56 protein-coding genes and 1 tRNA gene (2 of these 57 cut by a window edge) are annotated in these 54,717 nt (G+C 69.4%); 34 read left to right on the plus strand and 23 right to left on the minus strand.

The window, feature by feature from the left end; genetic code table 11:
- Window positions 1-884 carry the 3' portion of a bifunctional 2-methylcitrate synthase/citrate synthase gene (locus F8O03_RS11315; protein ID WP_151423935.1) on the plus strand. Its footprint begins 232 nt before the window's first position, so the window shows 884 of its 1,116 coding nt (coding positions 233-1,116); its start codon lies beyond the left edge, outside the window; the stop codon is at window positions 882-884.
- A 132-nt stretch (window positions 885-1,016) separates the two neighbouring features.
- On the opposite strand, the gene F8O03_RS11320 is transcribed toward F8O03_RS11315, so the two are convergent.
- The 4 genes from F8O03_RS11320 to upp all read right to left on the minus strand — a co-directional run bounded on the left by F8O03_RS11320 (window position 1,017) and on the right by upp (window position 3,651).
- Window positions 1,017-1,355 carry an ArsR/SmtB family transcription factor gene (locus tag F8O03_RS11320; RefSeq protein ID WP_151423936.1) on the minus strand — a complete coding sequence of 113 codons (339 nt, stop codon included), beginning with the start codon at window positions 1,353-1,355 and terminating at the stop codon, window positions 1,017-1,019.
- The gene (locus F8O03_RS11325; protein WP_104254510.1) at window positions 1,333-1,797 is read right to left on the minus strand and encodes a MarR family winged helix-turn-helix transcriptional regulator; all 465 of its coding nucleotides are present in this window, start codon (window positions 1,795-1,797) and stop codon (window positions 1,333-1,335) included. The genes F8O03_RS11320 and F8O03_RS11325 overlap by 23 nt, the downstream gene beginning before the upstream one ends.
- Window positions 1,798-1,940: 143 nt before the next feature.
- A complete protein-coding gene (locus F8O03_RS11330; protein ID WP_151423937.1) occupies window positions 1,941-2,636 on the minus strand; it encodes a winged helix-turn-helix domain-containing protein in 696 nt (231 codons plus the stop codon).
- Between the two features lie 379 nt (window positions 2,637-3,015).
- The gene (gene upp, locus F8O03_RS11335; RefSeq protein WP_151423938.1) at window positions 3,016-3,651 is read right to left on the minus strand and encodes a uracil phosphoribosyltransferase; all 636 of its coding nucleotides are present in this window, start codon (window positions 3,649-3,651) and stop codon (window positions 3,016-3,018) included.
- An 81-nt stretch (window positions 3,652-3,732) separates the two neighbouring features.
- Here upp and F8O03_RS11340 point away from each other — a divergent pair, with 81 nt between their 5' ends.
- Entirely contained in the window at window positions 3,733-4,194 is a 462-nt protein-coding gene (locus F8O03_RS11340; RefSeq protein WP_333909635.1) for a nucleoside deaminase, read from the plus strand.
- A 16-nt stretch (window positions 4,195-4,210) separates the two neighbouring features.
- On the opposite strand, the gene F8O03_RS11345 is transcribed toward F8O03_RS11340, so the two are convergent.
- Complete coding sequence (locus F8O03_RS11345; RefSeq protein WP_146079215.1) at window positions 4,211-4,510, minus strand: hypothetical protein; 300 nt, start codon at window positions 4,508-4,510, stop codon at window positions 4,211-4,213.
- A gap of 114 nt (window positions 4,511-4,624) precedes the next feature.
- Between F8O03_RS11345 and proC the strand changes: the two genes are divergently transcribed.
- The 3 genes from proC (at window position 4,625) to F8O03_RS11360 (ending at window position 8,384) form a co-directional block, all read left to right on the plus strand.
- Window positions 4,625-5,464, plus strand: a complete 840-nt coding sequence (gene proC, locus F8O03_RS11350) for a pyrroline-5-carboxylate reductase (protein ID WP_151423939.1) — start codon at window positions 4,625-4,627, stop codon at window positions 5,462-5,464.
- An 89-nt stretch (window positions 5,465-5,553) separates the two neighbouring features.
- Window positions 5,554-7,107, plus strand: a complete 1,554-nt coding sequence (locus tag F8O03_RS11355) for a DnaJ domain-containing protein (protein WP_151423940.1) — start codon at window positions 5,554-5,556, stop codon at window positions 7,105-7,107.
- 101 nt (window positions 7,108-7,208) lie between these two features.
- Window positions 7,209-8,384 carry a CPBP family intramembrane glutamic endopeptidase gene (locus tag F8O03_RS11360; RefSeq protein WP_151423941.1) on the plus strand — a complete coding sequence of 392 codons (1,176 nt, stop codon included), beginning with the start codon at window positions 7,209-7,211 and terminating at the stop codon, window positions 8,382-8,384.
- A gap of 111 nt (window positions 8,385-8,495) precedes the next feature.
- Here F8O03_RS11360 and F8O03_RS11365 read toward each other — a convergent pair whose 3' ends face one another.
- Together F8O03_RS11365 and F8O03_RS11370 are read right to left on the minus strand one after the other, a co-directional pair.
- A complete protein-coding gene (locus tag F8O03_RS11365) occupies window positions 8,496-9,695 on the minus strand; it encodes a M20 family metallopeptidase (protein WP_151423942.1) in 1,200 nt (399 codons plus the stop codon).
- A 67-nt stretch (window positions 9,696-9,762) separates the two neighbouring features.
- The gene (locus F8O03_RS11370; RefSeq protein ID WP_151423943.1) at window positions 9,763-11,337 is read right to left on the minus strand and encodes an AbgT family transporter; all 1,575 of its coding nucleotides are present in this window, start codon (window positions 11,335-11,337) and stop codon (window positions 9,763-9,765) included.
- Between the two features lie 121 nt (window positions 11,338-11,458).
- On the opposite strand from F8O03_RS11370, the gene F8O03_RS11375 reads away from it, so the two are divergent.
- On the plus strand, window positions 11,459-12,466 hold the full coding sequence (locus F8O03_RS11375; RefSeq protein WP_167516549.1) for an Lrp/AsnC family transcriptional regulator: 1,008 nt from the start codon (window positions 11,459-11,461) through the stop codon (window positions 12,464-12,466).
- On the opposite strand, the gene F8O03_RS11380 is transcribed toward F8O03_RS11375, so the two are convergent.
- Window positions 12,459-13,127 (minus strand): potassium channel family protein, encoded by a 669-nt coding sequence (locus F8O03_RS11380; protein ID WP_068478414.1) that lies wholly within the window; start codon window positions 13,125-13,127, stop codon window positions 12,459-12,461. The genes F8O03_RS11375 and F8O03_RS11380 overlap by 8 nt on opposite strands.
- Window positions 13,120-14,577, minus strand: a complete 1,458-nt coding sequence (locus F8O03_RS11385) for a TrkH family potassium uptake protein (RefSeq protein WP_104254520.1) — start codon at window positions 14,575-14,577, stop codon at window positions 13,120-13,122. Before F8O03_RS11385 ends, F8O03_RS11380 begins: the two co-directional genes overlap by 8 nt.
- 211 nt (window positions 14,578-14,788) lie before the next feature.
- On the opposite strand from F8O03_RS11385, the gene F8O03_RS11390 reads away from it, so the two are divergent.
- From F8O03_RS11390 to F8O03_RS11400, 3 genes are all read left to right on the plus strand, one after another.
- Window positions 14,789-15,001 carry a helix-turn-helix domain-containing protein gene (locus tag F8O03_RS11390; RefSeq protein WP_104254521.1) on the plus strand — a complete coding sequence of 71 codons (213 nt, stop codon included), beginning with the start codon at window positions 14,789-14,791 and terminating at the stop codon, window positions 14,999-15,001.
- 124 nt (window positions 15,002-15,125) lie between these two features.
- Window positions 15,126-15,224: a 30S ribosomal protein bS22 gene (locus F8O03_RS11395; protein ID WP_082775156.1), complete on the plus strand. Its 99-nt coding sequence runs from the start codon at window positions 15,126-15,128 to the stop codon at window positions 15,222-15,224.
- Window positions 15,225-15,380: 156 nt separating this feature from the next.
- Window positions 15,381-15,647: a glutaredoxin family protein gene (locus F8O03_RS11400; RefSeq protein ID WP_151423945.1), complete on the plus strand. Its 267-nt coding sequence runs from the start codon at window positions 15,381-15,383 to the stop codon at window positions 15,645-15,647.
- A 36-nt stretch (window positions 15,648-15,683) separates the two neighbouring features.
- Here the strand turns inward: F8O03_RS11400 and F8O03_RS11405 are convergent, their stop codons facing one another.
- Genes F8O03_RS11405 through F8O03_RS11415 form a run of 3 tightly spaced genes read right to left on the minus strand, consistent with a single transcriptional unit; the run spans window position 15,684 to window position 18,492 of the window.
- Entirely contained in the window at window positions 15,684-16,718 is a 1,035-nt protein-coding gene (locus F8O03_RS11405; protein ID WP_167516550.1) for an FHA domain-containing protein, read from the minus strand.
- A 44-nt stretch (window positions 16,719-16,762) separates the two neighbouring features.
- Window positions 16,763-17,980 (minus strand): M23 family metallopeptidase, encoded by a 1,218-nt coding sequence (locus tag F8O03_RS11410; RefSeq protein ID WP_151423947.1) that lies wholly within the window; start codon window positions 17,978-17,980, stop codon window positions 16,763-16,765.
- The gene (locus F8O03_RS11415; protein ID WP_151423948.1) at window positions 17,977-18,492 is read right to left on the minus strand and encodes a hypothetical protein; all 516 of its coding nucleotides are present in this window, start codon (window positions 18,490-18,492) and stop codon (window positions 17,977-17,979) included. Before F8O03_RS11415 ends, F8O03_RS11410 begins: the two co-directional genes overlap by 4 nt.
- A 315-nt stretch (window positions 18,493-18,807) precedes the next feature.
- On the opposite strand from F8O03_RS11415, the gene F8O03_RS11420 reads away from it, so the two are divergent.
- Genes F8O03_RS11420 through F8O03_RS11450 form a run of 7 tightly spaced genes read left to right on the plus strand, consistent with a single transcriptional unit; the run spans window position 18,808 to window position 26,719 of the window.
- The gene (locus tag F8O03_RS11420; RefSeq protein ID WP_151423949.1) at window positions 18,808-19,098 is read left to right on the plus strand and encodes a hypothetical protein; all 291 of its coding nucleotides are present in this window, start codon (window positions 18,808-18,810) and stop codon (window positions 19,096-19,098) included.
- Between the two features lie 19 nt (window positions 19,099-19,117).
- On the plus strand, window positions 19,118-19,945 hold the full coding sequence (locus F8O03_RS11425) for a DUF8175 domain-containg protein (RefSeq protein ID WP_151423950.1): 828 nt from the start codon (window positions 19,118-19,120) through the stop codon (window positions 19,943-19,945).
- Entirely contained in the window at window positions 19,945-21,522 is a 1,578-nt protein-coding gene (locus tag F8O03_RS11430) for a TrbL/VirB6 family protein (RefSeq protein WP_151423951.1), read from the plus strand. Before F8O03_RS11425 ends, F8O03_RS11430 begins: the two co-directional genes overlap by 1 nt.
- Before the next feature lie 4 nt (window positions 21,523-21,526).
- Complete coding sequence (locus tag F8O03_RS11435; protein ID WP_151424045.1) at window positions 21,527-23,020, plus strand: SCO6880 family protein; 1,494 nt, start codon at window positions 21,527-21,529, stop codon at window positions 23,018-23,020.
- Window positions 23,017-24,579 (plus strand): ATP/GTP-binding protein, encoded by a 1,563-nt coding sequence (locus tag F8O03_RS11440; protein ID WP_151423952.1) that lies wholly within the window; start codon window positions 23,017-23,019, stop codon window positions 24,577-24,579. The genes F8O03_RS11435 and F8O03_RS11440 overlap by 4 nt, the downstream gene beginning before the upstream one ends.
- Window positions 24,576-26,333, plus strand: a complete 1,758-nt coding sequence (locus tag F8O03_RS11445; protein ID WP_151423953.1) for a type IV secretory system conjugative DNA transfer family protein — start codon at window positions 24,576-24,578, stop codon at window positions 26,331-26,333. Before F8O03_RS11440 ends, F8O03_RS11445 begins: the two co-directional genes overlap by 4 nt.
- Window positions 26,330-26,719, plus strand: a complete 390-nt coding sequence (locus F8O03_RS11450) for a DUF4913 domain-containing protein (RefSeq protein ID WP_151423954.1) — start codon at window positions 26,330-26,332, stop codon at window positions 26,717-26,719. Before F8O03_RS11445 ends, F8O03_RS11450 begins: the two co-directional genes overlap by 4 nt.
- Before the next feature lie 80 nt (window positions 26,720-26,799).
- On the opposite strand, the gene aspS is transcribed toward F8O03_RS11450, so the two are convergent.
- A complete protein-coding gene (gene aspS / locus F8O03_RS11455) occupies window positions 26,800-28,110 on the minus strand; it encodes an aspartate--tRNA(Asn) ligase (RefSeq protein WP_151423955.1) in 1,311 nt (436 codons plus the stop codon).
- Window positions 28,111-28,227: 117 nt separating this feature from the next.
- Between aspS and F8O03_RS11460 the strand changes: the two genes are divergently transcribed.
- From F8O03_RS11460 to ccsB, 5 genes are read left to right on the plus strand one after another with little or no spacing between them, the layout of a single operon-like run.
- Window positions 28,228-28,875 (plus strand): histidine phosphatase family protein, encoded by a 648-nt coding sequence (locus F8O03_RS11460; RefSeq protein ID WP_104310883.1) that lies wholly within the window; start codon window positions 28,228-28,230, stop codon window positions 28,873-28,875.
- The gene (locus tag F8O03_RS11465; protein ID WP_244296208.1) at window positions 28,872-29,507 is read left to right on the plus strand and encodes a TlpA family protein disulfide reductase; all 636 of its coding nucleotides are present in this window, start codon (window positions 28,872-28,874) and stop codon (window positions 29,505-29,507) included. The genes F8O03_RS11460 and F8O03_RS11465 overlap by 4 nt, the downstream gene beginning before the upstream one ends.
- Window positions 29,504-30,445 carry a cytochrome c biogenesis CcdA family protein gene (locus F8O03_RS11470; RefSeq protein WP_425280954.1) on the plus strand — a complete coding sequence of 314 codons (942 nt, stop codon included), beginning with the start codon at window positions 29,504-29,506 and terminating at the stop codon, window positions 30,443-30,445. The genes F8O03_RS11465 and F8O03_RS11470 overlap by 4 nt, the downstream gene beginning before the upstream one ends.
- Window positions 30,429-32,234, plus strand: coding sequence for a cytochrome c biogenesis protein ResB (gene resB, locus F8O03_RS11475; RefSeq protein ID WP_151423956.1), 1,806 nt, complete (start codon window positions 30,429-30,431; stop codon window positions 32,232-32,234). Before F8O03_RS11470 ends, resB begins: the two co-directional genes overlap by 17 nt.
- Window positions 32,231-33,325 (plus strand): c-type cytochrome biogenesis protein CcsB, encoded by a 1,095-nt coding sequence (gene ccsB / locus F8O03_RS11480; RefSeq protein WP_151423957.1) that lies wholly within the window; start codon window positions 32,231-32,233, stop codon window positions 33,323-33,325. The genes resB and ccsB overlap by 4 nt, the downstream gene beginning before the upstream one ends.
- Window positions 33,326-33,365: 40 nt before the next feature.
- Here ccsB and F8O03_RS11485 read toward each other — a convergent pair whose 3' ends face one another.
- A complete protein-coding gene (locus F8O03_RS11485) occupies window positions 33,366-34,379 on the minus strand; it encodes an o-succinylbenzoate synthase (RefSeq protein ID WP_151423958.1) in 1,014 nt (337 codons plus the stop codon).
- 174 nt (window positions 34,380-34,553) lie between these two features.
- Between F8O03_RS11485 and F8O03_RS11490 the strand changes: the two genes are divergently transcribed.
- The 3 genes from F8O03_RS11490 to F8O03_RS11500 all read left to right on the plus strand — a co-directional run bounded on the left by F8O03_RS11490 (window position 34,554) and on the right by F8O03_RS11500 (window position 37,473).
- Window positions 34,554-35,090 carry a hypothetical protein gene (locus F8O03_RS11490; RefSeq protein WP_151423959.1) on the plus strand — a complete coding sequence of 179 codons (537 nt, stop codon included), beginning with the start codon at window positions 34,554-34,556 and terminating at the stop codon, window positions 35,088-35,090.
- 72 nt (window positions 35,091-35,162) lie between these two features.
- Window positions 35,163-36,074: a 1,4-dihydroxy-2-naphthoyl-CoA synthase gene (locus F8O03_RS11495; protein WP_151423960.1), complete on the plus strand. Its 912-nt coding sequence runs from the start codon at window positions 35,163-35,165 to the stop codon at window positions 36,072-36,074.
- A 40-nt stretch (window positions 36,075-36,114) separates the two neighbouring features.
- On the plus strand, window positions 36,115-37,473 hold the full coding sequence (locus F8O03_RS11500) for an AMP-binding protein (protein WP_151423961.1): 1,359 nt from the start codon (window positions 36,115-36,117) through the stop codon (window positions 37,471-37,473).
- 56 nt (window positions 37,474-37,529) lie between these two features.
- Here F8O03_RS11500 and F8O03_RS11505 read toward each other — a convergent pair whose 3' ends face one another.
- On the minus strand, window positions 37,530-38,768 hold the full coding sequence (locus tag F8O03_RS11505) for an SGNH/GDSL hydrolase family protein (protein WP_151423962.1): 1,239 nt from the start codon (window positions 38,766-38,768) through the stop codon (window positions 37,530-37,532).
- Between the two features lie 159 nt (window positions 38,769-38,927).
- Between F8O03_RS11505 and F8O03_RS11510 the strand changes: the two genes are divergently transcribed.
- Entirely contained in the window at window positions 38,928-39,905 is a 978-nt protein-coding gene (locus tag F8O03_RS11510; RefSeq protein WP_151423963.1) for a 1,4-dihydroxy-2-naphthoate polyprenyltransferase, read from the plus strand.
- On the opposite strand, the gene F8O03_RS11515 is transcribed toward F8O03_RS11510, so the two are convergent.
- On the minus strand, window positions 39,902-40,288 hold the full coding sequence (locus F8O03_RS11515; RefSeq protein WP_151423964.1) for a DUF4229 domain-containing protein: 387 nt from the start codon (window positions 40,286-40,288) through the stop codon (window positions 39,902-39,904). The genes F8O03_RS11510 and F8O03_RS11515 overlap by 4 nt on opposite strands.
- 96 nt (window positions 40,289-40,384) lie before the next feature.
- Here F8O03_RS11515 and F8O03_RS11520 point away from each other — a divergent pair, with 96 nt between their 5' ends.
- On the plus strand, window positions 40,385-40,954 hold the full coding sequence (locus F8O03_RS11520; RefSeq protein ID WP_151423965.1) for a PLDc N-terminal domain-containing protein: 570 nt from the start codon (window positions 40,385-40,387) through the stop codon (window positions 40,952-40,954).
- A gap of 73 nt (window positions 40,955-41,027) precedes the next feature.
- Entirely contained in the window at window positions 41,028-42,797 is a 1,770-nt protein-coding gene (menD, locus tag F8O03_RS11525; RefSeq protein WP_244296233.1) for a 2-succinyl-5-enolpyruvyl-6-hydroxy-3-cyclohexene-1-carboxylic-acid synthase, read from the plus strand.
- Window positions 42,798-42,836: 39 nt separating this feature from the next.
- Here menD and F8O03_RS11530 read toward each other — a convergent pair whose 3' ends face one another.
- The gene (locus tag F8O03_RS11530) at window positions 42,837-43,466 is read right to left on the minus strand and encodes an LppP/LprE family lipoprotein (protein WP_151423967.1); all 630 of its coding nucleotides are present in this window, start codon (window positions 43,464-43,466) and stop codon (window positions 42,837-42,839) included.
- A gap of 97 nt (window positions 43,467-43,563) precedes the next feature.
- Here F8O03_RS11530 and F8O03_RS11535 point away from each other — a divergent pair, with 97 nt between their 5' ends.
- Complete coding sequence (locus F8O03_RS11535) at window positions 43,564-44,058, plus strand: acyl-CoA thioesterase (RefSeq protein WP_416375850.1); 495 nt, start codon at window positions 43,564-43,566, stop codon at window positions 44,056-44,058.
- A 60-nt stretch (window positions 44,059-44,118) separates the two neighbouring features.
- Here F8O03_RS11535 and F8O03_RS11540 read toward each other — a convergent pair whose 3' ends face one another.
- Window positions 44,119-44,328 (minus strand): Rv0909 family putative TA system antitoxin, encoded by a 210-nt coding sequence (locus F8O03_RS11540; RefSeq protein ID WP_104254545.1) that lies wholly within the window; start codon window positions 44,326-44,328, stop codon window positions 44,119-44,121.
- A gap of 95 nt (window positions 44,329-44,423) precedes the next feature.
- On the opposite strand from F8O03_RS11540, the gene F8O03_RS11545 reads away from it, so the two are divergent.
- Complete coding sequence (locus tag F8O03_RS11545; protein WP_151423968.1) at window positions 44,424-45,275, plus strand: PPK2 family polyphosphate kinase; 852 nt, start codon at window positions 44,424-44,426, stop codon at window positions 45,273-45,275.
- A gap of 64 nt (window positions 45,276-45,339) precedes the next feature.
- Here the strand turns inward: F8O03_RS11545 and F8O03_RS11550 are convergent, their stop codons facing one another.
- Both F8O03_RS11550 and F8O03_RS11555 read right to left on the minus strand, forming a co-directional pair.
- Window positions 45,340-45,795 (minus strand): ASCH domain-containing protein, encoded by a 456-nt coding sequence (locus tag F8O03_RS11550; RefSeq protein ID WP_151424049.1) that lies wholly within the window; start codon window positions 45,793-45,795, stop codon window positions 45,340-45,342.
- A gap of 74 nt (window positions 45,796-45,869) precedes the next feature.
- Window positions 45,870-47,180, minus strand: a complete 1,311-nt coding sequence (locus F8O03_RS11555) for an isochorismate synthase (protein WP_151423969.1) — start codon at window positions 47,178-47,180, stop codon at window positions 45,870-45,872.
- A gap of 93 nt (window positions 47,181-47,273) precedes the next feature.
- Here F8O03_RS11555 and F8O03_RS11560 point away from each other — a divergent pair, with 93 nt between their 5' ends.
- The 3 genes from F8O03_RS11560 to F8O03_RS11570 all read left to right on the plus strand — a co-directional run bounded on the left by F8O03_RS11560 (window position 47,274) and on the right by F8O03_RS11570 (window position 50,653).
- Window positions 47,274-48,002 carry a class I SAM-dependent methyltransferase gene (locus F8O03_RS11560; RefSeq protein WP_151423970.1) on the plus strand — a complete coding sequence of 243 codons (729 nt, stop codon included), beginning with the start codon at window positions 47,274-47,276 and terminating at the stop codon, window positions 48,000-48,002.
- Between the two features lie 102 nt (window positions 48,003-48,104).
- Window positions 48,105-49,202: a polyprenyl synthetase family protein gene (locus F8O03_RS11565; protein ID WP_104254549.1), complete on the plus strand. Its 1,098-nt coding sequence runs from the start codon at window positions 48,105-48,107 to the stop codon at window positions 49,200-49,202.
- Between the two features lie 86 nt (window positions 49,203-49,288).
- Window positions 49,289-50,653: an FAD-dependent oxidoreductase gene (locus tag F8O03_RS11570; protein ID WP_151423971.1), complete on the plus strand. Its 1,365-nt coding sequence runs from the start codon at window positions 49,289-49,291 to the stop codon at window positions 50,651-50,653.
- Window positions 50,654-50,933: 280 nt separating this feature from the next.
- On the opposite strand, the gene cls is transcribed toward F8O03_RS11570, so the two are convergent.
- Together cls and F8O03_RS11580 are read right to left on the minus strand one after the other, a co-directional pair.
- Window positions 50,934-52,448: a cardiolipin synthase gene (gene cls / locus F8O03_RS11575; RefSeq protein ID WP_151424050.1), complete on the minus strand. Its 1,515-nt coding sequence runs from the start codon at window positions 52,446-52,448 to the stop codon at window positions 50,934-50,936.
- Window positions 52,449-52,504: 56 nt separating this feature from the next.
- Window positions 52,505-52,993 (minus strand): YajQ family cyclic di-GMP-binding protein, encoded by a 489-nt coding sequence (locus F8O03_RS11580; RefSeq protein ID WP_104254643.1) that lies wholly within the window; start codon window positions 52,991-52,993, stop codon window positions 52,505-52,507.
- A 124-nt stretch (window positions 52,994-53,117) separates the two neighbouring features.
- On the opposite strand from F8O03_RS11580, the gene F8O03_RS11585 reads away from it, so the two are divergent.
- Window positions 53,118-53,202, plus strand: a tRNA-Tyr gene (locus F8O03_RS11585).
- A gap of 86 nt (window positions 53,203-53,288) precedes the next feature.
- On the opposite strand, the gene F8O03_RS11590 is transcribed toward F8O03_RS11585, so the two are convergent.
- A complete protein-coding gene (locus F8O03_RS11590) occupies window positions 53,289-53,993 on the minus strand; it encodes a GntR family transcriptional regulator (RefSeq protein WP_167516551.1) in 705 nt (234 codons plus the stop codon).
- Window positions 53,994-54,170: 177 nt separating this feature from the next.
- Here F8O03_RS11590 and F8O03_RS11595 point away from each other — a divergent pair, with 177 nt between their 5' ends.
- Window positions 54,171-54,717: the 5' portion of an ABC transporter permease gene (locus F8O03_RS11595; protein ID WP_167516552.1), read on the plus strand. 371 nt of this gene lie beyond the right edge of the window; the window shows 547 of its 918 coding nt (coding positions 1-547); the start codon lies at window positions 54,171-54,173; its stop codon lies beyond the right edge, outside the window.

Genomic DNA, 54,717 nt, shown 5'->3' on the forward strand with positions numbered 1-54,717 from the left:
CGGACAACGTGCGCGCCGTGATCGACGCGCTGCCGAAGTCAGCGCATCCGATGGACGTGGTGCGCACGGCAGTGAGCATCATCGGCGCCAACGACCCGGACGCGGAAGACCCGTCGGCGGATGCGGAGCTCGCGAAGGCGAAGGCGCTCTTCGCCGCGCTGCCCGCGATCGTCGCGTACGACCAGCGGCGCAGGCACGGGCTGGAGCTCGTCGAACCGCGCGATGACCTCGACTACTCGCAGAACTTCCTCTGGATGACCTTCGGTGAGGAGGCTGCCCCCGAGGTCGTCGACGCCTTCCGCGTCTCGATGGTGCTCTACGCCGAGCACTCGTTCAACGCATCCACGTTCACCGCCCGCGTGATCACCTCCACGACGGCCGACCTCTACTCGGCCGTCGTCGGCGCCGTGGGTGCGCTCAAGGGGGCGCTGCACGGCGGCGCGAACGAGGCGGTCATGCATACGTTCGACGAGATCGGCGAGGCCGCCAACGTCGAGGCGTGGCTCGACGACGCCCTCGCGAGCAAGAAGAAGATCATGGGCTTCGGGCACCGCGTCTACAAGAACGGCGACTCACGCGTGCCCACCATGCACGCGGCGCTCGAGCGGCTGGTCGAGCACTACGACCGCCCGGACCTGCTCGAACTGGCCGAGGCCCTCGAGAAGAGCTTCGGCGAGCGGAAGGGCATCAAGCCCAACCTCGACTATCCGGCTGGCCCCGCGTACCACCTCATGGGGTTCGATACCCAGACCTTCACGCCGATCTTCGCGGCGGCGCGCATCACCGGATGGACGGCTCACATCATGGAGCAGGCGGCGGCCAACTCGCTCATCCGCCCGCTTGCGGTCTACAACGGCGTCGACGAGCGTCACCTCGACGGCTGACCCGCGGCCGGGCCTCGCTCGACGACTCGGGATGGGTATGTCCCTTCGTGTTGGGGAACTTCCCGCAACAAAGGGATGTTTCCAGCCGGAGCGTCGAAGATGCCTCGATCGGGGCCGCGCGTGCGGCGTCGATCAGCGCGGACGGATGCTGGCCGACGTCTCGAGAAGCCTCGGCGCCTCGAGACGATACAGCCCCCACGTGCCGCTGCGCTCATAGCTGAGGTACCCGCCGTCGACGAGGACCCGCAGGTGGTGCGAGGCCGTGGACTGCGCGCATCCGAGAGCAGCCACTAGCTCGGTCACCGTCGTCGGCCGATCGGGATTCGCCGCGACGAGCGAGAGGATGCGCAGCCTTGTCGGGTCGGCGAGCACCTGGAGTCCGTGGGCGAGCGCGTTGGCGCTCGCAGCGTCGAGCGGAGCCGCGGAAGCGGCACCGGGCCACGCGAAATCAGGAGTCGGCGTCACGACCACGCCCGCCCGCCTGCCCGAGGCGCAGCTTGGTGCACAGGTACTGCAGGGTGCGCAGCTCGTCGGCGTCGAGCGCGCTTGTCATCCGCTCCTGGATGTTGCGCATGTGGGTGCGCGCCGCGCGCGTGAACTCGGCCCGACCGTCCGGGGTGATCTCGATGAGCGTGGAGCGCAGGTCGAGCCGGTCGTCGATCTTGACGAGGAAGCCGCGCTGCACAAGGCGGTCGACGAGCCGCGACACGGACGACTGCGTGATGAGCACGTTGCGGTTCAGGTCTCGCAGGCGGATGCGCCCCTGCGGTTCGCGGACGACGTTGAAGAGTACGTCGTACTCGTTCATCGACATCGAATTGCTCGCGAACTCGCCGCGCAGCTCACGCATGATGGAGACCTGCGCACGAAACAGCGATTCCCACGCCTCTACGGGGTTGCTCGTCGTCGGCATCGGGCCTCCTGCTTCTTCGTCTCGGCAGCTTCCGTCGAGTGTACTGGCCAGTACATTGCTCGGCGGAATCCGGCGCGATGATGGGGCAGGACTGCCCTGATCCGGGTACTCCGATGCGGAGGAGGGAACGGCTCGGCGTGCGCTCAGAGGCGGTCGGGTGACTGCGCGTTCGGGTACAGCACGTCGACGTCGGCGTGCCGGTCGAAGCGGTATCCGGTTCCGCGCACCGTGCGCACGATGTCGCCGTACGCGCCGAGCTTCGAGCGGAGGCGTCGGACGTGCACGTCGATGGTGCGCTCGTTCGGTCGCTCCTCGTCGCTGTCGCGCCAGAGGATGTCGATGATCTCTGTGCGGTCGACGGTGCGGCCCTCGCGAAGCACCAGCGCCTGGAGGAGCTCGAACTCCTTGTAGGTGAGGCCGGCGTTCTCGCCGGAGACGCTCACGCGCTTGCGGGTCGTGTCGATCGTGACGCCCTCCGCCGGGTCCGGCTGGTGGTCCTCCTCGACGCCGCGCGCGGCCAGCGCCTGCGGGTCCTGGAGCGCGAGGCGAACGACCTCGACGTCGCGACCTCCCGCGCCCTTGGGGGCGAGCGCCACGGCGGCGTGCGTCTCAGCATGCGGCGCAACCTCGGCCGTGACGCGCTTGAGCGCCTCGACGAGCTCGGTGAGCGTCGTTCCGTCGAGGTTGGCTTTGGCCTCGTCGAGGCCGACGTAGAGAACGAAACCGCGCGCCTCTGGCGCGGCGGAGACCGCCTGGACGTAGGCGGGGCGGGGGGTTTCTGGGATCTGGGTCACGGCATTCAGGGTGCGGGGGCGGCGGAAGTCGGTTGCGAGAGACATTGGGTGAAGTCCTTTGGGGTGATGATGCTCGAGGCGCCCGCGTGCAGGCGGGGCCGGTTCGCGACGGTTCGCGAACGATGCCGAGGGGCTGGAGCCTCAGCGGGGTGCGACCGGGTGCAGAGAGCAGTGCGGTCAAGCTGGCCCAGGGGGCGCAGTGTTCCTTCTTCGAGAGAGAGCTTCACGGAGAAGGGGGCAAAGAATGCGGCGACTCGACGAGCAGAATTCGGAGTCAGCGACACATTCGACAGGACATCGCGGTGCTGGGCATCATCATGCCAGCGGTTCCCGTCGCCGAAAAGGCGGTCAGGGTGCGCGATGGGTTCGTCATGCGGCCAGTATGTTTCTTCGTGACCGCGCATGTCAACAGATGACGCGAAGTTTATTCCGCGACACCGTAGAGGCGGTCGCCCGCGTCGCCGAGGCCAGGGACGATGAAGCCGTCTTCGTTCAGGCCCTCGTCGAGCGCTCCGACGACGACGGTGACGTTCCGGTCCGCGAACGCCTCGCGCATCCGCTCGATGCCCTCGGGGGAAGCGACGATGCAGATCGCCGTCACGTCGACCGCGCCTGCGTCGAACAGGAAGTCGATCGCGGCGACAAGTGAACCGCCGGTGGCGAGCATCGGGTCGAGCGCGAAGCACTGTCGGTTCGCGAGATTCTCGGGAAGACGCTTCGCGTAGGTCTCCGGCTGCAGCGTCTCCTCGTTGCGGCGCATCCCGAGGAAGCCGACCTCGACGTTCGGGACGAGCTTGAGGAAGCCGTCGAGCATGCCAAGGCCAGCGCGGATGATCGGCACGACCAGCGGGACGGGGTCGGTCATGCGCAGCCCCGTGGTCTTGGCGACGGGCGTCTGCAGTTCGTAGGATTCCGTGCGCACGTCGCGGGTCGCCTCGTAGCTGAGCAGCGTCACCAGCTCCTCGACAAGCGAGCGGAACTGCTGCGACGAGGTCCTCTCGTCCCGCAGCACCGAGAGCTTGTGGGTGATGAGCGGGTGGTCGGCTACGTGCAGGCGCATGAAATACAGAGTAACGAAGCCGGAGGCATCCCGGTGACATCCGCGCGGACCCGCAGCCCCGGCGGTGGGAAGATGGGCAGCGTGTCACTCCACGTCGACGAGCGCCTGCACGAGCTCATGGGAATCGCCCTTGGCGAGGCAGAACTGGCGCTCGCGAGCGGGGACGTGCCCATCGGGGCCGTCGTCACCGACGCATCCGGCGCCGTCATCGCGACCGCTCACAACGAGCGCGAGCTGACCGGCGACCCGACCGGCCACGCCGAGGTGCTCGCCCTGCGCCGCGCCGCGGAGCGGCTCGGTACGTGGCGGCTCGACGGATGCACGCTCGTCGTCACGCTCGAGCCGTGCGCCATGTGCGCTGGCGCGATCCTCTCCGCCCGCATCGGCACCCTCGTCTACGGCGCCTGGGACGACAAGGCGGGCGCCGTCGGGTCGCGGTACGACCTCGTGCGAGATCGACGGCTGCCAGAACGGGCGGTCGTCATCGCGGGCGTGCGCGAGGCGGAGTGCGGGGCCCTCGTGCGGGGCTTCTTCCGCGACTGACTCTCGAGCGCTCCGGCTAGTCGACGGAGCGGATGACGATCGACTCGGTGCTCACGTGCACGTTGTGGCGTTCCGTCACGTCCGGCTCCACGAAGATCGCCTCCGCGTGAGGCGCCGCCTCACGGACGAGGGCGCGCAGCTGGGCGAGGACCGGGGGAAGGTCGAGCACCTGGGGGAGGTTCAGCACGGAGACGCGCACGCCGACGAGCGTGACTCGGTCATCGACTTCCACGCTGCGCACCTGGAGCACTTCACCCACGTGCGGGTTTTCGAGCAGCAGTTCGCGGATGTGTGCGGCGAGTTCCGGATTCGGCACGAGTTCCCCTTCGACGGTGACGAGTAACGGCCAGCATACCGAGACCACCCTGACGTCTCTCAGAGCAGGTGCTGCATTCGGGCGTTGTCGGTGGTGCATCCGTACAATCCGGGTATGACGGCACTGACTTACGCGTTCCTCGGCGGCGGCAACATGAACGGCGCGATCCTGCGCGGGCTGCTGGATGCGCCCCTCGGCGAGGGTGCGCGCGTCCACGTCACGACGAGGTCGGCGGCTTCCGCCGCCGCCGCTGAGAGCGACGACCGGGTCACGACGACGGCGCTCGAGAACGAGCCGCGTGCGAACCTGGCCGCAGTCGAGCACGCGGACGTCGTCGTCCTGGGCGTCAAGCCCTATCTCATCGGCGAGCTCCTCGACGAGATCGCGTCCTCGCTCAAGCCGGATGCAGTGGTCATCTCCGTGGCCGCCGGCGTGCGCCTCGAGAGCCTGGCCGCCCGGCTGCCGGAGGGCGCCCAGATCGTCAGGTCGATGCCCAACACGCCCGCGAGCATCGGGCTCGGGGTGACGGGCCTTGCCGCCAACGCGTCGACGAGCGAGCAGTCGCTGGCCGTCGCGGTCGCGCTCTTCGAGAGCGTCGGACGCGTCGCCACCGTCGACGAAGACCGCATCGACGCGCTCGCGGCCGTCTCCGGCTCGGGGCCTGCTCACGTGTTCCTGCTGATCGAGCAGTACCTCGAGGCGACGAAGCGCCTGGGCTTCGATGAGGACCTCGCCAGGGAGCTGGTGGTCGGCACGTTCGAGGGAGCCGTCGGCATGGTCGTGCGCGACCCGGACACCGAGCCGGCCGAGCTGCGCCGGCGCGTGACCAGCCCGAACGGCACCACCGAGCGCTCCGTCGCTGAGTTGCAGGACGGCGACCTCGCGGGTCTCTTCGAGCGTGCGTTCGCCGCGAACCAGCGACGCTCGGCCGAGCTCGCCGCCGAGAACTCCTGAGCACCACACGCTTCGCCCGCACGGCGGCGGGCACTGGGGCAAGGGATGCGTAGGCTTGATGACTTGAACGAACAGCGGGAGGGGCGGCCATGAGCGGTCGGAAGCACGTCTTCACGGAAGACCTGTACCTCGTGCTCGGCGTCTCCCGCAGCGCGTCCTTCGAGGAGATCCGGCGAGTCGGGCGCGCACGGCAACGTGAGTCGCATCCCGACCTCGGCGGCAGCTCCGACGACTTCGTGCGGGTCCGCCTCGCGGTCGAGGTGCTCACCGAGGAGAGCACTCGCCAAGAGCATGACGCCTGGCTCTCCGGCGGCGGCTCGCGGCGTGTCCGCTCGCAGCAGCGGACCCAGTGGGCTCCGACGAGCAGACGCTCGGCCGGCGGGGGTGGTCGATTCCGCACGCCACCGCGCTCCGGGGCGACGAAGGAGTCCGCCACCTCAGCCCCGCGCCGCAGCGCGCACGCGGAACCCGCGACCCGCGACGCCCCGCCTCCTGCCCGCATCCCGGCCCAGAGCTTCGACGTCCGGCGCATGGCCTGGTTCCGCACCCGCTGGCCGGAGCACCCCGTGTACTGGCCGCCGGCTGTGGCCGCGACGCGTCCGTTCACGCGCCGCGAGCTGACGGCAGTGTCGGTGCACGCCGCCATCGTCATCGTCGGCGCGCTGCTCCTCGTGCTCGACGTGTCGTTCGCTCGGCTCACCGTTCCCACGTTCGGGCCAGGCATCGAGCCGACGATGTGGCCGGCCGTGCTCCTCTACGTGGGATTGAGCGCTGCCTGGCTCGCCCTGCGTCTCAGAGTCCGCGCGAACCGCTGGGCGCTGGCCATGTGGCTCGCGACCCTCGTGATCGCCATCGCGGCGAGCGTGCTGTCTGCGACCCTCGGCGTCATGTCCCTGTTCGCCACGACGGCCGGCATGCAGAACCCGGCCTTCGCGAGCCTGCTCGTGCAGGCCGCCATCTACCTCGCCGCGGCCGTGTCCGGCTACTTCGCGTGGTCGGGTCTCGCTCAGCGACGCGTCGCGGTCACCAGGGAGCGGCTGCTGGTGCAGCTCGCCAACGAGTCAGCCCCGCCTGCCGGCGGTGGCAGGCGGGTCTGGGGCGAGCCTGGCCAGACGGCCATGGATGCGGGTGGCACTGCGGGCGGGACGAACCCCATGCGCGCGTTCCTCGCCCAGCGCTCCGTCGGCGAGCCGCTCGCTCAGCTTCTCCGCATCCCCGGCGTTCGAGTCGTGCACGGGCTGCGCGTCCCCGGCCAGAATGCCGGTTCGATCGCGCACGCCATCGTCAGCGGTCGCCGGGTCGCGCTCGTCGACGACGAGCTGTGGGCGCCCGGCACGTACGGCATCTCGCGTGACGGTGAGCTCACCCACAACGGCGTCGCCTTCTCCTCACCTGCCGCCGAGTTCCCGCACGCCGTCGAGCGCTTCCACGAGCTGTTCGGCGAGATGTCCGAGGTGCGCGGCTGGATGACGGTGGTCGCGGAACGCGAGGGGCCCCTCGAGGTCGACAACGCGCTCACCTGGCAGCGAGTGCGCCTCGCGACGACGGAGTCGCTGCTGCGCGAAGTCGGCGACTGGCTCGCCGGCGACGGCAACCGGGTCGACCGGCTGCTGCTGCGCGACCTGATCGCGCACAAGCGCTGACCCGGGCTCGGCAGGGCCTCCGTCGCGCAGCCGACACCCGGCGGAACGGAATCAGTCGTGCGGCCGATCCCACGGCATCCGCCGCTGAGTAGCGTCGAAGCATGAGCAACCACAGCATGACTCCGACCCCGACCGGCAGTGCTCCGCTCACCGAGCAGCGCGCCTCCGGCAGCAGCAGACTCACGTACGACCACGCGCTGAGCCCGATCGGTCGCGGAAAGGGCTGGTGGAGGGGCGTTCTCTTCATCGCGTTCCTCGTGGCCGGGTTCTTCGCGACGTCGTTGACCATCGGCCTGATCGGGTTCGGTATCTCGGCGCTCACCGGCGAGCTCACCGAGGCGCAGATGACGGCGATGATGGAAACCGGCGTCGTCCCGATGACGCCCTCGATCTTCGTCACCAACAACCTCGCGCTCGCGGCCCTCCTCCCGCTCGCCTACCTCGGCCAGCGGATGCTGTTCGGCGTCCGGCCGGGCACCATCTCGTCGGTGACGGGCCGCTTCCGCTGGTCCTGGTTCCGCAAGCTCGCGCTGGTGATCGTTCCGGTCTTCGCCGTCTACTCGGCCGCGCTCTTCCTGCTCGAGCCAGCCGAGCTCAACATCGACGGCACCGCGATGCTCATGCTCGCGTTCGTGCTGCTCACGACGCCCTTCCAGGCCGCAGCTGAGGAGTATGTGGCGCGCGGCGGCTTCCAGCGCGCCGCCGGCTCATGGTTCGCTGGCCCACAGCTGTCCTTCATCGTCGGAACCGCCGTCTCCGCAACGCTCTTCTGCCTCGCGCACGGCGCGGGCGACTGGTGGCTCATCGGGTACTACTTCTTCTTCGGCGTGATCATGTCGGTCACCGTCAAGTACACGGGCGGGCTCGAGAGCGCCGTGCTCATCCACGCGTCGAACAACGTCATGCTGTTCATCCCGGCCGTGCTCACCGGCCAGCTCAGCGAAGGCATCGACCGCTCTGCGGGGGCGGGTGGCCCGATCATGCTCCTCCCTGCCGCGTTCCTGGCCGTCGTCGCCGCCTTTGTCATCTGGCGCGCGAAGAAGGAGGGCATCGAGACCACGACGGCCCCGCTCGTCACCGCCAAGCAGCGTCGCGAGGCCGAGGCTCGGGCCGCCTACGAACTGCATGCCCAGCAGCAGGCGCAGCTCGCCCAGCAGGCCGCGCAGCAGCCCATGCAGACCTACGGCGGCACTCCCAGCCACGCGTACGGGCAGGTCCCGAGCCAGCCGCAGCCTGGTTCTCCTCCTCCGGCGGACACGACCGGGGGACGCGACTAGCGCCGGTCGAGCTCCGCGAGCGGTCGGGCACGACGAAGCCCCTCGAGATGGAACCAGCGTCCATCCGAGGGGCTTCCTCGTGTCAGTGCTCAGAACCCGCCGCGAACGTGATCAGCGCGCGTCGAATGCCGCTTTCGCCTCGGCCGCGAGGCTCGGCTCCCGGAACACGGCGAGGGCCGTGGCCGCGAGCATGGCCGCGCCATCTGCGATCGTCGCTGAGGCGGTCGGGCCGTCTGCGGCCTCGGCGAACTCCCTCGTGTGCGTCACGCCGTCGGGAATGAGCTGGATCATCGGGTGGATCGATGGGACGACGTGGCTGACGTTGCCCATGTCGGTGGACCCCGTGATGGGCTCCTCCGTGACCGCCCGGCCGAGCCGCTCGTACGCCGAGTGCGCGAGATCCGCGAGCACGGGGTTCGAGATGAGCGAGTAGTAGGCGGGCGTGTTCTCCTCGATCAGGACCGAGCAGCCGGTGGCGATCGCCGCGCCCTCGAAGCAGGCACGCACCCGGGGCACGATGTCCTCGAGCAGGTGGTCGCGCTCGTTGGCGCGCACGAAGATGCGCAGCGCCGAGCGCTCCGGGATGATGTTCGGCGCCTGGCCGCCATCCGTGACGATCGCGTGCACGCGGGCATCGTCGGTCAGCTGCTGCCTGAGCAGCCCGATAGCGGTCAGCGAGAGGGTGGAGGCGTCGAGCGCATTGATGCCCGTCTCGGGGCTCGCGGCGGCGTGGCTGGCACGCCCCGTGAACGTGACGTCGAGCGCCACCCGCGACAGCGTCGATCCGCCGACCGTGTTCGTCGCAGCCGGATGCACCATGATCGCGAGGTCGATGCCGTCCAGCACCCCTCCCTCGATCATCGGGACCTTGCCAGCAGCGCCCTCTTCGCCTGGGCTGCCGATCACCACCAGGTGGGCGGGGGTTCCAGGGGCGGCCGTGAGCGCGTCCTTCAGCAGCATCCCCGCGCCGAGCCCGCTGGCCGCGATGATGTTGTGCCCGCAGGCGTGGCCGATGCCCTCCAGTGCGTCGTATTCGCAGAACACGGCGATCGTCGGGGTCTCCGCGTTCGCGTCCGGGGTCGACCATCGGCCGACGAACGCCGTGTCGAGACCGGCGAAGCCGCGTTCCACGGCGAACCCGGCCGACTCGAGCTCGGACGAGAGCCGCGCCGCGGCGTGCACCTCGGTGAAGCGGATCTCCGGGTTGGCGTGCAGGTCGGCGGCGACGTCGGCGAGCAGGGGCAGGCGGGCGGGCAGATGCGCGCCGAGCTCGTCGACGATGGCGGGCACGTGGTCGGTGCGGGTGTTCATGTTCGGTGTTCCTCCACTTGGGTCGGGGTCGGGGTCGGAGTCGGAGTCGGGTCGTGGGGCGCGCAGATCAGCCGCCCATCATGAGGGAATGGCCGGGGCCGACGGGCAGCTCGAAGAGGCCCCACACGAGCAGCTGCAGCAGCCAGACGCCCCAGATCGCGATCGTGAACGGCATGACGAGGCTGAACAGGGTGCCGAGGCCTCCCTTCGGCGCCCACTTCTGCATGAGGCCGAGGACGACCGGGAGCAGCGGGTTCATCGGCACGAGCGGGTTCGATGCGGAGTCGGTGATGCGGAACGCGGCCTGCACGTAGGCGGGGTCCACGCCGTTGAGCATGAACATGGGCACGAAGATCGGCGCGAGCAGGGTCCACAGCGCCGACCCGCTCGTGAGCAGCAGCGCTGGGACGAACACGAAGACGCTGAAGATCATGAGGCCGCCGATGCCGCCGAGCCCTGTCGCCTCCATCGCGTCCGCCCCGCCGGTGGCGAGGAGCAGGCCGATCTGCGACCACGAGAACCAGGCGATGGCCTGGGCCGCCGTGAAGATGACGACGATGAACGGCACGAGCTCCTTGACCGCATCCGTCATCATGGTGGGGACCTGCGCCCAGCTCGTGAGGGTCCCCGCGATGACGCCGTAGGTGATGCCGCCGATGAGGAACATGAAGAGGATGAAGATGGGGATGCTCGACATGAACGGCGAGCGCAGGATGGCGCCGTCCTCACCTTGCAGGGCGGAGCCCGGCAGCAGGAGGAGGACCACCAGCACCGCGAGGTAGGCGACGATCGCGACCGCCGCGATGAGGAGTGCGCGGCGCTCCTTGCTGCTGACCGGCTTCGGGTCGGAGTCGGGAGTGGGTGCGCCCGGGAGGAGCTTCGTCTCCGGGGGTACGTACGTGCCGAGCTTCGGTTCGAGGAAGCGCTGGCAGACCAGGGTGATCGTGATGGACAGGATCACGGTCGACGACGCGAAGAAGTAGTAGTTCGCGAGCACGGAGACCTCGGCGCCCGGGTCGACGATCTGCGCGGCGCTCGTCGTGATGCCGGACATGAGCACGTCGGTGCCTGCGGGGACCACGTTCGCGCTGAAGCCGGCGATGACGGCGGCATACGAGGCGATGAACCCGGCGAGCGGGTGCCGACCCGCGGCGAGGAAGGCGGCCGCGGCGAGTGGGGGCAGGATGATGACCGCCGTGTCAGACGCCAGATTGCCCATGAGGCTCACGAAGACGACCACGTACGTCACGGCCCACTTCGGTGCGGAGAGCACCGTGGCGCGCATGAAGGTGCTCAGCAGGCCCGTGCGCTCCGCGACGCCGATGCCGAGCATGACCGTGATGATGAGGCCGAACGGGGGGAACGTGATGAAGTTCTCGATCGCCGTCGAGACCGCGTAGACGAGGCCCTCCGAGGAGAGGATGCTGCGGATGGGGACGACGTCGCCGGTTGCCGGATCGATCGTCGAAGCGCCGAGCCCTGCCGCAACGGCCGAGGCGACCGCGACGAGGCCGGCGAGGATGAGGAAGAGGAAGAACGGATGCGGGAGGCGGTTGCCGATGCGCTCAACGCCGCGCAGCATCCTTCCGCTGAGTCCTGGCGCCTCCGCGAGCGTGAGCTCCGTGGTGTCAGTCCGAGTCATGAGCACTCCGATGTTCGAGGGGACTTCGCTGTCCTGAGTGTTCTGATTCTGCTTTACGGCTTTGTTACGGTGGTCGCATCTGGCCAGAAACTGGTCCAATATGTTCGATATGGATCTCCAGGTGCGAGAAGTGTCCCCGGTGCTGTCCGAATCGGACCTCGCGCTCATCGACGTCATGCAGGAGGACCCGCGGGCGCCGTGGGCGCAGATCGGTCAGACGATCGGCGTCAGCGCTCCCACCGCCCGCCGTCGCTGGGAACGGCTCCAATCTGACGACTCCGCCTGGGTCACGACGCACGTCGGCTGGAACTCCGGCGTCGTCACCGCCATCGTCGCGGTGCAGTGCAGGCCAGGGTCCGTCGAGACCGTCATCGAGGCGTTCGTCACGCATCCGCGGGTCGTGACGATCGCCGAGATCACCGGCGACCACGACCTCATGCTCACCGTCCTCGTCCCTGACGTGCACGAGCTGCGCCGGTTCCTCCGTCTCGGCCTGACCTCGCACGCCGACGTCGCACGCATGCGCACCATGCTCGTGACGCGGATGTTCCTGGACGGCTCGCACTGGCGATCGGGGTTCGGCACGTCCTCGCGACAGGTGGAGGCCCGAGACGGCAGCACGTCCCCGTCTGCGTCGCTCTCACCCGCCCTTGCGACGGCCATCAGCATCCTCGAACGCAACGGTCGCGCGCCCAGCAGCGAGCTGGCCTCGGCGCTCGGCGTCTCGGAAGCGCACGCGAGGCGGTTCGTGCACCGCGCAGTGCGGTCCGGGCACATCGTGCAGCGCATCGACGTGCAGCTCGAGCAGCCCCGCTGGCCGTATTCGCTGGTGCTGTGGATGGTCGTCCCGGCCGGCCGCCTCTACTCGGCCGCCGCGCGCATCAGCCAGCGCCAGTCCGTGCGTGCCTGCGCGGCGCTCGCGGGAGGCAGCGCGAACCTGTACGCCATCGTCTGGCTGAGCTCACTCGCAGAAGCGCCGGACGTGGAGATGCAGATCGTGCAGGACGGTGACGTGCGCGTCGTCGAGCGCAGCATCATGCTCCACTACAGCAAGCGCATGGGGCACGTGTTCGACGGCAGCCAGCGCCGCACCGGCCACGTGCCCTGGGTCGACGGTGCGGCTACGTGAGGGCGGCGAACCGCTCCACGTCGGAAGCTGAACCCGAGACGATCACGAGGTCGTGGTTCGAGACCACGGTGTCGGCCATCGCGTAGGTGAACGGCTTGCCCGGGCTCTTCACGCCGACGACCGTCACTCGGTACTTCGTGCGCACCCCGGACTCCATGAGCGGCACCCCGCGGATCGCCTTCGGCGGGTAGAGCTTCACGAGCACGAAGTCGTCGTCGAACTGGATGAAGTCGAGCATCCGCCCCGAGAGCAGGTGCGCGATGCGCTCACCGGCCTCACGCTCCGGGTAGATGACGTGGTGCGCGCCGATGCGGCCGAGGATCTTGCCGTGCGTCGCCGACATGGCCTTCGCCCAGATCTGCGGCACCTTCAGGTCAGACAGGTTCGCTGTCACGAGCACGCTCGACTCGAGCGACGTGCCGACCGCGACGACGGCGACCGCGAACTCGTGCGCACCGATCTGCCGCAGCGCCTCGATGTTGCGCGCATCCGCCTGGACGGCGTGCGTCACGCGCTCCGCCCACTTCTGGACGAGGCCCTCGTCGGTGTCGACCGCGAGCACCTCTCGCCCCTGACGCTGCAGCTGGCCCGCAGTCGCAGCGCCGAATCGGCCGAGGCCGATGACGAGCACCGGCGCATTGTGTGGAATCGGCTCACCCAACGATGATCCTTTCTTCGGGCAGCCGGAACAGCTGCTTGTGCTCGCTGGACGCGAGGGCTGCGGCCATGGTGACCGTGCCGACGCGGCCGAGCCACATGGTGATGGAGAGAATGTACGCGCCCTGCTCCGGCAGATCGCCGGTGAGGCCCGTCGACAGGCCGCAGGTCGCGAACGCGCTGATCGCCTCGAACAGCGCCTCGTCGAACGGCACGGAGGCGAAGTGCATGAGCGAGATGGAGGAGACGGCCACGATCGTCGCGCCCCACAGCGTCACGCTGACGGCGAGGCGGAGCACGTCGTTCGGGATGCGGCGTCCGAACGCCTGGATGTCGTTGACGCCCTTGGCCTCCGCGAACGCGGCGAGGAAGAGGATGGCCAGCGTCGTGACCTTGATGCCCCCGGCGGTCGATGCGCTGCCACCACCCACGAACATCAGCATCTGCATCGCCAGCATCGTGGCGGGGTCGGCGTTCGCGAGGTCGATCGTGGAGAACCCGCCGGAGCGGGTCATGGCAGACATGAAGCCCGCCGTCATCGGACGGAACACGGGCTCCTGCGCGCCGATCGTCGCAGGGTTGTCACCCTCGAGGAAGTAGATCGCGATCGCGCCCAGCACGAAGAGCAGCACGGTCGTCGACAGCGTCAGCTTCACGTGCACGGAGATGCGCTGCCTCGTCTTCACCCAGCGCGTGAGCGCGAAGATGACGGGGAAGCCGAGGCTGCCGAGGAACACTGCGGTCGCGAGGCAGGTGAGCATCCACGCATCCGTCGCGAACGGCTCGATGCCGGTGCTCGTCGGCATGAAGCCCGTGTTGGTGAAGGCCGAGGTCGCCCAGAAGAAGCCGTCCAGGATCGCGTCCCACAGTGGCTCACCGGCGATGAGGAGGCGCGGGATGATGAGCAGCGCGACGCACGTCTCGATGATGACGAGCGAGATCGCGACCGTCGCGAGGATGCCGCCGATGTCGCCGAGCTTCACGGCCTGCGACTCGGAGACCGGGCCAGCGTGCGTGCGCAGGGCGTTGCTGTCGCTCGCGGCGACGAGCTTCTGCCGCAGGCCGAGGCGCCGCGTGACGATCGCGCCCATGATGCTCGCCAGCGTGAGCACGCCGATCGCGCCCACCTGCATGCCGAGGAACACCATGAAGTGTCCGAACCCGGACCAGTGCGTCGCCATGTCGACCACGGAGAGGCCCGTGACGCAGATCGTCGAGACCGCCGTGAAGAGCGCCTCGTGGAACGGAGTGACCGTTCCGTCTGCTGACGAGATCGGCAGCATGTAGATCGTCGTCCACAGCAGGATGATGCTCGTGAAGATGATCACCGCGAACCGTGACGGCGTGTGGTGGGCGAAGTCGTCGATCTTCCGGCCGACCGCGGAGACGATGCGCCGCAGCAGCCCATCCGTGTCCACGGGAGCGGGGATGCTCGAGGCCCGCGGTGTGCGCATCACATCCCCACTTCACAGCACAGTCGACCGACGCCTCACGTGCGCGAGGCGTCGGTCATGCTACTCCTCGCGCGTGGAATCGCGAATACGTGGCACGGGATGATTCGCTCTGCACCTTGTTTCTGCAGGGCTCTGGGCCATAAGGTATTCAACTGACACTCACTTCACTTCCGTAACGCGCGGATCATCCGTCACCTTGGAGCTGCAACACATGGCAAACGACCTGTCTGATGTGCGGTTCCTGACCGTTGCCGAGGTGGCAGAGCTCATGCGGGTCTCGAAGATGACGGTGTACCGACTTGTGCACTCCGGTGAACTTCCCGCGGTGCGGTTCGGCCGCTCGTTCCGGGTGCCGGAGTCGGCAGTCTCCGAGGCCATCAAGCAGTCCGGCCGCGGAGACGAGTTCGGTCAGCACACCGCCTGAGTCTTCCTGGACCCTGAGTTGTTGTCGGACACAGGGTTACCGGCAGGTGACGTGTAAGCTGACGCCAGCGATGCCGCAGCCCACCGCTGCGCGCACCTCGTACTTGTAGATAAAGGATGTTCCTATGGGTTCAGTAGTCAAGAAGCGCCGCAAGCGCATGGCGAAGAAGAAGCACCGCAAGCTGCTTCGCAAGACTCGCCACCAGCGTCGCAACAAGAAGTAGTCGCGACGACGCAGAGCGCCGGGCCCTCGGGTCAGGCGTTTTCTGCGTTAAAGCGCGGGTTTGCTGCGGCCGGGAGCGCGCTTGTGGTGGCTCCCCGCGCGCCTTGACGACCACAACGCCGCTCTCGTCCGCGTGGTCTCTGCGAGACTCGAGGGCATGACGGATGCGCGCGTTCCGACGATCACCTTCCTGGGCAAGCCGGGCTGCCACCTCTGCGAGGAGGCGGAGCCGGTGGTGCGGGAGGTCGCCGCCCGCCACAGCGCTGAGCTGTCGGTGCTGAGCATCCTCGACGACGCAGCGCTGCAGCAGCGCTTCGGCGAGCTCATTCCGGTCGTGCTCATCGATGGCGAGCAGCACTCGCAGTGGTTCGTCGAGGCTGAGCGGCTGGATGCGGCGGTGGCTGCCGCCGCTGCTCGGCGGTGAGCACGGGCTGGAGCTGCCCGCGCCTGAACAGCGGCTTCAGCCTGCGAGCGCGGGCTCGGTGCTGACTCGGCAGACGACGTCGCCGAGGCGGAGGCGGGCTCCGCTCGGCACGCGGTAGACGACGCCCGGCGAGAATGCCGAGTCGCCGGCGCCGCTGAGGTGCACTCCGTGCGTCGAGTGGTAGTCGGTGACGAGGATGCGGCCGGCCCGGTCGAGGTCCACGAGCGCGTGGGTGCGCGACACGGTGTTGTCTCGACTGTCGACGCGGACCGGGATGCGTCCGTCGACGGGCGACGGGTTGCGGCCGACGGCGGCGCTGCCGGCCAGCACTGCGCGGGAGCTGTCGTCGAACTCGATGACGAGGGCCCTGGGCGCGGCCGTCGACCGTGCCGCCGTTCGGCGCGATGACCGCCGCGGCCGGTGTTCGGTTCCAGGCCCGGGCATTGGCGTTGGCTCGGTGGTCGGCTCGGTCTGCGGCTCGGTCTTCGTCTCCGGTCCGGTCTTCGTCTCGGTTCCGATGGCTTGCGCGAGCTCCGGTGCTCGTGCCGTCCCGGGATCCAGCCTCCTGCTCGGTGCTGTGGTCGCCGCCTGCGAGGATGCCCGACGCAGCGCCCGGCGCCCGGCGCGTGGCTCACTGATGACCGGCTGGTCGGGTTCAGTGTCGGCGCGCCTCCGCAGGGCGATGCCGTAGCGGAGCAGCGGCTCTGGCGTGCCGCAGCGCCGGCAGCGAGTCTCGGCTGCCGTCGCGATTGCGGCGCAGGCAACGCACGTGCCCACGATGGCCGTGAGCTCGGGTTCGCTCCCCGCATCGTTCTGCGGCAGTCCGTCTGCTCGGATCGCCCGGATGGCCCCCGATGGGTGCACGGCGAACTCCTGCATCCGGTTCTCCTCGTGCAGCTCGAGTCGGATCGCGCGGGCGATGGTCTGCGCGAGGCGCGTGCACCGGGCGACGACGGATGCATGCGCGGCGTCGCGATCGTCGGCGGAGATCTCAGCTGGGGTCGAGTTCCAGGACAGCATGCCGCCGCCACGCGCGTCGATGCGCGCGGTGACACGCGGCCAGGTGGGCACGGCTTCGCCCGGCTCCGGTTCGCGACGCGTGCGCCTCCCCGCCATCAGAAGCTCACTCCGCGCGCGTCGAGGAACGGAAGCGGATCGGCGCGTTCGCCGTCGACGAGCACTTCGAAGTGGAGGTGGCAGCCGGTGGACTGGCCGCTTGTGCCCGTGACGCCGATCTGCTGACCGGCGGTGACGACCGCCCCAACTCCGACGAGGTAGCCGTCAGCTTCCATGTGGAGGTATTTCGTGACGAGCCCCCCGCCGTGGTCGACTCGGATCGTGCCGTTCCCGGAGCTGTCGGGTTCGGCTTCGACGACGGTCCCGGACTGCGCGGCCCAGATCTGCCCGCCGCAGCCGCCCGCCGCGAGATCGATGCCGTTGTGCATGCGCCATTCGAAGTCGGTCGGGTGGAACCGGTTCCCGAACGTGTCGGTGAGCGCGCCGGCACCGGGTGCGGCCCAGCCCGAGGGGCTCAGGATCGCGGCGCTGCCGCTGCCGCTGCCGCTGCCACCGGAGCCGGCGGCAGCCGCGCTTGCCGCCCCACAGCCGCCGTCCGCGTCCGCACTGGCTCCGGCGGTCGGGGGAGTTCCCGTGCCAAGCCCCGTGCTGGTTCCGCTGATGGTCTCGCTCACGGTGACGGCCGCCTGCCAGTACTTCGCATAGTGCTGCGGGTCGGCGTTTCCCTGGACGCGATGTGCGGCCTCCGACGGCGCGAGCGCGTCGCGCTCGGCGACTGCGAGCAGCGCGGTGAAGAAGCTGCTGGCGCTTGCGTGCGGATCCATTCGGTCGGCGTAGCTCCCCCACGCGCCGTTGTCGCGTTGCTGAAAGAGCCCCCGTGAGTCGGGACCGGCCGCGTCGCCATGGTCGAGCACCTGCAGGGTCGACTCGCCGATGGCGGTCATGACCCCGATGACCTGGTCGCGGACCCCGAGACCGGCCTCGCGGCCCGCGGTCAGGATGTGCGCGGCATTCGAGAGCTGAGCGCCAGCGAACTCGGCCGGCTCGCCGTCGATCGTGGTGCTGACGGTGAGGCCCGACGCCGAGGCCGGGTCGGCATCGATGGCACCGGCGGCGCCCCCAGACCCGCCCGTGCTGGTTCCCGGAGCGGTGCCGAGCGGAACGATGGGCACCGAGAACCCGGAGGTGGCGCAGGCCGCCACGCTCGCGAGCGATGTGCTCGCGATGGTCGTGAGCACCAAGGCCCCGAGCAGCAGTGCCGGCGCGAGCAGGATCGCGATCGTGCCGACCAACCATGCACCGGCTCGCGAGCTCACGAGGCTCCGTCCGGTGGTGCGATCTGGCTGACGAGCCAGGGCCCGGATCCGTCGCGCACGAGCAGGAGCCGGTACGAACCGCCGCCTGTCGGGACATCGACGTGGGCGAGGTAGCCGCTGGCGTCGCGTTCCACCGCGATCTGTCCATCGGCTGTCACCGCAGGGATGGACGCCGGGTCGACAGAGCTCAGCGCCGCGACCGCCGCCGCGGTGAGGTGGGGCTCGAGCGCCTCGAGCCAGTCCCGCTGGGAGTCGTCGCGACGCAGGTAGGCGCTCATGGCGGCGGACGCGACGCCGATCGCCGCGGCATCCGACCCGTCATCGTGTGTCGGCGAGGGCTCCGGGGCCTCCGCTTCGATGTGCTCGTCCTGCGACCCGTCGGCGGGCTCAGGCGGCCGATCCGTCGGCGCCAGTCGGCTCGGCGGTGTCGTCGGCGGCCCGTCGGCTGGCGAGCATCCGCTCACTCCCAGGGCCAGTGCTGCCAGCGCAGCGATTGCGATCTTCTGGCGCATCGAGCACCCCTTCCCAGCCACAGCGCGGCTGCGGCGAGCACCAATCTAGGTCGCTCGGAGCGGCCAGGCTTCGGCCTGTGGATAACTCTCGGTGGCCACCTGGGCCGTGCGTAGAGTCCATTCCTGTACCGAGCCGGCACCAACACCGACGAGCCATCTGAGGGCGTCGACGGTTCGGCTCGGACACCGGGGCGAGACACGGCGCGGAGCCTCGAGCGCGTGTGGTCCGACCCCGGTGCTGCCAGACCTCGCCTGCGTGGGGTCGCTCTTCGGCGCGCGTTGTCGCGCCTTCATCTCGACAGGAGACCTCTGATCATGACGACCCTCGCACTCGCGATTTTGCTCGACACCACCGCGCACCTGGTGACGCTGCCCGACCCCGACCCCGTGCAGCCTCCGGGGACGGAGGGCCTCACGACGCTGCTCGGCTGGGTGAAGTGGATCGGGCTCGCGGTGTGCGTGCTCGGCCTCATCGCCGCCGGCACGATGATGGCGATCCAGTCGCGCAGAGGCGAGGGCGGCGAGCACGCGGGCAAGATCGGCATGGCGCTCGGCGGGGTCATCATCATCTCGGCGGCGACGAGCCTCGTCGGCTTCTTCGTCTGACGTGCGGCGGGCGAGCATCATGCCGAACAGCAGACCGAGACCGCGCCGATCTGCCCGCCTCAGCTCCGGAACGCCCTCGGGGCGCCCCGGGTTCGTCGTGGCCGCGCTCGGCGTCGCGCTGCTGGTGGTGGCCGGTGTCGTCGTCTCGGTCCTGGCGGCGTTCGGGGGTGAGGCTCCCGGTGGGGGTGAAGACGCGCCGGCCGAGCTGGCGAGGTCCACTCCAACGCTCGACGCACGCGCCGATCCCCGGCCTGCCGGTGCTGGCGACACGCTGTCACCCAGCCGCTGCGGGCTGTCCGAACCCGGTGCGCCTGACCCTGCCGAGTCGGAGGAGTGGCGGCTCGCGATCGCGCCCGAGACCAGCTGGCGGGATGTCGACGTGAACCTCGCCCCGAGCGCACCGGCCACGGGTCCGGGGGAGACCCACGAGGCAGGGTTCGCCTCCTGCTTCCAGCGTTCGCCGGAGGGGGCGCTGTTCGCCGCCGCGAACTTCCTCGTGCAGTCGAACACGGCGGGTCTCCGGGGCCCGCTCCTCGACCATGCCCTGGCACCTGGCCCCCATCGAGATGCGCTCCTCGCAGCGTCGAAGTCGGGGGCAGAGTCGGGCTCCTCGGGTGAGCTCATCCGACTCCAGATCGTGGGCTACCGGATGCTCGCCTTCGACGGACAGACCGCGCGCGTCGACGTCGCCCAGCGCGTCACGGTCGATGGCGCGAGCAACTTCATCGCCGCCGTCGTCGACCTCGAGTGGGTCGACGGCGACTGGCGGATCCCGACCGACGACCCGCACCCCGTGCGCATGCAGGCGCTCGGCGACGTCGGCGGCTACGTGCGGTGGGGTGCCTGATGGCTGACTGCGGACTCGGCGACTTCGAGTGCTATTCGAAGGAGATCGCCTCGACGGTGTGGAGCCGAACGCGTGAGGCGCTCCAGAACGACGTCAACGAGTGGGTGGCCGAGCAGATCTCGACGCTCGGCACCATGTGGGTCGACGTGCCGACACCAGACCTCGGGACGACGGGAGCCGCGGCGGGTTCGGCTGCCGCCGCGCCGACCGGTGACGTCGAAGCGCACCTCGGCACGGTGCTCGGGTACGTCAGCTGGATCTCGGGCACGGTCGCCGTCCTCGGGCTCGTGCTCCTGGCCGTCATGGTGGGGCTCCGGATCCGCTCCGGCGATGGGGTCCCGTTCCACGGCAGACTGTTCGCGGTGCTCGCGGGCGGGGTCCTCATCGCGGGCGCCTCCTCGCTGGTGTCCGCGCTCGTCCCCACCGCCCCGGCGGCGTCGACCAACACCGCGACGTTCCTGCAGTCTTCGACGTGGTGGATCGCGGGCGTCTGCGCCATCGCCTCCGTCATGATCGGCGGCGCGCGCATGGCGTGGGAGCAGCGGGCCAGGCCGGGGCAGGAGCTTCTGAAGAGCCTGCTCACGCTGGTGGTCGTCGCGAGTGCGGGCCTCACGATCGTGTGGCTGCTCGTCCGCGCGGGGGACTCCTTCTCGACCTGGATCATCGACGAGTCGCTCGAGTGCGACCTCGACGGGGCCCCGAACTGCTTCAAGGACAACGTGGGCGTCATGCTCGGGGGCTCCGTCGCGGGCCTCGCCGGCGGTGCTGTCGGCAGCTCCGGCGGAGCGGTCGTGAGCGGCATCAGCAACGGCCTCTTCATCGGCGTGATCGTCGGTCTCGTCTCGGTGGTGCAGGTGCTGCTCATGATCGTGCGGGGCGGGATGCTCGTCATCCTCTCGGGCATCCTGCCGCTCGCCGCGTCTGCGACGAACACGGACCTCGGCAAGGGGTGGTTCCAACGCTGCGTCGCCTGGCTGACCGCCTTCATCCTCTACAAACCGGCCGCGGCGATCGTCTACGCCGCCGGTTTCCGCATGAGCGGGGCCGCCCCGTCCTCGGAGGGCAGCGCCGTCCTGACCACCTACACGGGACTCGTCATCCTCGCCCTGGCGATCGTCGCGCTCCCCGCGCTCATGCGCTTCGTGACGCCCATGGTCGGGGCGCTCGCCTCGAGCGGCGGGGGCGCATCCATCGCCAACGCGGTCGCGGACCGCGTTCCGGAGGGCGCGCGCCCCCGACCGAGCACCGCGCCACAGGGCAGCACCGCCTCGCGCGGGGCCGCTGGGGCGCCGCGAGGCGGGGCACCGACACCAGGGGCAAGGGCGACGCCGCCCAGATCCCCGTCAACGCCGGGCTCCCCAGCGCCGTCGCTCGGGCCGGCGAAAACCTCCGCCTCCCCGGGGGCGGCGTCCGGAGCAGGCGCGGCGGCGAGAGCAGGCAAGGTCGCGGGTGGTCCATACGCTGCGGCGGCGCTCACGGCCGTCCAGCCCGTGAAGAAGGCGATCCAGTACGGCACGGATGCTGCGATCACGGTCGCGGAGCGGACAACCGGAGAGGAGCCGAGCGGTGGTCGATAGCTCGATGGCGCGACAGGTGCGCACGTACGGGAACTGGCGGAAGCCGACCTCTGCAGGTCTCCTCGGGCTCGGCTCCGTGGGCACGGCGCTGCTGCTGGGCGGGCTGGTGCTCGTGGTCGTCGCCGTCATGATCTCCGGCATCATCGCGGCGTTGATCGTGGCGACGGCGATCGGGGTCTCGCTGCTGCTGCTCGTCGTGCGAGACGCGCACGGCAAGAACGCGCTCTCCCGGATCGGGGCCCGTTCAGGGTGGGCGCTGTCCCGCGCGAAGGGGGAGGCGAGCTACCGTTCTGGCCCGATCGGCCGCGTGCCCTGGGCGACCTACCAGTTGCCCGGCATCGCGGCGCCGACGAGGCTGAGCGAGCACAGCGACTCGCACGGACGCCCCTTCGCGCTGCTCCTCACGCCAGCCGTCGGCAGCTACACGGTGGTGTTCGGCACTGAACCGGATGGCGCGGCCCTTGTCGACCAGGAGCAGATCGACTCGTGGGTTGCCGAATGGGGCCACTGGCTCTCGAGTCTCGGCGACGAGCAGGGGATCGAGGCGGCCTCGGTGACCATCGAGACGGCTCCAGACTCCGGCACGCGCCTGCGGCGCGAGGTCGCCATGAACATCGACCCGAACGCGCCAGCCTTCGCTCGCGCCGTGCTCGAGGAGACCGTCGCCGACTACCCGGAGGGCTCATCCACCGTGAAGGCCTTCGTCGCGCTCACCTTCCAAAGCTCGCTCCGAACCGGTGCGCGGCGGCGGGCCCCCGACGAGATGGCGCGAGAGCTCGCGGCCCGCCTCCCCGGCCTCACCGCGGGACTGCAGGCGACCGGCGCCGGCGCCGCGCAACCGCTCACAGCGCAGGAGGTCTGCGAGATCGTTCGGGTCGCCTACGATCCCGCCGTCGCCGTGCTCATCGACGAAGCGCACGCCACCGGTGAGACCCCGGAACTCAGCTGGAGCGACGTCGGTCCGGCGGCAGCCCGGGCCAGCTGGGGCGGCTACCGCCACGATTCCGCCTACTCGACGACCTGGGCGATGACCGTCGCGCCACGAGGCAGTGTGCAGTCGAGCGTGCTCGCCCGCCTGCTCGCGCCGCACCGGGACATCGCCCGTAAACGGGTAACGCTGCTCTACCGCCCCATTGACGCGGCCCGCGCCGCCGCCCTCGTCGAGGCCGACCTCAGCGCCGCCCAGTTCAGGCAGACGTCGAGCTCGAAGCCGGCCGCGCGCGACACGCTCGCCGTGCGAGCGGCCGCGGCGACCGCCAGCGAGGAGGCATCCGGTGCGGGCCTCGTGAACTTCGGGGCACTCGTCACGGCGACGGTGCTCGACGCGGAACACGAGCTCGACGCGCGGGCGGCCGTCGACAACCTCGCCGCGACCGCACGCCTCCGCCTGCGGCCCGTCTACGGATCCCAGGACTCGGCCTTCGCCGCGGCGCTGCCGCTCGGCCTCGTCCTCAGCAAGCACCTCAGAGTGCCGAGCGAACTGCGAGAGAAACTGTGAACCGACCACGCCAGAGAACCGCGAAGCAGCCCGCGCAAGCGCGCCCGCGACCCCAGGAGCGACCGGGCGCGCGAGGCTGGAGCGGCGCCGGCAGGGGCGCATCCACGTACGTCCAGGCCCACGACGAGTGGCGCGGCACGACCGTCCAGGTGTGCGGGCTCTGGCCGTTCGCGGTCGGGACCGGCACTCCGATGATCGGGGTGCCCCTCGGCCGGCACACGCAGACCGGGGCGACCCTGTGCTGCGACCCCATCTCGTGGTTCCAGCGAGCCAAGCTCATCAGCAACCCGTCCGCGTTCATCCTCGGCAAGCCGGGGCTCGGCAAGTCCTCGCTGGTGCGACGGATGGCGACGGGGCTCGCCGGCTACGGCGTGATGCCGCTCGTGCTCGGCGACCTGAAGCCCGACCACGTCGACATGATCACGGCCCTCGGGGGCCAGGTCATCTCGCTGGGACGCGGCCGCGGCTACCTCAACGTGCTCGACCCCGGCGAGGCGACGGCAGCTGCGAAGCGACTCAGAGCCCACGGCTTCGAGGCCGAGGCCAGCCAGGTGCTCGCCGACGCCCACGGTCGCCGGCACACGATGGTCGCCGCCCTCCTCACGATCATGCGCCTCCAGCCGCCCAGCGACCGCGAGGAGACGATCATCGACCGCGCCCTCAAATGGCTCGACGAGCACCACGACGGGGTGCCCGTGCTCGGCGACCTCCTCGAGGTCGTGCAGGCAGGGCCACCGGAGGTGCGTGCGGTTGCGCTCGACCGAGGAGACGACAGCCGGTACAAGGCGATCACGGAAGACCTGGAGGCGTCGCTCATCGGGCTCGTCGGGGGCGGCAGGCTCGGCGAGACCTTCTCGCGGCAGACCACCAACCCCATGCGGCGTGACGCGCCCGTCGTCTACGACGTCTCCTCGATCGACGACTCCGACGTCGACCTGCAGGCCGCCGCGCTCCTCGCCTGCTGGTCCGCGGGGTTCGGCACCGTCAACGTCGCCAACGTGCTCGCGGACGCGGGACTCGAACCCCGACGGCACTACTTCGTCATCCTCGACGAACTGTGGCGAGCGCTTCGGGCAGGCAAGGGCATGGTCGACCGCGTCGACGCCCTCACCCGCCTCAACCGGCAGCGAGGAGTCGGCATGGCCATGATCTCGCACACCATGAGCGACCTCCTCGCCCTGCCCACCGAGTCGGAGCGGATGAAGGCGAAAGGCTTCGTGGAACGCGCCGGCATGGTCATCTGCGGCGGGCTGCCCGGGGCCGAGATGCCGCGCCTCACCTCAGCGGTGCCGCTGTCGCTCGCCGAGCAGGAGCTCCTCATCGGCTGGCAGGACCCACCCGCCTGGGACCCGACCAGCGGCCGGGAGGCCGAACCTCCCGGGCGAGGCAAGTTCCTCGTCAAGGTCGGCGGTCGGCCCGGGATTCCGGTCGACGTGCAGCTCACCGCCGCGGAAGCGAGCATCAACGACACCAACAAGCTCTGGCACGAGGCGAGCAGGGTGACCGGTGACGCTCCGGAAACGGGCCGCAAGCGCGAACCAGACCGGGGGAAGTCATGAGCGGACCGAGGAAGCGCGGGCCGGGCGGACTGGCCACAGAGACCGCCCTGCTCTGGGTCGCGCTCGGCACGGTCATCGTCGCCGTCGGCGGCACGAACCTCTGCGTGCGCGTCGCGAACACGGTCGATGGCACGGGGGCAGAACTGCCGGCCAACCTCTTCGCCCTGTTCTTCGACGTGCTGCGAGGCCGCGTCCAGTGGACGGAGACCGCGACGTGGCTCGCCGTCGTGATGGGTCTCGCGGTCCCGTTCGCGTGCTCTGCCCTGATGCTGATCACCCGCCGCCGAGCCGGCGCTCGCCGACTCGATCACGCCGCGGTCCTGCTCGGCCGGGGGAGGGAGATCGCAGCCATCAGCGCTCGCGGGGCCAGGGCCAGCAGCCGACGTCTCGGCGTCGACGGGCCGATCGGCGTGCGACTCGGCACGAGCATCCCGGGAGCTGCACCGGTGTATGCAGGGTGGGAGGACATGCAGGTCAACATCAGTGGCCCGCGCACCGGGAAGTCGACGGCCTTCGCCATCCCAGCTATCGTCGAGGCGCCCGGTGCGGTCATCGTCACGTCGAACAAGCGCGACGTCGTCGACGCGACGCGCGGGGTGCGAGCTGCAACGGGCCGCGTCTGGGTCTTCGACCCGCAGTCCGTAGCCGGTGAAGCCGCCCAGTGGTGGTGGGACCCGCTGAGCTACGTCACCGACGAGGTGCAGGCAGGCAAGCTCGCAGACCACTTCGCCAGCGGGTCGAGGGAGCCCGGTTCCAGGGCCGACGCGTTCTTCGACCCCGCCGCGAAAGACCTCCTCGCGGCGCTCCTGCTCGCCGGGGCGCTCGCGGGCAGACGCATCACCGAGGTGTATCGGTGGGTGACTCGACCGGGCGACGACGAAGCCGTCGGCATCCTGCAGGACAACGGGTTTCGGCTCATCGCCGACCAGCTCGAAGGGGTCATCAGCGCACCCGACAGGCAGCGCGGCGGCATCTACGGAACCGCCCAGCAGATGGCCTCGTGCCTGACCAGCAGGGCCCTCGCCTCCTGGATCACGCCGACAGCCGAACCCGACGGCCGACCGCGGTTCGACCCCCACCAGTTCGTGCGTGGCACCGACACCCTCTACTCGCTCTCCCGCGAGGGGCAGGGGAGCACGGGTCCCCTCGTCACCGCCCTCACCGTCGCCGTGGCGGAGGCGGCAGAAGAACTCGCGGCGGCATCACCGTCCGGTCGACTCGCCCGGCCCCTCCTTGGCGTGCTCGACGAAGCCGCGAACGTCTGCCGGTGGCGCACCCTCCCCGACCTCTACAGCCACTACGGCTCGCGTGGCATCGTGCTCATCACCATCCTCCAGTCCTGGTCGCAGGGCGTTGAAGTCTGGGGCGAGGGAGGTATGCGAAAGCTCTGGTCCGCCGCGAACGTCAAGGTCTACGGCGGTGGGGTCAGCGAGGCGGCCTTCCTCGAGGAGCTCTCCAAACTCGTCGGAGACCACGACAGGGAACTCTCCTCGCTGAGCTACGGCCGAGGCCACCGCACCGTCTCGAGGCAGCTCCACCGCGAACGCATCCTCGACGTCTCCGAGCTCGCCGCGCTCCCACGCGGGCGTGCCCTCGTCCTTGCATCCGGCGCGCGCCCGACCCTCATCAAGACCCGGTCGTGGATGCAGGGCCCGCACGCGTCCCGCATCCGCGCCTCGATCACGCGCCACGGCCCCGGCGAGGGTCCTGCCCCCAGCTTGGACGCACCCGCGCGCGCGGGGGAGCAGCGATGAGCGACGCGGAGACGCACCCAGGCGGCGAAGGCACGCCCTCCCGCCAGTTCGCGTGTCTCGACGACTTCGTGCGCCAGTTCGTGAGCCGATCGTGCGCCCGGCGGGTGGACGGGCGCACACGAGTCTGGTCGGCCCGCTGGTGGGACTCACCCGAAGCGGTGCTCCGCCTCCGCGGGCTCTGGCAGGCGTGGGAGGAGCTGAAGGACTCGCCAGGCGGGGCCTGTCTCTGGTTCCGGGACCACGCCGACTACCACCTCGGCGTGCTCTTCAGCCCAGACGGCCCCTTCGAGTCGAGCCCCGACGTGCGCGACAGCACCAACCGCCGCGGCGACGACCTGCCCTGCGCACCACCCCCGCCCGGACACGAGGCGACGCTGCGCGGCTGACGCATGACGCGGCAGAGCCGCCCGCGAGAGATCGCGGACGGCTCTGAGGTCGCTGCCGGTCGGCGGCAGCGCGATGAAACCTACGGCTGCAGGCGGTTCGGACCGCGGAAGAGGTACGTGACCTCGCGCAGCGTCGTCTGGTGCAGCATCAGCATCAGGATGCGCGCGAAGCCCATGCCGAACCCACCGTGAGGCGGCGCGCCGTAGCGGAAGAAGTCGAGGTAGAAGCCGAGCTCGTCGACCTCCATGCCCTTCTGCTTCGCCTGCTCCTCGAGCACGTCCACACGGTGCTCGCGCTGGGCACCCGTCGAGATCTCGACGCCGTTCCAGATGAGGTCGTAGCTCTTCGTGAGCGACTCGTCACCCTCGTGGCGCATGTGGTAGAACGGGCGAATCGACGCGGGGTAGTCCGTGAGGAACACGAACTCGTGGCCGAACGTCTCCTGCACGTGCGCCGCGATCTGACGCTCGCCCTCGGGGTCGAGGTCGAGGTCGTTGCGCTCCAGCTTGTGGCCACGCGCCTCGACGATCTCACGAGCCTCGAGCAGCGGGATGCGCGGGAACGGCAGCGACGGAACGACGATGTCGACGTCGAAGAGCGCCTTGATCTCCTCGCCGTGCGCATCCTTGACCGCATGCAGGCCAGCGACCATGAGCTGCTCCTGCATCTGCATGACGTCCTCGTGCGACTCGATCCAGCTCACCTCGGCATCGATGCCGGTGAACTCGGTCGCGTGGCGCGACGTGAACGAAGGGTCGGCGCGGAACACAGGCCCGATCTCGAAGATCTTGCCGAGGCCCGAGCTCATCGCCATCTGCTTGAAGAACTGCGGGCTCTGCGCGAGGTACGCGCTCGTCTCGAAGTAGTCGACCTTGAAGAGCTCCGCCTTCGACTCGGACGCCGACGCCATGAGCTTCGGCGTGAAGAGCTCGACGTAGCCGTTCTCCACCCAGTACGTGCGGAACGCGTGCGCGAACGTCGTCTGAATGCGGAAGATGAGGGCGTTGCGGGGGATGCGCAGGTCGAGGAAGCGCCAGTCGAGGCGCTTGTCGATCGACGTGTCCTCGGCGATGGGCGTCTCGGGGAGCGCTGCGGTCTCGACGACGATCTCGTCGACCTTGACCTCGAGCCCGCCGAGCTTCACGCGCTCGTCGGCCTTCTTCTGGCCGCGCACGGAGATGAAGCTGCCCTGCGCGAGGGCGGAGATCGTGTCGGAGATCGACTCACGCCCCTCGGCGCGCGGGTTCACGAGCTGGACGGCGCCGCTCTCGTCACGGAGGACGACGAACTGCACCTTCTTCTGGTCTCGAACCGTATCGACCCACCCCTGCACAAGCACGGGGCCGTCTTCGAGCGTGGAAAGGGAGGAGATGAGGGCGCGATCAGTCACCTGGCAAGGGTACCCGAGGCCAACGCGCGTGCGAGCGGGAAGAGAACAAGGCACGGCTTGGGTCGCGGATGCGCATCCTGTGCCTGAGTGTCGGTGGCGGTTCGTAGACTGGAACGCATGGCGGCACAGCGAATCCACCTCGTCCGCCACGGCGAGGTCGAAAACCCAAACGGGCTCCTCTACGGGCGGCTCCCAGGCTTCGGGCTCTCCGAGCTCGGCGCCCGCATGGCACGCGTGACCGCGGAAGACCTGCACGCCCGTGCCGTACCGGCAACCCGACTCGTCGTCTCTCCGCTGCAGAGGACCCGGGAGTCAGCGGCACCGATCGCCGAGCTGTTCGGGCTCGAGCCGGTCATCGACGAGCGCGTCATCGAGCCGACGAACGCGTTCGAGGGCAGGCGCATGACGGGCAAGTACGGCGCGCTGCGTCGCCCAGGATCGTGGCCGAAGCTCGTCAACCCGCTGCGCCCCAGCTGGGGCGAGGCGTACAAGTCCATCGTCGCCCGCATGCGCGAGGCGGTGCTCGACGGCGCAGAGCTCGCCGACGGCGGCGATGTTATCGTGGTCTCCCACCAGCTGCCGATCTGGATGGTGCACCGAGCGCTCTCGAAGGAGCCGCTCCCGCACAACCCGAAGCACCGGCGGTGCTCGCTCTCGAGCATCACGACGCTGGAATACCACCCCGCAACCGGCTTCGTGGAAGCCGACTACCGCGAACCGGCGGCGCAGGAACTCAGCGCCGCCACCGATGAGGGAGCCGTGTGACCATCCGCTCAGAGAGCGTGAAGACGTCGCGCTCTGCCCGACCCCTCCGCATCGCGTTCGCGTCGCTGGGCGTTGCGACGATGCTCCTGCTGGCCGCGTGCGCCCCGAGCGAGGACCTCGCCGATCAGGCACGCGATGCTGGAGCAGGCACCGTGGCGAGCGACGGCAGCTACGAGATCTTCCCCGAGGGTGAGCGCAAGGCTCCGATCGAGTTCGGCGGCGTCACCGAGTTCGGCGACGAGCTCTCGAGCGACGACCTCGTCGGCTCGGTCACCGTCGTGAACTTCTGGTACGCCTCCTGCCCGCCGTGCCGCCTCGAGGCGCCCGACCTGCAGGCGCTCTGGGAAGAGCGTCAAGACGACGGCGTCGAGTTCGTCGGCGTCAACATCTACGACCAGGCCGCCACCGCGAAAACCTTCGCCGAGACGCAGGGCATCACCTACCCGTCGATCCTCGACGTCGACGACGCGAGCGTTCGCCTCGCCTTCGCCGACAACGTGCCGCCTCAGGCCATTCCGTCGACGCTCGTGCTCGACGCCGAGGGCCGCGTGGCATCGGTGATCCGCGGACCCATCGACCCGTCGATCCTCGGCTCGATGATCACCGACACCCTCGCCGAGAGCAGCAAGTGACCACTGCCCTCTTCGCTGCATCCGCACTGACCGCCGTCGCACCCGGCAACGCGGTCGGCGAGACCATCGTGAGCGGGCAGCTGCTCTTCGCGATCCCCCTCGCCCTCCTCGCTGGCCTCATCTCCTTCGCGTCGCCCTGCGTGCTCCCGGTCGTCCCCGGATACCTCGGGCTCGTCGGGGCTGTCGCTCAGGATGCGCCAGCCAAGAGCACCTCGCGCACCCCGATCGGAGCAGTGGCCACAGGGGGCACCGGAGGAGGCGCGGCAGCTGCTGCAGCAGCGATGGGCGGCGGCTCGAGCACAGGCTCCTCCGCAGCGTCGACCGCGCCCGCGAAGCCCTCCCTCATCACCCGTCTCACCACCGGCCGAGGCCGGGTCGCGTTCGGGGCGACCCTGTTCGTGCTGGGGTTCTCCGTCATCTACGTGCTCTCCGGCGCAGCGTTCGGGCAGATCGGCATCTGGCTGTTGGAGTACCAGGGCGCAGTCATGCGGGTGCTCGGCGCGATCGTCATCCTCATGGGTGTCGTCTTCATCGGCCAGGTGTCGTTCATGCAGCGCACCGCGCGCCTGAAGTTCGCCCCATCCGGGTTGCTGGGTGCACCGCTGCTTGGCGTGGTCTTCGGCATCGGGTGGACCCCGTGCCTCGGCCCGACGCTCGCCGCGATCATGGCCCTCGGGGCGCAGACGGCCTCCCCGTCCAGGGGCGCCCTGCTCGCGTTCTTCTACTGCGTCGGGCTCGGCCTGCCGTTCATCCTCATCGCACTCGGGCTCGGCCGCGTGACCACGGGAGTCAACTGGCTCCGCAAGCACATCCGAACCATCAACCTGATTGGCGGAGGCCTCCTCATCGTCCTCGGATTCCTGATGCTCATCGGCGTCTGGCAGCAGATCATGTTCGCGTTCGCCGCGATGCTCCCCGGTTATGTCGCGCCCCTCTGATCACTTCGACGCGGGCAAGGTCGGCTTCGAAGCCCGCGATCGCGATCCGAAGAAGACCGCACGCACCCGAGCGTCCACGCCGGGCGCGCCAGGCGGCGTCAAGAAGCCTGGCCGCGCGTCCGCGCTCGTCGCCTGGCTGCGCACCGCCTGGCGTCAGCTCACGAGCATGCGCACGGCGCTGCTCCTGCTCCTGCTCCTCGCGATCGCGGCCGTGCCCGGCTCGCTCGTGCCGCAGCGCTCGAGCGACCCCAACGGCGTCATCGTCTACCAGGACACGTACCCCGACATCGCGCCGTTCCTTGACGACATCGGCATGTTCGACGTCTACAGCTCGCCGTGGTTCACCGCCATCTACCTGCTGCTCTTCGTCTCGCTCATCGGCTGCATCATCCCGCGCATCAAGCACCACTGGGACGCACTGCGCTCGAAGCCCCCGAAGACCCCGGCGCGCCTCTCCCGCCTCGACGCCTACTCGACGCAGGTGCTCGACGCCTCCCTCGACCCGAAGCGCGGTGCCGTCATCGACGAAGCCGCGAAGGTGCTGCGCGAGAAGAGGTACCGCACGGTCATCTTCGACGACGGCCGACGCGGGGTCTCGGTCTCCGCAGAGCGCGGATACATGCGCGAGACCGGAAACCTGGTCTTCCACTCCGCCATGGTCGGCATCATCGTCGCAGTCGGCATCGGCGGCGGCTACACCTGGTCGGGACAGCGGGTGCTCGTCGAAGGCCAGACCTTCGTGAACGGGCTCGTCAGCTACTCGTCGTTCAACCCGGGCCGCTTCTTCACCCCGGACGCGCTCGCGCCGTTCTCCATGCGCCTCGACTCCTTCGACATCACGTACGAGGAAGAGAACCAGAACGCCATCGGGCAGGCCACCGACTACGCGGCGAACGTCACCGTCAACACGCCGGGCGGCGAAGCCAGAAGCGAGACCGTCCGCGTCAACGACCCCCTTCGCTTCGCCGGCACCGACAGCTACCTCCTCGGCAACGGGTACGCCCCGGAGATCACCGTGCGAGACCCAGACGGCAACGCCGTGTTCTCCGACTTCGTGCCGTTCCTCCCGCAGGACTCCTTCCTCACCTCCATGGGCGTCGTGAAGGTGCCGGATGGACTCGACGAGCAGATCGGCATGCTCGGCTTCTTCTACCCGTCGGCGGTGGAGCTCGAGTCGGGTGCCCTCACCTCCAACCACCCGGACCTCCGCGACCCGATGCTGACCCTCAACGTCTACTCGGGCGACCTCGGCCTCGACGAAGGGGTGCCGAGGTCCGTCTACACGCTCGACACCGACACGCTCACACCGATCGCCGCACGCGATCTCGACGTCAAGCCCATCGAGCTGCGCCCCGGCGAGACCGCCGAGCTCCCGAACGGCCTCGGCACCATCGAACTCGGCGAGGTTCCCCGCTACGCCTCGTTCGACGTGCACGACGACCCGACGCAGATCCCGGTCCTCATCTTCGCCGTGCTCATCATCGGCGGCCTCTTCACGTCACTGCTCGTGCCACGGCGACGCCTGTGGGTGAAGGCCACCACGCGAGCCGACGGCACCGTGCTCGTCGAGTACGCGGGCCTCGCCCGCGGAGACGATCCGCAGCTGGCAGCGGCCGTCAACGATCTCCTCGACCTGCACACCAGAAAAATCGTAGGCTTAGCCGAACCCGCGTCGCCGGCCCGCGACTCCGGGGGCTCGCAACGAACCGAGCCCACCCGAAGCTCAGAACCCGGCGCCGGCAACCAAGGCGCGGCGCTCGCCTCTTCTCCCACTCAGGAAGCTCCATGATCGAAACGCTGTCCAGCTGGTCGAACCTGCTCCTCTACATCGCAATAGCGGTGTACTCGATCGCGTTCATCGCGTTCTCCATGGATCTGGCGGGACGCAGCGCGCGGGCCGCCGAACGCACCGAGCGGCAGTCCGCCGTCGGTGCCACCGCCGCACGTCGCAACACGCTTGTAGGTGCGGCCGCCGGTCCGGCGGGGGCAAGCACGTACGACGCGGCCGCGCGCGAGCGAGAGATGGCCGAACCGGCCACCTACACGACGGACGATCCCGCGAGCTCCGTCTCGCTCGCATCCACTCGCACCGAATCGGGTGACGCCTGGCGCGACACGCGGGCAACGCCGTCGCTGCGCATCGCCATGTGGCTCACCGTCGCAGCCTTCCTCGTGCACCTCGCCGCCACGGTCCTTCGCGGCATCGCCGCCGACCGTGTGCCCTGGTCGAACATGTTCGAGTACTCGATGACCTCGACGCTGCTCATCGTGCTCGTCTTCCTGCTCGCCCGCTTCTGGGCGGACGTGCGCTTCCTCGGCACCTTCATCACGGGCTTCACCGTCATCACCCTCGGCATCGCCACGCTCGGCTTCTACGTCGACGTCGTGCCGCTCGCCCCGGCGCTCCAGTCGGTGTGGCTCGTCATCCACGTCTTCGTCGCCTCCCTCGCCACCGGATGCCTCGCCATCGGCGCGGGCCTGAGCGTCGCGCAGCTCCTGCAGACGCGTCGCGTCGCCCGCGTGCGCGCCGGCCTCCCGTCGCGCCTCAAGCTCCTCTCCGCGCTGCCGGACGCGGTGCGCCTCGAGAACCTCGCCTACCGCATCAACATCGTCGGCTTCATCCTCTGGACCTTCACCCTCATGGCTGGTGCGATCTGGGCAGAACGCGCTTGGGGTCGCTACTGGGGCTGGGACACCAAGGAGGTGTGGACCTTCATCATCTGGGTGGTCTACGCCGGGTACATCCACGCCCGCGCGACGCGCGGCTGGCGCGGGTCACCCTCCGCGTGGCTCGCCATCGCCGGGTTCGCGACGGTCATGTTCAACTTCGGCGTCGTGAACGTCTTCTTCAAGGGCCTGCACGCCTACTCGGGCCTGTAAGTCACCGCCGTCCCGTCAGCGGCGGTCGGCCGTACAGGGTTCAGTAGCCGTTGCGCCCAGCTGACGCGGTCAGCAGAGCGTGGCAGCGACTGATGCGGGCGCGCCACCAGTCCTGACGAACGGACGGTGACGCCAGGCGCTCGAGCGCGGCCTCGTCGATCGCGACCGGGGTGAGCGGGATGCGCCCGGCGCGAGGTCGGAGCGGCTCCGCCACGACGTCATCCGCGAGGAGCGACGCCGTGCCGAGACCTGCGTCGTGTCGCGGCTCGGGCAGGGCTGCGACCAGTTGCGCGCCCATCGCGATGCCCACGGATGAGTCGAGGGCACTCGACACCGTGGCCGGGAGCCCTGTCGCGCGCACGATCTCGGCGGCGCGGCGAACGCCTCCCAGGGGCTGCATCTTCACGACGATCACGTCGGCCGCGCCGAGACGCGCGACTTCGAGCGGGTCCTCTGCCTTGCGGATGGACTCGTCGGCGGCGATCGGCACGGCGATTCCCTCGGCGACGAGGCGCCGCCGAAGCTGCACGAGCTCCGCGGCGGTCGAGCAGGGCTGCTCCGCGTACTCGAGGTCGAAGCGAGCGAGCACGCGGAGGGCCTGGACCGCCTCGTCGACCGACCAGCCGCCGTTCGCGTCGACGCGCAGCCGTGCATCCGAGCCCAGTCGCTCGCGGACCCCTCGCACCCTGGCGACGTCGTCGGCGAGCGCCTGCCCGCGCTCGGCGACTTTGATCTTCGCCGTCCGGCAGCCATCGAAGCGGGCAAGCACGCTGTCGAGCTTCGACGTTTCGACGGCGGGCACGGTCGCGTTGACCCACACCTCCCCGTCAGAGCGCCGGGGCAAGGAGGCGTCGAAGCCGAACTCGAGGGCGGCGCGCAGCCAGTTCGCGGCCTCCGCGTCTTCGTACTCGAGGAACGGCGAGAACTCGCTCCAGGCCTGGGTGCCGCGGATGATCGCCGCTTCCCGCGCATCCACGCCCCGGAAGCGCGTCACCAGGGGGAGCGTCACGATGTGCGTGCGGGCGAGGAGCTCGTCCAGGTCGGGCAGCTGCATGCGCCCATTCTCTCGCTCTTCTCGATGGCTGGCGCGGCGGCCACTGGTCCGAGCCGCAGCTGCTGGTTCGTGCCGCTGTCGCGCCGGACGGGAACAAGCGGTCGAGCTGGGTGCGATCCGTCCGGATCGCGCTAGGCTGGGGCATCGATCCGTCACACCGGACGCGAAACCCTTATGTCTACGAATCTCTCCAGCCCCGCACCTCGCTTCAGCCCGCCGCCGGCTGACGAGGACTTCGACGACGGCCTCCTCGGCCCGGCGCCGGAGGCGCGTCAGCCCGCGCGCTCTGCGTCTGTCGTCCGCAAGCCGGGATACGACAAGCCCCAGCATCGGCACGGCACGGTCGTCCAGCGCACCTGGTACGAGATCGCGTTCAACCCGCGACGTTGGTCGGCAGGGCACTGGGCGTTGCTCGGCGTGCTCATCACGGTGCTGGCGGACGTGTTCGTGTTCTTCTACGCGTCGAACCTGTTCGGCATCGACCGCAAGTTCGAGATCGAGATGTGGCTGCTCACGGCGGGAATCGCCGGATTCCTGACGATCGCTCTTGCGCTCTGGGGCATCATCTTCAACAGCGCGAGGGGAGCTGCGATCTTCGCGCTCATCCTCGGCTTGCCGTTCGGTGCGCCGCCAGCGTGGCTGGTCGGCAACACGCTGGTCCAGCTCATGGCAAACGGCGGCACGCTGCCTGTTGCGCCGCCTCTCTGGTAGTTCCTGACGGAACGGGGCGTTCCCCGTGGGCTGCTCGTCTGGTCGCGGCCGCGAGTCGGTTAGCGTTGGGGCATGACTGCCTTCGTCTCCGAACTCTTCGACGCCGAGCGCTGGCGCACCGTCCCGGGCTTCGAGGAGCTCACCGACCTCACGTATCACCTGGATGTGACGGGGCGCATCGCCCGTGTCGCCTTCAACCGGCCTGAGGTCCGCAACGCGTTCCGGCCGCAGACGGTCGACGAGCTGGCGCGGGCGCTCGATGACGCGCGCATGAACCCGCGCGTCGGGGTGGTGCTGCTGACCGGCAACGGGCCGAGCCCGAAGGACGGCGGCTGGGCGTTCTGCTCGGGCGGCGACCAGCGCATCCGCGGTCGCGACGGGTACAAGTACGCCGACGGCGAGACGCGTGACACGATCGACGCGGCCCGCAACGGGCGCCTGCATATCCTCGAGGTGCAGCGTCTCATCCGCTTCATGCCGAAGGTCGTCATCGCGGTCGTCCCCGGCTGGGCGGCGGGCGGCGGCCACTCGCTGCACGTGGTCTGTGACCTGTCTATCGCGTCGCGCGAGCATGCGAAGTTCAAGCAGACGGATGCGGACGTCGGGTCGTTCGATGCCGGATACGGCTCCGCGTACTTCGCGAAGCAGGTGGGGCAGAAGTTCGCGCGCGAGGTGTTCTTCCTCGCGGAGGAGTACTCGGCGGATCGAGCCATGGAGATGGGCACCGTGAACCGGGTTGTGCCGCACGCGGAGCTCGAGGTCGAGGCGGTGCGCATGGCGGAAACGATCCTGACGAAGTCGCCGACGGCGATCCGCATGCTGAAGTTCGCGTTCAACGCCGTCGACGACGGCCTCGTGGGTCAGCAGGTGTTCGCCGGCGAGGCGACCCGTCTCGCCTATGGAACCGATGAGGCCGTCGAGGGGCGTGATTCGTTCCTCGAGAAGCGTGAGCCCGACTGGTCGCCGTTCCCGTGGCAGTTCTAGCGCCGGCCGGCTGGTCCGGGTCGGCGGCGGGGTCCTCGCGATGACGGCTGGATCGTCGGGCGCCGCGGGCCTGCGGCGGCTCGTTCGCGTGGATGCGCGCGACCCGGCCGCCGTCACGGCGGCGCTCGAGGGAGCCCTGGATGGCGAGGGACCCGCCGTCCTGCCGACTGCCGGCCCGGGGGTGACCGCGGATACCTCGGCGGCCGCGTCCACCTCGGATTCCGGCGGTTCCGACGGCGGCGCCCTTCAGCGCGTGCCGACCGACGTGGTGCTCGTCATCGAGACGAGCGGCTCGACGGCCGAGCCGAAGCGGGTCATGCTCACGGAACGCGCACTGCGCGCGTCCGCGGCGGCCACGTACGCCAGGTTCGATGAGCTCTTCGGCGCCCCCGGCCAGCCAGCCGAGGTCACTCGACAGTGGCTGCTGACCCTGCCCGCCTCCTACGTGGCGGGAGCTCAGGTGCTCATGCGGTCGATGCTCGCTGGAACCGAGCCTGTTGTGCTCGGCGACGAGCACTTCACCGCAGAGGGCTTCGCGCGCGCGGCGGGTGAGCTGACCGCCGAGCGGCGCTACGTGTCGCTCGTCCCGGCGCAGCTCTCGCGACTGCTCGACGCCGCGGAGACCGAGGCGGCGGCTGGTCCGGTCGCGGGCGCCGTCGCGCGCTTCGACGCGATCCTTGTCGGTGGGCAGGCGCTGCCGCCCTCGCTTCGGTCGCGGGCACGGGACCTCGGCTGGAACCTCGTGACGAGCTACGGCTCGAGCGAGACGAGCGGCGGCAGCCTCTACAACGGGGAGCCGCTCGACGGGGTCAAGGTGCGGATCCGCGACGGCGAGGTGCAGCTGGCGGGCCCCGTGCTGTGCGCTGGCTACCTCGGTGATCCGCGCAGGACCGCGGAGGCGTTCGTCGAGGACGACGGGGAGCGCTGGTACCGCACGAGCGACGGAGGGCGGCTCGAGATCGACGAGGCGACGGGCCGCGAACGGCTCGTGGTGACGGGCCGACTCGACAACGTCATCGTCTCCGGTGGGGAGAAGGTGCTCCTCGACCGGGTCGAGGGCATCGTGCGCCGACTGCCCGGCCTCGAGGGGGCCGTCGTCGTCGCCGCGCCGTCTGAGCAGTGGGGGCAGGTGCCAGCGCTGGTGGTCGAGGCGTCGGCCTGGGCGCCTGACACGCCCTTGCCCGATGTCGGGGCGACGTTGCTGGATGCACGTGCGCTCGCGGACGAGGGGCGTTGGCGCTCCGTTCGCGAGGCGACGGCGGCCGCCGGCCGTGCGGCGCGTCCGGCGCTCCTCGTGATCGCACCGAGCATCCCGCACCTGCCCAGTGGGAAGCCGGACCGTCGTTCGTTGGAGGACCTGGTCGCGCGGCTCTCCCACGGAGGTGCCGACGAGGTCTGAGCCTGGAGATCGACTTACCCGGGTTGCGGCGAACGATCGCCGGGCGCTCGGCGGAGTCAGGCCTCTGGGGTGTGCTTCGGCGTGCGGTTGGCGGCGGCCGAGCGTCGGCGGACGAAGAGTGCCGTGCCTAGTGCGGCTCCGAGCAGGACCAGCACGCCCGCAATGACAAGTGGTGCGGTCGGTGCGGTCGGTGCCGGGGCTGTCGGCTGGGCGGTGGCGGTCGCGCTCGCCGTGGCAGTCGGCGCGGTCGCCTCGGGCGTGCCCGGTTCGAGGCTCGTTCGCAGCGCGGCTCCCACGGTCTCCGCGAGGTAGGCGACACCGGCCTCGTTGGGATGCAGCGCGCCGAGCTTGAGGGATGCACCGGGTGTGGTCGGCGTCCCCTCGCCCGGTTCCAGCGTGATGCCGTTCATGTACGAGTCCGTGGTCGTGCAGGCGGAGTGGGCGGCCGTCGCCTCGAGGGTGGAGATGAAGGTGGCGCCGCTGGCCTCGGCCGCCGTCTGTATGGCCGCGTCGAGGTGCGCTTCCGTCTCGTGCAGGTATGCGGTGTCGACGTCGGTGAACGGGAAGGAGTTCTCCGGGTAGCCGGCCGCGGTGAAGGCGGGGGAGAAGCAGCCTCCGACCGGAGTGTTCGTGGGGTCCGGGGTGATGGCGGGGTACCCGACGACGACGATCTCGGCGTTGGGTGCCTTCTCGGTGACGAGGGCGAACGTCGACGCCAGCGCAGGGGCGACCAGCGAGTCGATGCGGTCCTTCAGGGTGTCGACTTCGACGCCTCCTCCGCTGACGACGTACTTCGAACGGCAGTTGGGCGTGGTCTGATCGGCGACGAGGGGTCCGAGGGAGCTCGCTGCGATGCACGATGCGGCGATGTCCGAGAACTGCAGGTCGTTCCCGCCGATCGACAGGGTGACGATCTCGGTCGTGGCGGAGAGGCTCGCCGACTGCACTGGCGCGCTCGCACCGGCCGCGGTGACCTGCTCGACATCGCGGATGTCGGCGGTGACGGCGCCGCTGCACGTGCGGTCGTCGAGGGTCAGGCCGAGCGATTCGGCGATGCGGTGCGGGTAGTTCGCGAGTGCCTGGAAGCAGCCGGCGGCTGGCTCCTCGCTGAACGGCTCGAGGCCGAAGCCGGCGGAGTACGAGTCGCCCAGGGCGACGTACTCACGCCCCTGCGTGCCTCCGCTCACCGTCGGATCGCCGAGGGGCGCCGCGAGGGCCCCGGGAGCAACGAGCAGGACGATGCCTGCGGCCGCGAGGCAGACGGCCGCCGCGCGAACGCGTGATCGGGAAGTCATGGATCTCCTGTGAAGCGGGCGTCGATCGGGGGCGGGGAGGTGGTGGTCTCATAGTGCCACCGTGATGCTGGCCGAGAACGGGATGGCGAGCTCGCTTCTCGGGGTCGCCGACCGTCGTCGTCGGGATGCGGGCCGCGCGCCGCCCTCTAGAATCGCTCCGTGGCGCAGAAACAGAAGCAGAGACAGCGGAAGCAGCAAGCGAACCCGACGCAGCGGCCCCGGCCGAAAGCCGGCGAGGTGCGCAAGCTGGATGCGCGCGCCTGGATCTCCGGTGCCCGGCTGCGCACGCTCCCGCTCGCCATCGCCCCGGTGCTGCTGGGCACGGCCGGCGCCATCGTCGACGGGCCGCTCGGCGAGTACCACTGGGTGCGCGCGCTCGCCTGCCTCGCGGTCGCCCTGTGCCTGCAGATCGGCGTGAACTACGCGAACGACTACTCCGACGGCATCCGCGGCACGGATGCCTACCGCGTCGGCCCCGCCCGTCTGACCGGTTCGGGCCTCGTCGACCCGAAGCGCGTGCGACTCGTCGCCTTCATCTTCTTCGGCCTCGGCGCCCTCGCAGGTCTCTTCCTGGTCGTCACTTCCGGACAGTGGTGGCTGCTGGCCGTCGGCGCGGTCGCGATCCTGGCGGCCTGGTTCTATACGGGTGGCAAGCGTCCGTACGGATACGCGGGGCTCGGCGAGGTGTTCGTCTTCGTGTTCTTCGGCCTCGTCGCGACCGCCGGCACGACGTTCGTGCAGATCGGCAGCGTCTCCACGAACGTGTGGATCATGGCAACCGCGATCGGCCTCTTCTCCTGCGCTGTGCTCATGGTCAACAACATCCGCGACATCGAGCAGGATCGCCTCGCCGGCAAGCGCACGCTTGCTGTGCTCGTCGGCCCGGTCGTCTCGCGCTGGCTCTTCGGCGTCTTCACGCTGGCGCCGTTCGTGCTCGCCATCCTCTTCGCCATCGCCTACCGCAACGCGATCTTCACGTTCTTCGCCCTGCTGCTCGCCGCTCCCGCGGTCCTCATCACAGCGACGGCCCGCAAGCCGAAGGAGCTCATCCTCGCGCTCATGCTGACGAGCTTCGCGACGCTCGCCTACGCGCTGCTGCTCGGCTTCGGCATCGTGTTCAGCGGATACGTGCGCTAGCTGTTCGGCGAGTGCTGCGGCGAAGAGTCGGGCGTCTGCTCTTCACCGGAGTCCACCTTGGCTGGCTCAGTCTCGTCAGTCTCGGTGCCTGGCTCGGCCGCGGCGGTTTCAGCGGTGGAGTCCAAGGCCGCGTCCTCGTCCTTGTCGTCGGCGGTGCGCGCGTCCTTGCGCTCGGTGAGGCGCTGTAGGTCGTCGCCCATCTGCTGGCGTGTGCCGCGCAGGAAGATGACGGAGATGCACGCGCTGATGACGGCGCCGACGAGGGCGCCGGCCAGCCAGTTCCACTGCCAGGCGGGCAGGGCCAGCATGACCACGGCGAATGGCACCGCGAACGCGAGCAGTCTGATGACGGAGTAGACAAGCCAGGCGCGCTTCGAGTTCATCCGGCAATTCTACGAGCGGGCGGGTGAGCCCGGGTTCGCCCAGAGCACAGACGCCACCAGGTCGGGTGGAGGCAAGTCGCGTATCCTCGGGGAACCATGTCTCGCCTCCTCATTACTGCCGCAGTCATCGTCGTCGCGGTGACCATCTTCGCCGTGGTCGATTGCGCGATGACGGACGCAAAGCGCACTCGCGCGCTCCCGAAACCCGTCTGGGTTGTCGTGGTCTTGCTGGTTCCCGTGGTCGGCCCGCTCCTGTGGCTGTTCTTCGGCAAGGTGCGCGGCAACGCGGCCGCCGTGAAGCCCGTGCAGACGACGCCGGATGACGACGAGACGTTCCTCAAGTCCATCGGCATCGAGTCCGACAGCGAGGAGCGCATCCGCAAGCTGGAGGAAGAGCTGAAGGCGCTCGACGACGTGGAGTTCCCGGCCGCCGCGCCGAAGGGCCCCGTCACCGAAGGCGGCGCCGCGACGGCGCTGGAGGATGCTGCAGACGAGCCCGTGAAGGGCGAGCGGACCTCGAAGGCTGACAGGACCGAGAAGCCCGCCAAGCCGGAGCTCGGCGGCAAGAAGCCGCGCAAGGGCGAAGCAGGCGACGCCGGGCATGACGGCGAGCCCATCGAGCACAAGGACGACTGGACTCAGGGCGACGGGTCGTCCCGTGCCTGATCGGCACGCCGACCCCGAACCTCCCCACTCGCAGCGCCCCGCAGGGGGCGATGCGTCGGCTGTCTCAACGCCGGTGCCCGCCTCGCTGCCCCGCACCGGAAACCCGGCCACCGACTTCAGCCTCGACTTCCTCGCCCAGCTGGTCCAGCGCGGGGTCACTGACCTCGTCGTCTGCCCAGGGTCTCGCTCGCAGGCGCTGTCGCTGGTCGCGGCCGAACTGGAACGTGTCGGCGCGGTCCGGCTGCACGTTCGCATCGATGAGCGCTCCGCTGGCTTCTTCGCGCTCGGCCTCGCTGCCGAGACCGGGCGAGCGGTCCCCGTCATCACGACGTCAGGGACAGCGGTCGCCAACCTGCTCCCGGCCATGCTCGAGGCGTTCCATGCCACCGTGCCGCTGGTCGCCGTCACCGCGGACCGCCCCGAGGAGCTCCTCGGCATCGGTGCCAACCAGGCGACGACGCAGCCGGGCATCTTCGGCCCCAACGTTCCGCACGAGGCCGTGCAGGCGCCGGTCGGGGCCCCGGATGAGGCGCCGCTCGCAGAGCGCCTTGCGATCCGTGCAGCTGACACGCGCGGGCCGCTGCACCTGAACCTCGCGTTCCGCGACCCGCTGAGCGTTGCCGTTCCGGAACTGGACGAGTGGGCCGCCGCCGCTCCCGATGACCGAGCCGCGGCCGACCAAGGCCGAGCCGCAGCAGTCCAGGGGGACGCGGCCGACACGCTCGACATCGAGGCGGCGGACTGGCCCCGCACGCTTGTCATCGCAGGCGCCGCTGCCGGCCCTGAGGCGGAGAAGGTCGCGCACGAAGGTGGCTGGCCGCTCATCGCGGAGGCCACGAGCGGTTCGCGCTACGGGCGCAACCTCGTGCTCGCCTACCGTCAGCTGCTCGGCGCGACCTCCCCGCGCCCAGACCTCCGCGACACGATCGAGCGGGTGCTGGTCTTCGGCCACCCGACGCTCAGCCGCGAGATTCCCCAGCTCATCGCACGCGACGACGTCCACGCCGTGGTCGTCGGCCCGACCGGTGGTGAGCCGTACAACCCGGCGCACGCGGTCGCCGCGCACGTCGACGCCGTGCGCGTGCATCCGGTGCCGCCCGCTGATGCGGATGCGAGAACCGAATCCCGCGCCTGGCTCCGCGAGTGGGTGCTCGCGAGTCGAGCGCTGGTGGAGGCGGGCGCCGAGCAGACCCCGGCGCCCGACATCGAGGCGTCCCGTTCCAGCGACACCGCGGTGCGGGGTCGCTTCGCGAAGCAGGAACTGGCGGTCGCTCGCACCAAGGTCGACCGGCGGATGCTCGCGGAGGCGGTGTGGAGCGCGACGTGGCCGCATGACCGGCTGGTCCTCGGAGCGTCGACGCTCATCCGCTCGCTCGACGCCCAGGTGGCCGGGAAGCCCATCCGGGTCCACGCCAACCGCGGTCTCGCGGGCATCGACGGCACGATCGCGACGACCCTTGGAGTCGCCGTCGGCAGCCAGCTCGGCGGTCCGGTGTCAGCCCAGGGTGGCGTGACGCGTGCCCTCATCGGCGACCTCACGTTGCTGCATGACGCGTCATCGCTGCTTATCGGGCAGGGGGGCGAGTGGGCTCCCCGTGTGCAGCTCATCGTCGGCAACGACGGCGGGGGCACCATCTTCGACGACCTCGAGGTGGCTCGAACCGCCGCCGTCGAGGCGCACACGCGGGTGCTCTACACGCCCACCAGGGTCGACCTCGAGGCGCTGGCAACCGCGTACGGCTGGAGCTACTGCCGAGCGGAGACCCGCGCGGACCTCCAGGGCGCGCTCGTCTCGCGCGAGCACGAGCGCATCCTCATCGAGGTGCCGCTGCCTCGCGGCTGACGGCCGGAGCACGCACGCGGCGCACCGTGTCGCCGCGGTCTAGGCGGGTGGAAGATCGCCGTCCATGACGACGGACTGCGTTCCCGCATCCCACGCGAAGGTGGCGACCGACTCGCCAGTCGGTGCGGCGTTGGGCTCGCCGGGCAGCGGGTACCGGTAGGTGACCGTGATCAGGGTGTCGGAGAGCTGCCCGATCTCAGGGGAGAAGCCGTACGCGTCCGCCGTCGCCGTGCCGACGTACTCACCGCCGTGGAAGAGCAGGATGTGGTGCGGGGTGGATGCGGTCCCGCCCTCGAGCGTGACGACGACGTAGGAGAGTGGCGCGCACGCATCCCAGGTCTCGCGGTCGGGTTCGGCCGCAACCCACGGCAGGTCAGGGAAGTCCGGATATGCCTCGACTTGGGGCAGTGCGGTTTCGAGGGCCTCGGCCTGTGTCGAGTCCGCGCAGGAGGTCTCCGGCGCGGGCGCTTCGCTCGGCTCGCTCTCGGGGGTGGGCGTCGTCGTGGCGGTCACGGTGACCGTGGCGGCCGGAGTCGTCTCAGCGGTCGGTGGCGTTGCGGTCGCGGCGCACGCGCTGATGCCGAGGGATGCGGCGGCGAGGAACGCGAAGCTGGCGGGGATGCGTGCTGATCGTGGGATTCGCATGGTGGAGCCCTCCTCAGTCGACATTCCCGAAGGCTAATGAGCGAGGCTTGACGGATCCAGGGAGTGCATATGTCAGGACATATGCTGGTCTGGCACGTCCAACGATGATTCCGGAGGAACGATGGCCCCCTCATCCACGAACCCAGAGGCACCCGCGGCTGCGGACGGTGCCATGAACTTCCACACGAGGAAGTGGGTGCGCCCCGAAGACCTCAACGCGAACGGCACGCTCTTCGGCGGCAGCCTGCTGCGCTGGATCGACGAAGAGGCCGCGATCTACGCGATCATCCAGCTCGGCAACTACCGGTGCGTGACGAAGTACATCTCGGAGATCAACTTCGAGGCGTCGGCCGAACAGGGTGACCTCATCGAGATGGGCCTCGTCGCGACCCACTTCGGGCGCACCTCCATGACGATGCGAGCCGTCGTGCGCAACATGATCACGCGCCGCACGATCCTCTCCATCGAGAAGATCGTCTTCGTGAGCCTCGGCGACGAGGGCATCCCCGAGCCGCACGGCTACTCGACCATCACCTACGCCCGCGACCGGATGCCGACGACGCACCCGAAGACCGGCACCATCGCGGTCCCGACGGCGGGCGAGGAGCGACGCTGATCACGCACAGGAGGGCACCCGGTCTCCCGAGTGCCCTCCTCGTGCAGCTGAACCGCTGCGCTACTGGTTGCCGACCTGCTTGTCGGCCGCGTCCCTGGCGCCCTTGATCTGGTCGGTGAACTTGTCTCCGGTGGCCTTCTGGGCCGCATCCGCGACGCCGTCGAGGATCTTGTCGCTCACGTCCTCTGCCTGCTCGCTCTTCAGTGCTTCGGTGACTCGCGGGTCCTTCAGGAACTCCTGCGCCTTGCCGGTGATGTCTTCGATGCCCATGTGGTTCTCCCTCGCTCGAGCGCCGCTCCCGCTCCGTCGTGGAAGCCGTCGCGGTGCCAAAGCCTAGTGCCAGGCGGTGGCGCTAGCCTGGTCTCATGCCTCACTTCACCACCGAAGACGCCGCAGTGCTGCGCGTTGCCCCCGACTTCGATCTTGGCTCGATCGACCCGGACTCGACCCCAGGTTTCACCGGCAAGAAGGCAGACGCAGCCGCCCTGTTCACGGAGCACGACGAGGAGATCGCCGAGCTGCAGGAGCGCATGTTCGCGAACGCGCGCGTCGGCCGGGCGGCGCCCTCGGTGCTGCTCCTGCTGCAGGGCATGGACACGTCCGGCAAGGGTGGAATCGTGCGTCACGTCATCGGTGGGGTCGACCCGCAGGGCGTGCAGATCGCCTCGTTCAAGGCGCCGACGCAGGAGGAACGCGGGCAGGACTTCCTCGTGCGCATCCGCGAGCAGCTGCCCGCTGCAGGCAAGATCGGCGTCTTCGACCGATCACACTACGAGGACGTCCTCATCCAGCGCGTTCGCGCGTTCGCGCCGCCGGAGGAGATCGAGCGGCGTTACGGGGCGATCGTCGACTTCGAGGACGAGCTTGCCGCGTCCGGGACGAAGCTCATCAAGGTGATGCTGCATATCTCGAAAGGCGAGCAGGGGGCTCGCCTCGCGGAACGGCTCGAGCGTCCGGACAAGCACTGGAAGTACAACCCCGGTGACGTCGATGAGCGCCTCCTCTGGGACCAGTACCAGGATGCCTACGAGATCGCGCTGCGACGCACGTCGACAGAGACGTCGCCGTGGTACTGCGTTCCCGCGAACAGGAAGTGGTTCTCGCGGCTTGTCGTGAAGGGGCTGCTGCTGGATGCGCTGCGCGGCTTCGACCTGCAGTGGCCGGCTGCGGACTTCGACGTCGAGGTCGAGAAGCGGCGTCTGGCGGAGAGCGCCTAGCTCTCGCGCCGCTCCGCGGCCGAGGGATGCGCCAGGGGTGCCAGGGGCGGGCCGGGACGCGCAGTCAGTCGGCGAACTCGGGCGGCCAGACGAGGCTGAAGCGTTCGAGGACGATCTCGTGCTCCGGGGTGAACGCTCGACCGGCGGCGGCGCGCGTGCGCTCCCAGTAGCGACGGTGCTCGCGACGCCAGCTCTCAAGGCTCCGATCGTCCTCACCCTCGTCGTAGGCGAAGGAGGCGTCGACGCTGTCGAACGTGCCGATGCGCAGCTCGGTGCTGCGGATCACGACGACTGGCGCGCCGCTGCCATCGCAGGCGATCCAATGCGAGCCGATGCGGGGGAGCGGCTCGTTCTCCTCGGTGAACTCCTCGACGAGTCCTGCGGTCGCGCGCTTCGGGCCGTGGGTCACGAGCGCGAGCAGCTCGTCGGCGAGTTCGACGCTGTCCCCGAAGTACTCGACCGTGTAGTCGGACGCCGACGCGGCGGCGCTCTGGTTGGCGGCGCGGTAGTCGCTCCACATCGCCGCGGCAGCCGCGCGGTCGACGCTCGGGAGCTCGGTGCGTCCGAGCGCTTCGTTGCTGTTGCTGGTGTCCGTCACCGCGTCGTCTTCCCGCCGCGACGTCGTGACTCGTCCTCCGCGTCGCCGCGCAGCGCCTCCACGATGGGGCGGAACTTCAGCTGCGTCTCGCGGTACTCATCCGCTGCGTCTGAGGACGCGACGATGCCGCCGCCCGCGTATGCCGTGATCGACCCGCTCGCGTCGATCTCGGCACCGCGGAGTGCGACGGCCCATTCGCCGTCGCCGCCAGCGCCGACCCAGCCGACGGGGCCGGCGTAGCGCTGCCGGTCGAAGGGCTCGAGGGCCAGGATCGCGTCAAGGGCGGCGGGGGTGGGGGTGCCGCCGACGGCGGCCGTCGGGTGCAGCGCGTCCACCAGATCGAGCACCGTCACGCCGGTGGGGAGGGTGCCGCGGATGTCGCTCGCCAGGTGCCAGAGGTTCGGCAGCTTGAGCGTGAAGGGGACGCGGCTGCTCGTGAGCCCCGTGCCGGGGTCGTCGTGCGTGTCGAGCGTCTCGAGCGACGCGAGCGCGCTCTCGACCGCGTAGCGGTGCTCGGCGAGGTTCTTCTCGCTGTGGCGGAGTCTCGCCTGGGCGCGTGCATCCGCCTCCTCGTCGGCACCGCGCGGCGCCGTACCGGCGAGCACCCGAGCGGAGACCTGGCGCTCGAGGACCCGGACGAGCGTCTCGGGGCTGGTTCCCGTGAGGCCATCGACGGCGTACGTCCAGCATTCGGGATACGCGGACGCGAGGCGCGCGAGCAGGCGGCGACGATCTGCGCCAGCTGGGAGCCCGCCGCGCTGTTCGCGCGCCAGGACGACCTTCGAGAGGTGGCCCGTGTGGATGAGGTCGAGCGCTCGGTCGATCGCGCGTCGGTGCTCATCGGACGACATGAGGCCGTCCTCGAGGATCGCCGTCGCATCCGTCTCGCCGAACGGCTGAGCCTCGGGCAGGCGCGGCTTCGGTTCGGAACCGTCCGCGGTGATGGCGGTCACGAACGAGACCGAGCCGCGGCGACCGACGATGAGTTCCGGCACCTCGAGCACGCTGCGCGCCCCGGACTCAGCCGCGAACGCGAACGCCCCGAACGCGACGAGACCGGAGCCGGTGGCCTTGACGGTGTCGTCGATGTCGGCCGCCTCGACGACCTGCCTCCAGGCGTCAGCGGAGTCTGGGATGCGCGTCTCGCCGGTGAACTCGCCCCGCCAGGCGCTTCCGGAAGCGACGATGCCGTCGCCCTGCCGAAGCCACACGAGCGGAGAGGTCGGGGATGCGAAGCGGAGGAGATCGCCGGAATGCGGCACCTCGATGGTCCGCGCGCGCAAGCGGGGGGCGTTGACAGCTGGCACGACCGCAAGCCTAGACCCGGCGTGGGAGGGCGGCCCGGGAGTCCGCCTGAATGCGGCCAGGGCGAAGCCTGCGCCGCAACGTAGGATGATCCGGTGACCAAAGCCGACCTGAACAAGCGACCCGAGCAAGTGTCGTCGATGTTCGACCGTGTTTCCAAGAAATACGACGAGACGAACGACATCCTGAGCATGGGCAACGCGGCGCGTTGGCGTGTGCAGACCCGCCACGCCATCGCCCCGCAGCCGGGTGAGAAGATCCTCGATGTCGCTGCAGGCACCGGCACGGTCAGCAAGGTCCTCGCCGACGCTGGCGCCAAGGTCACCGCCCTCGACTTCTCCGCCGGCATGATCGAGGAGGGCAAGCGCATCCACGGTGCGAACCCCGACATCGAGTTCGTCCAGGGTGACGCGACCAAGCTCCCGTTCGACGACAACACGTTCGACGCGTCGACCGTGAGCTTCGGCCTGCGCAACGTGCAGGAGCCGAAGGTCGCACTGCGGGAGATGCTGCGAGTCACGAAACCGGGCGGACGCCTCGTCATCGCGGAGTTCTCGACGCCGCCGCAGGCGATCATCCGCACGGGCTACCGCGCCTACATGCAGCTCGCGATGCCGAGCATCGTGAAGCTCGTGAGCAGCGACCCCGAGGCGTACACGTACCTGAACGAGTCGATCATCGCGTGGCCTGCGCAGCGCGAGCTGGCATCCTGGTTGCGGGAAGCGGGCTTCGAGCGGGTCAAGTACCGCAATCTCACTGCCGGGATCGTCGCGTTGCACAAGGGATTCGTCCCGCTCTCCGAAGCAGGCAGCGCCCCCAGCTAGGGGAGACGGAAGCCAGCAGGCAACGGCCCAGCGCCACCTGCACCCCCAACCCAGTTCGTGCGGAGATCTCCTTCGGACGGAACACCTGAACCACCAGGAGACATGAGCGTGGAGCTCCCCAAGACCGAACAGCGCCGCAAGGCGCGAAGCACCGTGGTGCCGGGCGGAACCGACGACCTCTTCGACGGTCCGAAGTCCGACGTGCTGCGCGAGCGGCTCGACGCTGGATTGGCCGCGGTCGAGGCTCGCCTCGGTGCCGAGGTGCAGTACGCCGACGAGATCGCCGACGTCACCGCCCGCTACCTCCTCAACGCAGGCGGCAAGCGCCTGCGCCCCATGCTCACGGTGCTCTCCTCGCAGTTCGGCGAGACGCCGGGGTCCGACGACGTCATCACGGCAGCCGCCGCGGTCGAGCTCACGCACCTCGCGTCGCTCTACCACGATGACGTCATGGATGAGGCGGAGCTGCGTCGCGGCGTCGCCGCCGCGCACCTCCAGTGGGGCAACTCCATCGCGATCCTCGCCGGCGACCTGCTCTTCGCCCGCTCGAGCCTGCTGTTCTCGGAGTTGGGCCTTCGCGCCGTCCGGCTGCAGGCTTCGATCTTCGAACGGCTCGTGCTCGGGCAGATGCGTGAGACGACGGGACCGTCGGCCGGTGCCGACCGCATCGATCACTACGTGGGCGTCCTCGCCGACAAGACGGGCTCCCTCATCTCCGCTGCCGCCCAGTTCGGCGCGATCGTGTCGAACGCACCCGAGCCGGTCGTCGCGGCGCTTGCCGAGTACGGCGAGCGGGTCGGTGTCGCCTTCCAGCTCGCTGATGACGTCATCGACCTGCAGCAGAACCCGGACACGACGGGCAAGCTCGCGGGCACCGACCTGCGTGCGGGTGTCGAGACGCTCCCTGTGCTGCTGCTGGAACGCCAGGCGGCGACCGACGAAGCGAGCCGCGACCTGCTGGAGCGCATCCGCACACGCGTCGCCGGCGTCAACGAGCAGCCGGAGGAGACTCGCGCGGGCGAGGAGGAGATCTCGAGCATCATCACCGAACTCCGCGAGCACCGCGTGACGCAGCTCACGATCGACGAAGCCCAGAACTGGGTGACCCTCGCGGTCGAGGCCCTGCGGCCGCTGAAAGCCGGCCCGGCGAAGAACGCACTCGAGCGCTTCGCCGCGGAGGTCGTCAGCCGCGATCGCTGACCGAGACGTTCTGAGACGCCTCACCCCCGACCCGTCCGGAGGACGACACTTCGCGAGCCTCCACCTCGATCCGTCCTGGAGGACATGTGACCACGCTCCGCCTTGCCATCGTCGGCGCAGGACCAGCCGGCATCTACGCGGCCGACATCCTGCAGAAGATGGAGCGCCAGTTCGACCTCTCCATCGACCTGTTTGACAAGCTGCCTGCCCCATACGGGCTGGTGCGGTACGGGGTCGCCCCTGACCACCCGCGCATCAAGGGCATCATCAACGCCCTCCGCGAGGTGCTCGAATCCGGGGTCATGCGGGTCTTCGGCGGCGTGGAGTTCGGCAAGGACATCACGCTCGACGACCTCAAGCAGCACTACCACGCGGTGATCTTCTCGACGGGAGCCATCCGCGACGCCTCCCTCGACATCCCGGGCATCGAGGCGCAGGGCAGCTACGGAGCCGCGGACTTCGTGAACTGGTACGACGGGCACCCCGACGTGCCGCGCACGTGGCCGCTCGACGCTCGCGAGGTCGCCGTCATCGGCAACGGCAACGTGGCGCTCGATGTCGCGCGCATGCTCGCGAAGCACCCGAAGGACCTCATGTCCACCGAGGTGCCGCAGAACGTGGTCGAGGGTCTCGAGTCGAGCCCTGTCACCGACGTGCACGTGTTCGGCCGGCGTGGGCCTGCGCAGGTGAAGTTCACGCCCCTCGAGCTGCGTGAGCTCGGCGAGGTGCCAGACGTGGACGTCATCGTGTACGAGGACGACTTCGACCGCGACCCGGCTGCCGCCGAGCTCGCGAAGACGAACAAGCAGCTCATGGTGATCGGGCGCATCATGGGCAAGTGGCGCGGGGAGCGGGAGCTGACCGCCTCGCGTCGCCTCCACCTGCATTTCTACTCGAAGCCGGATGCGGTGCTCACAGAGGACGGGCCAGACGGCGAACGCGTGCGCGCGCTCCGGATCGAGCGCACGGAGCCGGACGCCGAGGGCGGTGTGCGCGGGACCGGCGAGTTCGTCGAGTACCCGGTGCAGGCCGTCTACCGGGCCGTCGGCTACTTCGGCTCGCCCCTGCCCGGCGTGCCGTTCGACGAGCATCACGGCGTCATCCCGAACCGCGAGGGTCAGGTCTGGGACGACGACAACCAGCAGGTGAACGGAATGTACGCGACGGGGTGGATCAAGCGCGGACCCATCGGCCTGATCGGGCACACGAAGTCGGATGCACTCGAGACGGTGACGCACCTCGTCGCGGATCAGGGCAACTGGTGGACTCCCGCCGACGCGAGCGAGGCCTCCGTCGTGGAGCTGCTCGAATCGCGTGGGGTGCGGTTCACCGACCTCGCCGGGTGGCGTCGTCTCGACGCGCACGAGCTCGCACTCGGCGAGGCGAATGGCCGTGAGCGGATCAAGGTTGTGGATCGGGACGAGATGACGCGGATTTCCCGGGGCGAATAGGGGTTTTGGTCGCCGTTCAAGAAGTGGGGAGTTCTGCCCATCGCGGAACGACCGTTCACCTCGTACGCTCGGAGTACGCACAGAGAGCGGAAGAGATTTCGGGCTGAACCGGTCCGAGTCAACACTTCAGCCGGCGGCTGAGCCGCGTCGCAATGGTCGTTCTGACCGCGGCGCGATACTGGGGGAGCTCGCCGTCGGCTGAAGATTCTTTGCCGAGACGGTTCCTGCAATCGATCAGCGGGATCAGCGCGGTTGGCGCGGTTGGCGCTCCGGGTTGTCGCTACTGGATGACGCTGGTGAGGCGGGCGACGTTGTCGAGTGCGCGGGTCAGGATGGGCCGCTGCCGCCACTCGTCGAGGGTCAGCTCGAAGCTGCGCTGCCGGTACCCGTTCTCGACTTCGCGCATCCGGTTCACGAACTCTTCGCCGTGCACCATGAGCATGAGCTCCGCGTTGAGGGTGAAGGAGCGCATGTCCATGTTGCTGGAGCCGATGAGGGTGACGGAGTCGTCGAAGGTGATGTGCTTCGAGTGCAGGATGTAGGGGCGTCGGTACAGCATGATCTTGACGCCGGCGCGGAGGAGCGTCTCGTAGTAGGAGCGCTGGGCGTGGAAGACGAAGAACTGGTCGGCGATCTCCCCGACGAAGAGTTCGACGCTGACGCCGCGCTGCACGGCTGTCGTGATGGCGTACATGAGTGAGTCGTCTGGGACGAAGTAGGGGCTGACGATGACGATGCGCTCCCGAGCCGCGTAGAGCAGCTGGTTGAAGAGGCGCAGGTTGTTCTCGTTCTCGTAGCCGGGGCCGCTCGGGACGAGCTGGCAGGGGAACACGTCGTGCTGGTCGCCGGATTCGATCTCGGCTTCCGCCTCGTCGGGTTCTGGGGTGACCGGGTCGTTCTCGAAGACGTCGGTGAGCAGCTCTTCCGTCTCGGCGTACCAGTCGGAGATGAAGACGGCGTTGACGCCGGTGACCATGGGCCCCTCCATGCGGAGCATGAGGTCTTTCCATTTGAGGTCGTCGCCGCCGGGCTTGGGGCCGCGGTGGTAGTCGCGGGAGATGAGGTTCTGTGATCCGAGGTAGGCCGTGCGGCCGTCGACGACGAGCAGCTTGCGATGGTTGCGCAGGTCGACGCGCTGCATGCCGCCCTGCCAGGGGTAGAGCGAGAGCATCCGGTGCCAGTCGGCGCCGATCTGGGTGAGCCGATGCTTCATCTTCTTGTAGCCGCGGTAGCGCATCGAGCCGACGTGGTCGAACAGGACGCGGACGGTCACGCCGCGTTGCACGGCGCGTTCGAGCGCGTCGAAGAACGGGGCGGTGGCGTCGTCGTGGCTCATGGCGTAGAAGAGCACGTTGACGTAGCTCTCGGCTTCGTCGATCTCGTCGGCCATCCGACGGATGGCCCGGTTGTAGGTGCCGTGCAGCTCGAGGCGGTTGCCGTCGGCGAGGGGGATCGCGGTGAGGTGCTCACCGAGCTTCGTGACCTGGGCGAACCACGATGGGCTCGTGATGACCTGCTCGGCCGGGGCGATCTGGTCGGTGGCGTCGCGGATGATGCCGTCGACCTGAGCCTGCATGCGTCGGCGTCGGGTTGGCAGCTGGTTCGTGCCGAACAGGAAGAAGAGGACGACGCCGAGGTAGGGGATGAGGATGATCGTGATGATCCAGGCGAGCGCCGTCGTGGGTCGCCGGTTTCGGGGGATCACGACGACCGACGTGACGATGATGAGCACGTAGATCGTGGCGACCGCAACGAGCCAGAACCCGGTCAGGCCGAGCTCCGGATACCAGGGCATGAGCGCGCCGATGGCCGAGCTCGGGGTGAACTCGGCCACGGCGGCCCCCGAGGGCACTAGCGGCGGTTGACGAACTGGAGGTCGACGTCGACGTCGGCGCTCTTGAGCAGCGCCATGGTCGCCTGAAGGTCGTCACGACTCTTCGAGGAGACACGCAGTTCGTCGCCCTGAATCTGCGCCTTGACGCTCTTCGGGCCTTCGTCGCGGATGAGCTTCGTGAGCTTCTTCGCGCTCGGCTGGTCGATGCCCTCCTTCAGGGAGGCCTCGATGCGGTACTCCTTGCCTGAGGCATAGGGGTCACCGACGTCGAGCGTCTTCAGTGAGAAGCCGCGCTTGATGAACTTGGTCTGCAGGACATCGAGCACCGCCTTCACGCGCTCTTCGCTGGAGGCCTTGAGGAGGAGCTTCTCGCCAGACCAGTCGACCGAGGCGCCGACGCCCTTGAAGTCATAGCGCGTCTCGAGCTCCTTCTGCGCCTGGTTGACGGCGTTGTCCGCCTCCATCTTGTCGACCTTGTTAACGACATCAAACGAGGAATCTGCCATGCCCACCATGGTAGCGAGGAGCGCCGACAATCTCGTGAGCAGGAGCGACGTCTGCGTCGTTTCGACAAACCGGGTGGAAGTCGGTAGTCTCTAGCCTGCACGTTTGCGCTCTGCGCTGTGCACTGGCGAGTTACCCAAGCGGCCAAAGGGATCTGACTGTAAATCAGACTGCTCAGCATTCGGGGGTTCGAATCCCTCACTCGCCACCAACACCTGACGCGAGGCATCTCCAAGATGCCTCGCGTCAGGTGCGTTCACGGGGTGGCATGGGCGAGCCGGCACTGGCAGTCGGCGCCTATGGCTGGACGGGAGCGCGTCGACGTCTGGTCTTCGTCGCGGGGGCTTCTCGCGGCAGCTGCGCCTCCAGCAGCGGCATGGACTCGATGCGGCCCCGTTCGACATGTGCTGCGGTCAGCAGCTCTGCCACATCGACCTGACCCGCGACGATCGCGTCGACGATCTCGCGGTGCTCGACCCACATCGCCGCGGTGTCGCGCTGCGGGGTGAGTCGGAAGAGCCAGCGCACCCGGCCGCTCATGAGCTTCGTCACCCGGCGAAGGAGCGCGTGGTCTGCGAGCGCGATGATCTCCTCGTGCAGGTCGGAGTTGCGCGTCGACGCCGGCGGGGTCGACTGGGTGTCAGGGGTGGACTCCCCGTGCGCCGAACGCAGTGCGGCGAGCATGGGGGCGACATCGGCGCCGGCGCGTGCTCGCCTGGCGGCGAAGGCGGATGCCATCGGCTCGAGCTGCCGACGCAGATCGAACACCTCGGTGGCGTCGGTCACGGTCAGGACGTGCACGACCGCGCCGCGCCGCGGTTGCGTGGTGATGAACCCCTCGGACTCGAGGATCGGGAGGGCCTCCCTCACCGGGATGCGCGACACCTCCAGTCGCTCTGCGATCTCGCGCTCGTTGAGTTTCGACCCCATCGCCAGCTCGCCCGTGATGATCTGCTCGCGGAGGGTGTGCGCGATGCGCGCGGGGGTCGGCTCAGGGCTCATGGGGACCATTCTGGCACGCACTGAAGTGCGCGTTTGGAATGCCAAAGAGGCAGTACAGCCCCCTCAACATAGATAAATGCGAGGTTTGGTATGCAGAAATGACGTCAGCGTAAGAACTGTGTGACGAGCGTGTTACTTCGCCCCGAAGCGTGGAGGCGGTCGCATAGCGTCACCAGCGTGCTCCTGTTTATCGCCCGCCGACTGGCCCTCGCCGTCGCCACCGTGCTCGCCGTGGTGACCATCGCTTTCGCGCTCGGCCGCGCCACCGGTGAACCCGGTGCGCTGCTGCTGCCCGACAACGCGACGCAGGCCGAGGTCGATGCGCTCAACACCGCGCTCGGCTTCGACCGCCCCCTCATCGTGCAGTACCTCGACACCCTCGCAGGGCTCTTCACGGGCGACTTCGGCAACTCGTACAGACTGCACGAATCGGCGCTCGGGCTCGTCCTCGAACGTGTCCCCGCGACTCTCGAACTGGCCTTCTGGGCCTTCGTCATCGGGCTGGTGCTGGCGGTCGCCGCGGCGCTGGCGATCCAGCTCACCGGCAGCCGCACACTGCGCGCTGTCGTGGGCTGGGCCGGCGCCCTCCGACAGTCGGTGCCCGACTTCTTCTTCGCGCTGCTCCTCGTGCTCGTCTTCTCCGTGCTGCTCGGCGCCCTGCCCTCGCTCGGCCGCAACAGCTACGCGAGCCTCGTGCTGCCCGTGCTCACGCTCGCCACGGGGC

The sequence above is a fragment of the Pseudoclavibacter terrae genome, from assembly GCF_008831075.1.
Lineage (GTDB): Bacteria > Actinomycetota > Actinomycetes > Actinomycetales > Microbacteriaceae > Pseudoclavibacter > Pseudoclavibacter terrae.

Bases quoted from the DNA above. Each gene is read 5' to 3' on its own strand.
- F8O03_RS11325 (WP_104254510.1), bottom strand. From the start codon at position 1,797: ATGCCGACGACGAGCAACCCCGTAGAGGCGTGGGAATCGCTGTTTCGT.
- F8O03_RS11330 (WP_151423937.1), bottom strand. From the start codon at position 2,636: ATGTCTCTCGCAACCGACTTCCGCCGCCCCCGCACCCTGAATGCCGTG.
- upp (WP_151423938.1), bottom strand. From the start codon at position 3,651: ATGCGCCTGCACGTAGCCGACCACCCGCTCATCACCCACAAGCTCTCG.
- proC (WP_151423939.1), top strand. From the start codon at position 4,625: ATGACGGCACTGACTTACGCGTTCCTCGGCGGCGGCAACATGAACGGC.
- F8O03_RS11355 (WP_151423940.1), top strand. From the start codon at position 5,554: ATGAGCGGTCGGAAGCACGTCTTCACGGAAGACCTGTACCTCGTGCTC.
- F8O03_RS11360 (WP_151423941.1), top strand. From the start codon at position 7,209: ATGAGCAACCACAGCATGACTCCGACCCCGACCGGCAGTGCTCCGCTC.
- F8O03_RS11365 (WP_151423942.1), bottom strand. From the start codon at position 9,695: ATGAACACCCGCACCGACCACGTGCCCGCCATCGTCGACGAGCTCGGC.
- F8O03_RS11370 (WP_151423943.1), bottom strand. From the start codon at position 11,337: ATGACTCGGACTGACACCACGGAGCTCACGCTCGCGGAGGCGCCAGGA.
- F8O03_RS11385 (WP_104254520.1), bottom strand. From the start codon at position 14,577: ATGCGCACACCGCGGGCCTCGAGCATCCCCGCTCCCGTGGACACGGAT.
- F8O03_RS11390 (WP_104254521.1), top strand. From the start codon at position 14,789: ATGGCAAACGACCTGTCTGATGTGCGGTTCCTGACCGTTGCCGAGGTG.
- F8O03_RS11395 (WP_082775156.1), top strand. From the start codon at position 15,126: ATGGGTTCAGTAGTCAAGAAGCGCCGCAAGCGCATGGCGAAGAAGAAG.
- F8O03_RS11400 (WP_151423945.1), top strand. From the start codon at position 15,381: ATGACGGATGCGCGCGTTCCGACGATCACCTTCCTGGGCAAGCCGGGC.
- F8O03_RS11415 (WP_151423948.1), bottom strand. From the start codon at position 18,492: ATGCGCCAGAAGATCGCAATCGCTGCGCTGGCAGCACTGGCCCTGGGA.
- F8O03_RS11420 (WP_151423949.1), top strand. From the start codon at position 18,808: ATGACGACCCTCGCACTCGCGATTTTGCTCGACACCACCGCGCACCTG.
- F8O03_RS11425 (WP_151423950.1), top strand. From the start codon at position 19,118: ATGCCGAACAGCAGACCGAGACCGCGCCGATCTGCCCGCCTCAGCTCC.
- F8O03_RS11430 (WP_151423951.1), top strand. From the start codon at position 19,945: ATGGCTGACTGCGGACTCGGCGACTTCGAGTGCTATTCGAAGGAGATC.
- F8O03_RS11435 (WP_151424045.1), top strand. From the start codon at position 21,527: ATGGCGCGACAGGTGCGCACGTACGGGAACTGGCGGAAGCCGACCTCT.
- F8O03_RS11445 (WP_151423953.1), top strand. From the start codon at position 24,576: ATGAGCGGACCGAGGAAGCGCGGGCCGGGCGGACTGGCCACAGAGACC.
- F8O03_RS11450 (WP_151423954.1), top strand. From the start codon at position 26,330: ATGAGCGACGCGGAGACGCACCCAGGCGGCGAAGGCACGCCCTCCCGC.
- F8O03_RS11460 (WP_104310883.1), top strand. From the start codon at position 28,228: ATGGCGGCACAGCGAATCCACCTCGTCCGCCACGGCGAGGTCGAAAAC.
- resB (WP_151423956.1), top strand. From the start codon at position 30,429: ATGTCGCGCCCCTCTGATCACTTCGACGCGGGCAAGGTCGGCTTCGAA.
- ccsB (WP_151423957.1), top strand. From the start codon at position 32,231: ATGATCGAAACGCTGTCCAGCTGGTCGAACCTGCTCCTCTACATCGCA.
- F8O03_RS11485 (WP_151423958.1), bottom strand. From the start codon at position 34,379: ATGCAGCTGCCCGACCTGGACGAGCTCCTCGCCCGCACGCACATCGTG.
- F8O03_RS11490 (WP_151423959.1), top strand. From the start codon at position 34,554: ATGTCTACGAATCTCTCCAGCCCCGCACCTCGCTTCAGCCCGCCGCCG.
- F8O03_RS11495 (WP_151423960.1), top strand. From the start codon at position 35,163: ATGACTGCCTTCGTCTCCGAACTCTTCGACGCCGAGCGCTGGCGCACC.
- F8O03_RS11500 (WP_151423961.1), top strand. From the start codon at position 36,115: ATGACGGCTGGATCGTCGGGCGCCGCGGGCCTGCGGCGGCTCGTTCGC.
- F8O03_RS11505 (WP_151423962.1), bottom strand. From the start codon at position 38,768: ATGACTTCCCGATCACGCGTTCGCGCGGCGGCCGTCTGCCTCGCGGCC.
- F8O03_RS11515 (WP_151423964.1), bottom strand. From the start codon at position 40,288: ATGAACTCGAAGCGCGCCTGGCTTGTCTACTCCGTCATCAGACTGCTC.
- F8O03_RS11520 (WP_151423965.1), top strand. From the start codon at position 40,385: ATGTCTCGCCTCCTCATTACTGCCGCAGTCATCGTCGTCGCGGTGACC.
- F8O03_RS11530 (WP_151423967.1), bottom strand. From the start codon at position 43,466: ATGTCGACTGAGGAGGGCTCCACCATGCGAATCCCACGATCAGCACGC.
- F8O03_RS11535 (WP_416375850.1), top strand. From the start codon at position 43,564: ATGGCCCCCTCATCCACGAACCCAGAGGCACCCGCGGCTGCGGACGGT.
- F8O03_RS11540 (WP_104254545.1), bottom strand. From the start codon at position 44,328: ATGGGCATCGAAGACATCACCGGCAAGGCGCAGGAGTTCCTGAAGGAC.
- F8O03_RS11545 (WP_151423968.1), top strand. From the start codon at position 44,424: ATGCCTCACTTCACCACCGAAGACGCCGCAGTGCTGCGCGTTGCCCCC.
- F8O03_RS11550 (WP_151424049.1), bottom strand. From the start codon at position 45,795: ATGTGGAGCGACTACCGCGCCGCCAACCAGAGCGCCGCCGCGTCGGCG.
- F8O03_RS11565 (WP_104254549.1), top strand. From the start codon at position 48,105: ATGAGCGTGGAGCTCCCCAAGACCGAACAGCGCCGCAAGGCGCGAAGC.
- cls (WP_151424050.1), bottom strand. From the start codon at position 52,448: ATGCCCTGGTATCCGGAGCTCGGCCTGACCGGGTTCTGGCTCGTTGCG.
- F8O03_RS11580 (WP_104254643.1), bottom strand. From the start codon at position 52,993: ATGGCAGATTCCTCGTTTGATGTCGTTAACAAGGTCGACAAGATGGAG.
- F8O03_RS11590 (WP_167516551.1), bottom strand. From the start codon at position 53,993: ATGAGCCCTGAGCCGACCCCCGCGCGCATCGCGCACACCCTCCGCGAG.